56 protein-coding genes, 1 tRNA gene and 2 pseudogenes (1 of these 59 cut by a window edge) are annotated in these 55156 nt (G+C 61.4%); 33 read left to right on the top strand and 26 right to left on the bottom strand.

The features are described from left to right. A protein-coding gene (locus JQ553_RS32175) for a zinc-binding dehydrogenase (RefSeq protein ID WP_212504115.1) crosses the window boundary here: on the bottom strand, positions 1-330 show its 5' end (the start). 822 nt of this gene lie to the left of the window's left edge; only the first 330 of its 1152 coding nucleotides appear in the window; its start codon is at positions 328-330; its stop codon lies beyond the left edge, outside the window. A gap of 341 nt (positions 331-671) precedes the next feature. Here JQ553_RS32175 and JQ553_RS32170 point away from each other — a divergent pair, with 341 nt between their 5' ends. Further along, positions 672-1289: a PilZ domain-containing protein gene (locus JQ553_RS32170; RefSeq protein WP_212504114.1), complete on the top strand. Its 618-nt coding sequence runs from the start codon at positions 672-674 to the stop codon at positions 1287-1289. A 333-nt stretch (positions 1290-1622) separates the two neighbouring features. After that, on the top strand, positions 1623-2237 hold the full coding sequence (locus JQ553_RS32165; protein ID WP_212504088.1) for a transglutaminase-like cysteine peptidase: 615 nt from the start codon (positions 1623-1625) through the stop codon (positions 2235-2237). Positions 2238-3490: 1253 nt separating this feature from the next. On the opposite strand, the gene mddA is transcribed toward JQ553_RS32165, so the two are convergent. Then, entirely contained in the window at positions 3491-4279 is a 789-nt protein-coding gene (gene mddA / locus JQ553_RS32160; RefSeq protein ID WP_212504087.1) for a methanethiol S-methyltransferase, read from the bottom strand. Between the two features lie 1069 nt (positions 4280-5348). On the opposite strand from mddA, the gene JQ553_RS32155 reads away from it, so the two are divergent. The 3 genes from JQ553_RS32155 (at position 5349) to JQ553_RS32145 (ending at position 7868) form a co-directional block, all read left to right on the top strand. Next, positions 5349-5840 (top strand): hypothetical protein, encoded by a 492-nt coding sequence (locus JQ553_RS32155; RefSeq protein ID WP_212504086.1) that lies wholly within the window; start codon positions 5349-5351, stop codon positions 5838-5840. Between the two features lie 569 nt (positions 5841-6409). Next, positions 6410-7219: a dienelactone hydrolase family protein gene (locus JQ553_RS32150; RefSeq protein ID WP_409363107.1), complete on the top strand. Its 810-nt coding sequence runs from the start codon at positions 6410-6412 to the stop codon at positions 7217-7219. Positions 7220-7604: 385 nt separating this feature from the next. Further along, positions 7605-7868: a hypothetical protein gene (locus JQ553_RS32145; RefSeq protein ID WP_212504084.1), complete on the top strand. Its 264-nt coding sequence runs from the start codon at positions 7605-7607 to the stop codon at positions 7866-7868. 133 nt (positions 7869-8001) lie between these two features. Here the strand turns inward: JQ553_RS32145 and JQ553_RS32140 are convergent, their stop codons facing one another. Both JQ553_RS32140 and JQ553_RS32135 read right to left on the bottom strand, forming a co-directional pair. Continuing rightward, entirely contained in the window at positions 8002-8610 is a 609-nt protein-coding gene (locus JQ553_RS32140) for a hypothetical protein (protein WP_212504083.1), read from the bottom strand. A gap of 177 nt (positions 8611-8787) precedes the next feature. Then, the gene (locus tag JQ553_RS32135) at positions 8788-9102 is read right to left on the bottom strand and encodes a hypothetical protein (RefSeq protein WP_212504121.1); all 315 of its coding nucleotides are present in this window, start codon (positions 9100-9102) and stop codon (positions 8788-8790) included. A 71-nt stretch (positions 9103-9173) separates the two neighbouring features. Between JQ553_RS32135 and JQ553_RS32130 the strand changes: the two genes are divergently transcribed. Then, positions 9174-9410: a hypothetical protein gene (locus JQ553_RS32130; protein WP_212504082.1), complete on the top strand. Its 237-nt coding sequence runs from the start codon at positions 9174-9176 to the stop codon at positions 9408-9410. Positions 9411-9417: 7 nt separating this feature from the next. Here JQ553_RS32130 and JQ553_RS32125 read toward each other — a convergent pair whose 3' ends face one another. Together JQ553_RS32125 and JQ553_RS32120 are read right to left on the bottom strand one after the other, a co-directional pair. Continuing rightward, complete coding sequence (locus tag JQ553_RS32125; protein WP_212504081.1) at positions 9418-9948, bottom strand: gamma carbonic anhydrase family protein; 531 nt, start codon at positions 9946-9948, stop codon at positions 9418-9420. 75 nt (positions 9949-10023) lie between these two features. Further along, positions 10024-10353: a DUF6949 family protein gene (locus JQ553_RS32120; RefSeq protein WP_212504080.1), complete on the bottom strand. Its 330-nt coding sequence runs from the start codon at positions 10351-10353 to the stop codon at positions 10024-10026. A 221-nt stretch (positions 10354-10574) separates the two neighbouring features. Here JQ553_RS32120 and JQ553_RS32115 point away from each other — a divergent pair, with 221 nt between their 5' ends. Then, a complete protein-coding gene (locus JQ553_RS32115) occupies positions 10575-11285 on the top strand; it encodes a hypothetical protein (protein WP_212504079.1) in 711 nt (236 codons plus the stop codon). Between the two features lie 112 nt (positions 11286-11397). Here the strand turns inward: JQ553_RS32115 and JQ553_RS32110 are convergent, their stop codons facing one another. Then, entirely contained in the window at positions 11398-11610 is a 213-nt protein-coding gene (locus JQ553_RS32110) for a DUF3126 family protein (RefSeq protein WP_212504078.1), read from the bottom strand. Between the two features lie 129 nt (positions 11611-11739). Beyond that, complete coding sequence (cysE, locus tag JQ553_RS32105; RefSeq protein WP_212504077.1) at positions 11740-12567, bottom strand: serine O-acetyltransferase; 828 nt, start codon at positions 12565-12567, stop codon at positions 11740-11742. Positions 12568-12810: 243 nt separating this feature from the next. On the opposite strand from cysE, the gene JQ553_RS32100 reads away from it, so the two are divergent. Then, positions 12811-14160 (top strand): hypothetical protein, encoded by a 1350-nt coding sequence (locus JQ553_RS32100; RefSeq protein ID WP_249144744.1) that lies wholly within the window; start codon positions 12811-12813, stop codon positions 14158-14160. Here the strand turns inward: JQ553_RS32100 and JQ553_RS32095 are convergent. Together JQ553_RS32095 and JQ553_RS32090 are read right to left on the bottom strand one after the other, a co-directional pair. Further along, positions 14146-14898: an alpha/beta fold hydrolase gene (locus JQ553_RS32095; RefSeq protein ID WP_212504076.1), complete on the bottom strand. Its 753-nt coding sequence runs from the start codon at positions 14896-14898 to the stop codon at positions 14146-14148. The two genes, JQ553_RS32100 and JQ553_RS32095, sit on opposite strands and share 15 nt — an antisense overlap. Positions 14899-14966: 68 nt before the next feature. Next, on the bottom strand, positions 14967-16100 hold the full coding sequence (locus JQ553_RS32090) for a hypothetical protein (RefSeq protein ID WP_212504075.1): 1134 nt from the start codon (positions 16098-16100) through the stop codon (positions 14967-14969). A 248-nt stretch (positions 16101-16348) separates the two neighbouring features. Here JQ553_RS32090 and JQ553_RS32085 point away from each other — a divergent pair, with 248 nt between their 5' ends. Continuing rightward, on the top strand, positions 16349-16594 hold the full coding sequence (locus JQ553_RS32085; RefSeq protein WP_212504074.1) for a zinc-finger domain-containing protein: 246 nt from the start codon (positions 16349-16351) through the stop codon (positions 16592-16594). Between the two features lie 7 nt (positions 16595-16601). After that, on the top strand, positions 16602-17804 hold the full coding sequence (locus JQ553_RS32080) for an FAD-dependent monooxygenase (RefSeq protein WP_212504073.1): 1203 nt from the start codon (positions 16602-16604) through the stop codon (positions 17802-17804). A 7-nt stretch (positions 17805-17811) separates the two neighbouring features. On the opposite strand, the gene JQ553_RS32075 is transcribed toward JQ553_RS32080, so the two are convergent. Further along, positions 17812-18237, bottom strand: a complete 426-nt coding sequence (locus tag JQ553_RS32075; protein WP_212504072.1) for a twin-arginine translocation pathway signal — start codon at positions 18235-18237, stop codon at positions 17812-17814. Positions 18238-18636: 399 nt separating this feature from the next. Then, a complete protein-coding gene (locus JQ553_RS32070) occupies positions 18637-18831 on the bottom strand; it encodes a hypothetical protein (protein WP_212504071.1) in 195 nt (64 codons plus the stop codon). 266 nt (positions 18832-19097) lie between these two features. On the opposite strand from JQ553_RS32070, the gene JQ553_RS32065 reads away from it, so the two are divergent. From JQ553_RS32065 to fixJ, 3 genes are all read left to right on the top strand, one after another. Continuing rightward, complete coding sequence (locus JQ553_RS32065; protein WP_212504070.1) at positions 19098-19292, top strand: hypothetical protein; 195 nt, start codon at positions 19098-19100, stop codon at positions 19290-19292. 120 nt (positions 19293-19412) lie between these two features. Then, on the top strand, positions 19413-20843 hold the full coding sequence (locus JQ553_RS32060; RefSeq protein ID WP_212504069.1) for a PAS domain S-box protein: 1431 nt from the start codon (positions 19413-19415) through the stop codon (positions 20841-20843). Further along, positions 20840-21448 (top strand): response regulator FixJ, encoded by a 609-nt coding sequence (gene fixJ, locus JQ553_RS32055; protein ID WP_212504068.1) that lies wholly within the window; start codon positions 20840-20842, stop codon positions 21446-21448. The genes JQ553_RS32060 and fixJ overlap by 4 nt, the downstream gene beginning before the upstream one ends. 10 nt (positions 21449-21458) lie before the next feature. Here fixJ and JQ553_RS32050 read toward each other — a convergent pair whose 3' ends face one another. The 5 genes from JQ553_RS32050 to JQ553_RS32030 all read right to left on the bottom strand — a co-directional run bounded on the left by JQ553_RS32050 (position 21459) and on the right by JQ553_RS32030 (position 27854). Then, positions 21459-22568, bottom strand: coding sequence for an ABC-type transport auxiliary lipoprotein family protein (locus tag JQ553_RS32050; protein WP_212504067.1), 1110 nt, complete (start codon positions 22566-22568; stop codon positions 21459-21461). A gap of 13 nt (positions 22569-22581) precedes the next feature. Then, positions 22582-23319, bottom strand: coding sequence for an ABC transporter ATP-binding protein (locus tag JQ553_RS32045; protein WP_212504066.1), 738 nt, complete (start codon positions 23317-23319; stop codon positions 22582-22584). 2 nt (positions 23320-23321) lie between these two features. Further along, positions 23322-24443: an ABC transporter permease gene (locus JQ553_RS32040; protein WP_249144743.1), complete on the bottom strand. Its 1122-nt coding sequence runs from the start codon at positions 24441-24443 to the stop codon at positions 23322-23324. A 199-nt stretch (positions 24444-24642) separates the two neighbouring features. Beyond that, the gene (locus tag JQ553_RS32035) at positions 24643-27396 is read right to left on the bottom strand and encodes a bifunctional acetate--CoA ligase family protein/GNAT family N-acetyltransferase (protein ID WP_212504065.1); all 2754 of its coding nucleotides are present in this window, start codon (positions 27394-27396) and stop codon (positions 24643-24645) included. Continuing rightward, positions 27378-27854 carry an HPP family protein gene (locus JQ553_RS32030; protein WP_212504064.1) on the bottom strand — a complete coding sequence of 159 codons (477 nt, stop codon included), beginning with the start codon at positions 27852-27854 and terminating at the stop codon, positions 27378-27380. Before JQ553_RS32030 ends, JQ553_RS32035 begins: the two co-directional genes overlap by 19 nt. A 141-nt stretch (positions 27855-27995) precedes the next feature. Here JQ553_RS32030 and JQ553_RS32025 point away from each other — a divergent pair, with 141 nt between their 5' ends. The 8 genes from JQ553_RS32025 to JQ553_RS31990 all read left to right on the top strand — a co-directional run bounded on the left by JQ553_RS32025 (position 27996) and on the right by JQ553_RS31990 (position 33464). Beyond that, positions 27996-28979 carry a zinc-dependent alcohol dehydrogenase family protein gene (locus JQ553_RS32025; protein WP_212504063.1) on the top strand — a complete coding sequence of 328 codons (984 nt, stop codon included), beginning with the start codon at positions 27996-27998 and terminating at the stop codon, positions 28977-28979. A 484-nt stretch (positions 28980-29463) separates the two neighbouring features. Beyond that, on the top strand, positions 29464-30297 hold the full coding sequence (locus tag JQ553_RS32020; RefSeq protein WP_212504062.1) for a universal stress protein: 834 nt from the start codon (positions 29464-29466) through the stop codon (positions 30295-30297). A gap of 14 nt (positions 30298-30311) precedes the next feature. After that, positions 30312-30668, top strand: coding sequence for a cytochrome c (locus JQ553_RS32015; protein WP_249144742.1), 357 nt, complete (start codon positions 30312-30314; stop codon positions 30666-30668). A gap of 63 nt (positions 30669-30731) precedes the next feature. Continuing rightward, positions 30732-31454 (top strand): CBS domain-containing protein, encoded by a 723-nt coding sequence (locus JQ553_RS32010; RefSeq protein WP_212504061.1) that lies wholly within the window; start codon positions 30732-30734, stop codon positions 31452-31454. Positions 31455-31476: 22 nt separating this feature from the next. Then, complete coding sequence (locus JQ553_RS32005; protein ID WP_212504060.1) at positions 31477-31644, top strand: hypothetical protein; 168 nt, start codon at positions 31477-31479, stop codon at positions 31642-31644. 115 nt (positions 31645-31759) lie between these two features. After that, a complete protein-coding gene (locus JQ553_RS32000; RefSeq protein ID WP_212504059.1) occupies positions 31760-32011 on the top strand; it encodes a hypothetical protein in 252 nt (83 codons plus the stop codon). Between the two features lie 129 nt (positions 32012-32140). Next, on the top strand, positions 32141-32818 hold the full coding sequence (locus JQ553_RS31995) for a helix-turn-helix domain-containing protein (RefSeq protein WP_212504058.1): 678 nt from the start codon (positions 32141-32143) through the stop codon (positions 32816-32818). A 403-nt stretch (positions 32819-33221) separates the two neighbouring features. Then, complete coding sequence (locus JQ553_RS31990) at positions 33222-33464, top strand: hypothetical protein (RefSeq protein WP_212504057.1); 243 nt, start codon at positions 33222-33224, stop codon at positions 33462-33464. A 56-nt stretch (positions 33465-33520) separates the two neighbouring features. Here the strand turns inward: JQ553_RS31990 and JQ553_RS31985 are convergent, their stop codons facing one another. The 3 genes from JQ553_RS31985 to JQ553_RS31975 form a co-directional block, all read right to left on the bottom strand. Next, a complete protein-coding gene (locus JQ553_RS31985) occupies positions 33521-33781 on the bottom strand; it encodes a hypothetical protein (RefSeq protein ID WP_212504056.1) in 261 nt (86 codons plus the stop codon). Between the two features lie 22 nt (positions 33782-33803). After that, the gene (locus JQ553_RS31980) at positions 33804-34016 is read right to left on the bottom strand and encodes a DUF2892 domain-containing protein (RefSeq protein WP_212504055.1); all 213 of its coding nucleotides are present in this window, start codon (positions 34014-34016) and stop codon (positions 33804-33806) included. 90 nt (positions 34017-34106) lie between these two features. Continuing rightward, positions 34107-34556, bottom strand: coding sequence for a CBS domain-containing protein (locus JQ553_RS31975; protein ID WP_249144759.1), 450 nt, complete (start codon positions 34554-34556; stop codon positions 34107-34109). Between the two features lie 288 nt (positions 34557-34844). Between JQ553_RS31975 and JQ553_RS31970 the strand changes: the two genes are divergently transcribed. Further along, a complete protein-coding gene (locus JQ553_RS31970; protein ID WP_249144741.1) occupies positions 34845-35576 on the top strand; it encodes a universal stress protein in 732 nt (243 codons plus the stop codon). Positions 35577-35807: 231 nt separating this feature from the next. Beyond that, complete coding sequence (locus JQ553_RS31965) at positions 35808-37529, top strand: SulP family inorganic anion transporter (RefSeq protein ID WP_212504053.1); 1722 nt, start codon at positions 35808-35810, stop codon at positions 37527-37529. A 134-nt stretch (positions 37530-37663) separates the two neighbouring features. On the opposite strand, the gene JQ553_RS31960 is transcribed toward JQ553_RS31965, so the two are convergent. Then, the gene (locus JQ553_RS31960) at positions 37664-38500 is read right to left on the bottom strand and encodes a universal stress protein (protein WP_212504052.1); all 837 of its coding nucleotides are present in this window, start codon (positions 38498-38500) and stop codon (positions 37664-37666) included. A 1182-nt stretch (positions 38501-39682) separates the two neighbouring features. Between JQ553_RS31960 and JQ553_RS31955 the strand changes: the two genes are divergently transcribed. Then, positions 39683-39769 (top strand) — tRNA-Leu (locus JQ553_RS31955). A gap of 301 nt (positions 39770-40070) precedes the next feature. Here JQ553_RS31955 and JQ553_RS31950 read toward each other — a convergent pair. Further along, on the bottom strand, positions 40071-40334 hold the full coding sequence (locus JQ553_RS31950) for a hypothetical protein (protein WP_212504051.1): 264 nt from the start codon (positions 40332-40334) through the stop codon (positions 40071-40073). Positions 40335-40803: 469 nt separating this feature from the next. Here JQ553_RS31950 and JQ553_RS31945 point away from each other — a divergent pair, with 469 nt between their 5' ends. Then, positions 40804-41496 (top strand): transposase, encoded by a 693-nt coding sequence (locus tag JQ553_RS31945; RefSeq protein WP_212504050.1) that lies wholly within the window; start codon positions 40804-40806, stop codon positions 41494-41496. A 495-nt stretch (positions 41497-41991) separates the two neighbouring features. On the opposite strand, the gene JQ553_RS31940 is transcribed toward JQ553_RS31945, so the two are convergent. After that, on the bottom strand, positions 41992-42210 hold the full coding sequence (locus JQ553_RS31940) for a hypothetical protein (protein ID WP_212504049.1): 219 nt from the start codon (positions 42208-42210) through the stop codon (positions 41992-41994). A 425-nt stretch (positions 42211-42635) separates the two neighbouring features. After that, a pseudogene (locus JQ553_RS34715) lies at positions 42636-42800 on the bottom strand (ATP-binding protein); the annotation flags it as partial. Here JQ553_RS34715 and JQ553_RS34710 point away from each other — a divergent pair. Further along, positions 42784-42985 (top strand): annotated as a pseudogene (locus JQ553_RS34710) (DUF1488 family protein); the annotation flags it as partial. The pseudogenes JQ553_RS34715 and JQ553_RS34710 sit on opposite strands and share 17 nt — an antisense overlap. Before the next feature lie 187 nt (positions 42986-43172). Then, entirely contained in the window at positions 43173-43424 is a 252-nt protein-coding gene (locus tag JQ553_RS31930) for a hypothetical protein (RefSeq protein ID WP_249144740.1), read from the top strand. A gap of 101 nt (positions 43425-43525) precedes the next feature. On the opposite strand, the gene JQ553_RS31925 is transcribed toward JQ553_RS31930, so the two are convergent. Beyond that, complete coding sequence (locus JQ553_RS31925) at positions 43526-48712, bottom strand: ATP-binding sensor histidine kinase (RefSeq protein WP_212504048.1); 5187 nt, start codon at positions 48710-48712, stop codon at positions 43526-43528. Between the two features lie 753 nt (positions 48713-49465). Here JQ553_RS31925 and JQ553_RS31920 point away from each other — a divergent pair. Both JQ553_RS31920 and JQ553_RS31915 read left to right on the top strand, forming a co-directional pair. Next, on the top strand, positions 49466-50029 hold the full coding sequence (locus tag JQ553_RS31920; protein WP_249144739.1) for a PAS domain-containing protein: 564 nt from the start codon (positions 49466-49468) through the stop codon (positions 50027-50029). 215 nt (positions 50030-50244) lie between these two features. After that, on the top strand, positions 50245-50811 hold the full coding sequence (locus JQ553_RS31915) for a sulfite oxidase-like oxidoreductase (RefSeq protein WP_249144738.1): 567 nt from the start codon (positions 50245-50247) through the stop codon (positions 50809-50811). Between the two features lie 153 nt (positions 50812-50964). Here JQ553_RS31915 and JQ553_RS31910 read toward each other — a convergent pair whose 3' ends face one another. Further along, a complete protein-coding gene (locus tag JQ553_RS31910; protein ID WP_212504046.1) occupies positions 50965-51582 on the bottom strand; it encodes a glutathione S-transferase family protein in 618 nt (205 codons plus the stop codon). Between the two features lie 880 nt (positions 51583-52462). Here JQ553_RS31910 and JQ553_RS34705 point away from each other — a divergent pair. From JQ553_RS34705 to JQ553_RS31895, 4 genes are all read left to right on the top strand, one after another. Continuing rightward, positions 52463-52726: a hypothetical protein gene (locus JQ553_RS34705; protein WP_409363106.1), complete on the top strand. Its 264-nt coding sequence runs from the start codon at positions 52463-52465 to the stop codon at positions 52724-52726. 914 nt (positions 52727-53640) lie between these two features. Further along, the gene (locus JQ553_RS31905) at positions 53641-53811 is read left to right on the top strand and encodes a hypothetical protein (RefSeq protein ID WP_212504045.1); all 171 of its coding nucleotides are present in this window, start codon (positions 53641-53643) and stop codon (positions 53809-53811) included. 41 nt (positions 53812-53852) lie between these two features. Next, positions 53853-54212 (top strand): hypothetical protein, encoded by a 360-nt coding sequence (locus tag JQ553_RS31900; protein WP_212504044.1) that lies wholly within the window; start codon positions 53853-53855, stop codon positions 54210-54212. 160 nt (positions 54213-54372) lie between these two features. Continuing rightward, a complete protein-coding gene (locus JQ553_RS31895; protein ID WP_212504043.1) occupies positions 54373-54813 on the top strand; it encodes a hypothetical protein in 441 nt (146 codons plus the stop codon). The last annotated feature ends 343 nt before the right edge of the window (positions 54814-55156 follow it).

Genomic DNA, 55156 nt, shown 5'->3' with positions numbered 1-55156 from the left:
GGGATAGTGGATGCAGTAGTAGCAGCGGCCGCACGGCATCAGCGGCGGGATCATCACCTTCGATCCGACCGTGAGATTCTTGCTCATGAAGTCCTCGGTGAACTCGGGGCCGCATTCGACAATGACGCCGCCGAGCTCGTGGCCGAGCGTGAACGGCCATGGTAGGGGCTTCGGCCAGTGGCCCTTCAGGATATGCAGATCGGTGCCGCAGACGCCGCAGGCGCCGACTTTGATCAATGCCGCCTTCCTGCCGACCTGGGGCCACGGCACGCTGCGGATCACGGGCCTGGCGCTGGGTCCCTCATGGGTGCATACGCGGATCTGCTCCATCGGCCCGTTCTCCCAGTTGCTGTCGTTGATCGCGTTGTCGTTGATGATTGCGCCCATCCAGCGGCCGGCACGACCCGTTCGGGCACTGGCGAACTTAGGTGAACGCCCGGGGGATGTCATGGCCATCCGCGACAGTCTGGCACATGGCTGACTATCTCGAGGTTAGCGGCGCCCCCTCAACGGCCAGGGCAATCGCATCCGGTGACCGGGCCGCAGGTTCGGTGTGCCGTCTCTGCGCAAACCATGCCGAAACGTTAGCGACAAAGCTCGTCCGTAACGCCCCATTAACCCTGTCAGCCTTAGGGTCTTTCGGCCGAAAGGCCGGTGGTCGGGTTGCGGTGATGTCGTTTGCACAGAAGAAAACTAAGGTCGTACCCGTCGCCGAGGAGCGTCGGCGTTTCCAGCGCGTGAAGGTGCACCTGCTCGGCCGCTATATGCTGCCTGACCGGCGCGAGTTTCCCTGCCAGATCATCAATATGTCCCCGGGAGGCCTTGCGCTGTTGGCACCTGGCATCGGCAATGTCGGCGATCGCGTGATTGCCTATTTGGACCATATCGGCCGGGTCGAGGGCCGCATCACCCGCATCATCGACAACGGCTTTGCCATGACGATCGGCGCCACGGCACGCAAGCGCGACAAGCTCGCCGCCCAGCTCACCTGGCTCGCCAACCGAGATATCCTCAACCTGCCGGAAGATCGCCGCCACGACCGTATCGTGCCGCGCAATCCGATCGCGCTGCTCACCCAGGAGGACGGCACGCGGATGACCTGCCGGATCATCGACCTGTCGCTGTCCGGCGCGGCCATTGCCGCCGAGAACCGGCCGCCGCTGAAATCGCTCGTCATGCTCGGCCGGGTGCAGGCGCGCGTGGTGCGAAATCTCGAGGAAGGCTTTGCGCTCGAGTTCGTTCACGAGCAGGCCGTGGAAACGCTCGAAGAGAGCGTTACCGCCAGGTAAAGCGCGCCTCGCTCCAAACCACTGATTTTCTGCCCGAAGAGGCGGCTTCCGATGCCCCGGACGCCGCCTCTGCCGCAATTGGCGCGCGTATTTTCGCGGTTAACGGGCGGAACTTTTACCGCAACAAACCGCGCCGCTGCGGCGCTTGTCGCGTTAATGCATAAAATTTGAATCAATTGCAGTTGTTTCAAATTTTACACAAGTTTGAATCAAGCACAGATCAAATTCGCCGCAGCTTTTATCAGTATTCGCGTCAAATCCACTTTGCACACTTAGCGGCGGCGCAAATCCTTTGTGCGAAACGTGGTCCCAACAAGAAAAACGGGGGCCACGATGTTTGGTTTCAGGGGACAGGAGAAGGGATTGGCAGTCGCCGCCATCCTGTTTGCGACTTGCGTGTCGGCGAAGGCCGGCGAAGTGCTCTATGCGAGCCAGGGCGACACCGCGCGTTCACCGATCGGCTGGGTCGAATTCTGCGCTGCCAATCCAGACGAATGCAGCGGCGGCGCGACGCAGCCACGCGACATCGTGTTGTCGCAGACCGCTTGGCGCGACCTCGTGCGGGTCAACAAGTGGGTGAACGAGACGGTCAAACCGGTAACAGACATCGATCATTGGGGCGTGATCGAGAAATGGTCGTTGCCGACGGACGGCTACGGCGATTGCGAGGATTACGTGCTGCTGAAGCGCAAGATGCTGCTGGATGCCGGCTGGCCGCGCGAGGCGCTGTTGATCACGGTCGTCCGCGACAAGCAGGGCGAAGGCCATGCGGTGCTGACAGTGAAGACCGACAAGGGCGAGTTCGTGCTCGACAACCAGAATGAGAAAATCGTCGCCTGGACCGAGACTGGCTACCGCTTCGTGAAGCGGCAGTCGCAGAACGATCCCAATGTGTGGGTCTCGCTCGGCGATACTCGTCCGGCGACTGCCACTGCAAGCTCGCGCTGAGCAGAAAGAATTTATCGAACACGCGACCCGGTCACATCCCCACCCCTCCCCGTCCCGGACCGGTTCGCGCGCGGCCAGGCTTCCCCCAAAGCCTGGCCGCACTTCTTTGAGGGGCGGCGATGGTTCAAGAGCACGCCGCCGGGCAACCTCCATAGGAGGAATAAAATAAAGGGCCGCTGAATCAGCGACCCTCCGGGTTTCAAAATATTCGGAATGAAATACCTCAGCCTCCCCGGATTTCCAGTTTTTCCCGATAGCTGCAGCTTGGCTTTCACATATGTGAATCCGAATCTCTATAATTCGATTTGCGGAAGCCCCACGTCAAATTCCCGTCCGCGAGCCGCTTCGGGATAATCATCGACTGGCTATTGATGGCCGCCTCGCTGCGCCTCCGCGAGGTGCCACGTGCGCACAGTACCGATCCGCCGCGACGCCGGATTGCGCATCAGAGTAGGAGGCGTGACAACGAGCGCTTTTTCATAGGCACCTCCTTGCTGAGATTACCTCCGCGTTGTGGAGTCGTTCCATTCGTCGAGGTGCCAGCCCGCGCTCCATTCGGCGTGGAGTTCCCAAGCGTTCAGTGCGCTCGGCGACTGGTCAGGTGTCTTGCGATCCGGTGAAACTAGCTGCTTTCGTTTCCGTATCTCTTCGATGGTGAACGGAGTTCCGGGCAACGCTTAGCAACCGTCCTTTTATTGGGCCGTTGCCTCGGTATCACCGGTCATGTCAGGGCGCCGGTGGCTGAGAGACCGGTTGCGCTCCCGCCTGAACCGCATCCACGATCCGGGAGTGAACTGATGATGACTGCTGCGATGTGCGAAGAATTCGCTAACCGATATAAAAAGCTCGCTGAGTCGGACGGCATTTCCAAGGATCGCGAAGCTACGCTGAAGAACATCGCTAGAAGCTTTAGGAGTTTGGCTGGCCAACTGGACAGGCTCGCCGCCCTCGCGAGGGATGAGGCGATCGTAAGGCCGACTCAGTTCCGCGCCCCGCCATGAAGACTTCCCCCGGGAACGACATGCGCGAACCGGCGTTGGTCGTAATGGATGACAGAAATTTACAAGCCAACAGCGAAAGAGCCCTGGTCGTAGTGACCCTCAGTACGGCTACGCTGATCGCGTCTTTCGCGCTTTTGATATCTGCGTTGTGAAGCCGCCGCAATCCGCGTGCAGCGAAGGACGTTGCGCCGCCAGTGGGGAGAGGCCCCCGGCCTCTCGAACCGTCTGCCGCGATCTGGCGCAGGCGTCCCCTCAAAACAGGCCAGGCACCAGCATCGCCACGCGCTCCCGATAGCGCAGATACTTCTGGCCGAACAGCGCCACCAGATCCCGCTCCTCGAGATAGATTCCGACGAAGATGTAAGCGGTGGTCACCGCGGCGAACAGCAGGTGACCGACCGTCATCCTCGGTACGCACCAGAACGCGATGATGAAGCCGAGATAGATCGGGTGGCGAACGAAGCGGTAGAGGCCGGGCGTCTTGAACTCGATCGGTGCAGCGACACGGCCCGCGAAATGGTTGACCACCTGCGCCAGTCCGAACAATTCGAAATGGCTGATCAGGAGCGTGCTGTACAGCACGACCAGCCATCCGAAGAAGCCGCCGGCCGTCACAATGCCCGCAGCAATCGGATTTTCGATATCCCAAACCCCGACCGGTATCGGCTGCCATTGCCAGAACAGCAGCAGAAGCGTCAGGCTCGCCAGCAGCACGTAGCTGCTGCGCTCGATCGCCGGAGAAGCAAACCGCGTGAACAGCCGCTTGAATCCCTGACGCGCCATGCCGCTGTGCTGGACCGCAAACAGCGACATCAGCAGGAGATTGATCAGGACTGCCATGCCGATTGATGCCGATTGGCCGCTATCGATGGTTTTCGGAACGACATATTGCGAGACGAATCCAATGGCGTAGAGAAACGTGACGAAAAAGATGAGATAGGCAAGGGTACCATAGCCAAGCACGAGGCTTCGCGCGGTCAGACCTCTGACATTCCCGGCTGCCGGTCCGCCTGTTGGATCGTTCGGGATCGTGATGGTCATGATGAACTCTCGCGTAATGGGTGGTCGCCGTGTCAGACACGAACTGAATGTCGCCGCGGCAGCGTTCGCGTAGATGTTTTCACGGTTTGATCGATCTGGCATCGATTAACGGGCTACGGTTGTAGTCGTCGGCGTTCCACTGCCGACGAAGAGAGGCGCGCGCCTATGGTTGTGTCTGGTAGGCTCCGCGCCGGAACGGAGGTTGGAGCGGCTGCGGAAACCGACTCTCGTCGCGTGTCCGAATGGCGTAGCGATCCGACAACGATATCAACCAGTCGCACTCAGGCCGGCATCGATTGGTCATCGAAGATTGCTTCCTGCGCAACTGGCGAAACCCGAAACAGTCTGTTTGATCGTCGAAGGCATCGGCCGGCCTTGCGGCGTTGTCTGGTTTCGCAAGGGGGCGCTCCGGCTTGTGGGAAGCCTCTGTCAACCTCGCTCCGGAATTCCGCGGTCGTAAACTCACCGCTCCGAAACCGTATCGTTGCTCGATTTGGTCGACTGCGACGGTGTCGCCGTGCGAATGGTCGCTTGCGCCGGAGAGTGAGCGACCTCGCATATTGCTGTATTTGCACGGCGGAAGTTATTGCCGCGGCTCGATTATCAGCCCGCCAAACGGACAGCAGAGTTCGCGGAAGCCCTGTATCCCAAGCGATGGGCCGCCGGGATCTGCTGATCTCGCCGCTGTTCGGCGATCTCGCCCGCTCCTGATCCAGGGGTGTCGGCAGAGACCCTCCTCGATGGGCGACGCGGCTTGCCCGCGGGCCCGGGGGCAGCCGACACTCCTGTGACCCTGCAAATTTGGCCGCGGATGATCCACGCCAGGCCGCGATGCTGACTCACAGCCGGCGCGCACTGAATACGGAAAGAGCTGATTCGCCCGAAGCAGACGCGTCCAAACCGGGAGCGAGACAGGGCTTCGCGCGATGCAAACAGTCCCATTTTGACGCAGAAGCCAGGATTTTGCGGCGATTTGCCACCGGAGCCGGCGGTTTTGCGAATCTCGGGTTTTGGCTCCGCCACGGTTATGCTATTCGGAACCATTGGAATTATCTCGGGTTTTGGTCGCATGGTCGAGCTTGCCCCCCGGAATCCACAGCCGAATAATGGCGTTGGCGCGCAGCCGATCGCCACCGGGGCCGTGGCGCTTGTGCTCGTCGTTCTCGGCATCGGCTCGATCACGGTATGGCGCGCCTACACCGGCAACGCCCCCGAGTCGGATCGCACGGTCGCCGCCCGCCAGTTACAGGTGCGAACCGCACAGGCCTCCGAGGTGCTGGTCGAAAAGACCAAGGGGCTGGAAGCGACACAGCAGGAATCGATCGACCAGTTGCAGATGGTGCAGGACCAGTTGCAGACGATGCGGCGGCTGATTGCATCGCAGCAGGGCGACACCAAGAAACTCTCCGAACAGGTCGCAGCGCTGACCGAGGCGATCGAGGGTCTGCGGCAGTCCTTCGCGAACGCACAGGCGAACGAGCCCGCCGCAGAGCAGTCGCAGCGCAAGCGGTCAAAGGAGACGCGGACCTCGTCCCGCAAGCGTCACAGGTCGCGCGGCTAGGCTCATCGATCACCCAGCTCGTGCCCCGGTTAGAACAGAAATCTACACCTTCGCAACCGATAATGTTCTAATGATTTCACTGAGTTGCGGCCCAAGAACCCGCCTTACGGCGGTTTCGCCTGACCTGACCGGCCGCGCGCCCAGACGGGCAGGTCCCATCTGTCCCCCCGAACGCCCGGTAGCGTGAATTAATGCTGACTTTGTGAACTGGATCACATGTTGGGTTCCGAATCCGAGTCATGGTGCGCCACCGGATGGCGTGAGCCGATTTCAATATCCGGGGCTGGCAAGGTCGTTGACGGTATACTACGTCGACGGCCTTGTTTTTTTCTCGTTGCCTCTCAGGCTGGTGATTTGCCACGCGCCGCCTTTGCTTGCTGAATGCCCCTCCCCAAGGCACCCTTTCCCCGACGCGGTTCGCCACGCGAACCGGAATGCGCTTCGCTCGAAAACGCGGTGCCCAAGAAAAACGCTGTGCCCCAAGGAGGACGTTGATGAGTGCCCAACCAATTCTGACCCAGGATGTCGTCGGACTGACCAAGGCCGAGCCGGTCTCGCGCCGCGGTTTCATGACCGCATCGGCGGCGGCGGCCGCAGGCTATACGCTGGCTGCAGGCCCCGTGCGCGCCGACGTGATCAAGACCGACACGAACGGCCTCACCGTCGGCGACGTGAAGATCAAGGTCGCTGACGGCGAGATGCCCGGCTATTTCGCGCGGCCCGCCGGCGTCAACAACCCGCCGGTCGTGCTGGTCGCGATGGAGATCTTCGGTCTGCACGAATACGTCAAGGACGTGACGCGGCGGCTCGCCAAGCTCGGCGCCTTCGCGGTGGCGCCCGATTACTACTTCCGGAAAGGCGACCTCACCAAGATCACCGACATGCCGCAGGTGCTGGCGATCGTGAACGCCAAGCCGGACGCCGAGCTGTTGAGCGACCTCGACAGCACCGTGGCCTGGGCGAAATCGCAGGGCGGCGACACCTCTCGCCTCGGCATCATCGGCTTCTGCCGCGGCGGACGCACCGTGTGGGAATACGCCGCCCACAACGCCGCGCTGAAGGCGGGCGTCTCCTTTTACGGCCCGCCGGTCGATCCGCCCAACCCGGCGTGGCCGAAGAGCCCGACCCAGCTTGCGCCTGAAATGAAGGCACCGGTGCTCGGCCTCTATGGCGAGGCCGACACCGGCATCCCCGTCGCGACGGTGGAGACGCTCAAGGCCTCGCTCGCCGAGTACAAGAAGACCGCCGAGTTCAAGGTTTATCCCGGCGCACCGCACGGCTTCCACGCCGACTATCGTGCGAGCTATCGCAAGGAGGCGGCCGAGGATGCCTGGAATCGAATGCAGGCGTGGTTCAAGAAATACGGCGTGCTGAGCTAGCGCATGATCGATTCCGATTGAATCAGAACTGGAGCCCCAAGAGCGCGACAAGATGAATCATCGTCGCGCTCTATTTTTGTTTGAGCGTGATCTCCGCACAAACGCTATGCGCTTGTCGCGAGGGAGAACCGCTACACACATTTCCCGATTATCATCTTGGCGTGTCAAGCGAAGCGGTGGGTTTCGAGATTGAAATGCACTCGTTTCGTTAGGGGTAATATCTACCATGTGACCATTTTGCGTCGTTAGCTCGCAGGCTGGTGATTTGCCACGCACCGCCTTTGTTTGCTCAATGCGCCTCGCCTCGAGCCCTTTCCCCAACGCGTTACTCCACGCACCCCCGGAATGCTCGCTCGAAAACGCCGTGCGCCCCAGGAGGACATTGATGAGTGACGAACCCGTTCCGACCCCGGATGTTGTGGGATTGGCCAAGGCGGAGCCGGTCTCGTCCGCATCGGCCGCGGTGGGCGCAGGCCACACGCTGGCTGCAGGCCTCGTACGCACCGACGGAGTCAAGACCGACACGAACGGCCCCAAGGTCGGCGACGTGAAGATCAAGGTCGCCGACCAATACGGCGTGCTGCGCGATGACAACCCTGGGCCCTGGCCGTTGATTCCGTTTCCCGAAGGCTGGTACGCCGGCTCATAGAGCGGCCAAGCGCACAATCGGTTCTGATTCATTCAGAACCGAAGCTCCAAGTGCGCGATGAGATGAGGAACCGCAAAAACTTGAAGGGCGCGCAGCCTGATCGCTGCGCGCCCTTCTTCGAGCTACGCGAAGCTCAGTTGCAAACTTGCACACGTCGGATTTGCCGGCCATGCGCCGTGTGCACGCTCCGGCGGACGTAATAGCAACCGCCGCCGACAGCGCTGTCGTAGTACGCGCCATAGCCTCCGTACGGGCCATAGCCAGAATCGCCGTAATAGGCATCGCCGTAGCCGTAACCGTAGTCATCGTCATAGTAGCCGTAATACGGATAGCCCCAGCCGAGCCCATAGCCCAGTCCAACACCGACGGCGAGGGGGAAACCGTAGCGGCGATAGCCGCCGTGCCAGCCACGGCCGGCCCAACCGCGGCCGGCCCAGCCGCCGCCTATTGCCGCCGCGCGGAAACCCGGACCGGCGCCAATTGCCCCTGCGCGAAAACCGGGACCGCCTCGGAAGGCTCCGCCGCCAATACCGGCAGCACGGATGCCACCACCGCCAAAACCACCACCACGGAAGCCGCCACCGCCAAAGCCACCGCCACCATGGAAACCGCCGCCACCAAAGCCGCCGCCACCATGGAAACCGCCGCCGCCGCCAAAGCCGCCGCGGGCCGATGCGGCATCCACCGTAAGCAAGCCGACAGAGGCCGCCGCCACCAGGGCGAGCATCGTTTTACGCAACATTACTTCTCTCCTTTACCATGGACCGTGCGACCCGTGCCGCGTCCAAATATGCCACGGTAATGTAAGGTCACCTCTCCCGCTGTGCGCTGTATGTCGCACTCAACTCTGCGCGACCAGAGGCCAAGTGGTCGCCGGCGAGTCGGCGACGCAGCTCCGTGCCAAGGCGACGATCATGCTCTAACAACCGCGGCAGATACCCTTCAGCCGCCGGTCCACTGTCTTGTTTTCGTCCGCGATGGCCTGGTCGACGCTCGGCGTGTTCGCCGTGCCGGTCGTGACGCCCTCACCGGCGTTCAGTCTGTTTCCGGAGGACAGCGCGGTGCCGGCGCTGTTGGTGCCGGGTGGCGGCGACGTGAGTTGCGGTGACGACGCAGTGCCGCCTGACGAGGGACTGGCGGAGGACGAGGAGCCGCCGGTGCCTTGGGCGCTGGCGGCCGGCGCCAACAGAATCGCGATTGTCGCGAACGCGACGGCGACGGATAATTTGCGCATCGGAATTCTCCTTTGCGGAATTCAACGATCCCGCAAGCGGCTGGTTCCGCCGGACAGAGGAGGCATGCGGCTTGCGCAAGCTGATCGAGTTTGACGACGACACGTTTGACAAGTTGAAGCAGCTTGGACGGGACCGGATGGCCTCGCTTCAGGAATTGGCCGACGAGGCCTTCGCCGACCTGCTCAAGAAGCATGGCATTCCGATCGATCTCAAGGATGCATTGCGAAAGAGCGCGAGGCTGCAGGGTGCAGCGAAGCAAGACAGCCCCGCGCCGAAGCGCGCGCGCAAGCGGGGCCGGAAGAGTTGATGACCCTTCAGCCGATCTTCTTCAGCCCGGCTTTGTATTGCGGTCCCCTGATGGCATAGGACCTGGCCGGCATTGCCATCATCTCGATCTTCGCGGCTTCCAGCGTGCGGATCGCACGCGCGGGCGCACCGATGATCAGCGAATACTCCGGAAACTCCTTGCCCTCGGTGATGACAGAACCGGCACCGACGACGCTACCGCGCCTGATACGCGCGTCGTTCATCACGATTGATCCCATCCCGATCAAAACACCATCTTCAAGCGTGCAGCCGTGCACGATCGCGTTGTGGCCGATGGTGACGTTCTTGCCGATGGTCAGCGGAAAACCCGGGTCGACGTGAAGCGTCGAATTGTCCTGAACGTTGGAGCCTTCGCCGAGTTCGATCCAGTCATTGTCGCCTCGCAGCACTGCGCCGAACCAGATGCTGGCGGACTGTAGCAGGCGAACCTTGCCGATCACGACAGCGGTATCGGCGATGAAGTAGTTGCCATCAGCGGGAAGTTCGGGCGCTTGACCGTCGAGCTCGTAAATCGCCATGGATGTCTCCTTGTGACAGAGACCTTGGCACGGCGGGTATCGCCGTTTCAAGCGAGGCGGATCGCGATCTGAAGTTCAGGCGAGCAGACCTGCGGCGCGCAGGGTCATCACGAAGAAGGTCCCGGACATCAGGCTCCAGAAGCCCGCGATGATCGTCGCCATCATCACGAACTCGAAACGGCGCCGCTCGATGCGGGCGCCGCGCAATGTGTTGCGCATGATGATGAACGGCGCTGCGAAAACCAGGAATGGAACCGCTGCGAAAGTCTTCGGCGCCACGCCCTCCTGCAGCAATCCGAAGCCCGCCGGCCGCTCCGCCATCGCCTGGTAGCCGTGGGCGAGCGCGCCCGCGAGGGCAAAGCCGATGCAAAGCGAGAACAGGGAATTCAGGGCATCAGGCGACATCGGAACTTCCGCTACGCAACAACCAGACCCTGCTTTCGCAAAATCGGTGGCCGTCCGCCACATGATCCTTAAGAAAGGGTTAATTGCCCCGCCCGGCCGGCGCGCTGGCGCATGGGTCGACCCGGAGCGATTCTTGTTGAAATCATACGGGGATCGGCCAGCGCATGGCATATTCGGAAGATGATTCGGCTTGTCCCGACCTGATCCGAAGCCCCTCATCCATGACGCTCCTTTCGACGGCCCAGCATCTTGCCCGCGACACGCGCCGCAATCCTCGCGCCCATCTGGTTCCGATATCGGTCGCCGGCGTCATGACCGCGGGCGCGATTGCGTTCGTCGCCTATCTCTTGTGGCCGACCTATGCGACCGTTCCTTCAAGCGACCCCTCGCGGCTGCCGGTCAGCGTCGGCGGCACACTGTTCAACGTGCCGACCTCGGCGGTGCGCATGAAGATCCAGCGCCACTCCGGGCCGCAGGAGCGCGTCGACCTCAGCTTCCTCTATCCTTCGCTGGAGGCGCCAGCGGCGCCGAAGCACTATAGTGCCGATACGATCGACGAGAGGGTGCAGCCGATCGACAGAATATTCGTGTCGATCGCGGCCCATCGCGATTCCCTTGCGCCCGACATGCGGATGCGCACCATCTATCCTCGCTACCTCGAGCAAGCCTCGAAAGTCGACGACGGGCTGACGACGCGCGCGTTTCGCGACGGGTCGCCCTATGGCGGCGAGGATCTGTTCACGGCGATCGAGCCCGCGTTGATAGCGCGCTGCACGCGCGACGCCATCACGCCCGGCATGTGCCTGAGCGAGCGGCGGATCGAAGGCGCCGATCTGACGTTCCGCTTTCCGCGAAGCTGGCTCGTGCAGTGGCGCGACCTCGCCACCGCGATGGATCGCCTCGCAGCGCAAATGCACAGCGCAAAGGGATAGCGCGAAAGTTTCCAGATCGATTTAGCGCGCCCATGACAGCGGACGCATGGCGATGGTGGCACGGCACTGATGCGCCCATGCCGACCCCTACGGTGTTCTGCCGAGCAGAATCCTACTCGCCCAGATCCTCTTCCAGGATCGCCATCTGGAATTGGAACGAGCGATCATCGTCCTCGTCATCGACGAACAGCACGCCGATGAATTCCTCGCCAATATAGACCTCGGCCGAGTCGTCCTTCTTCGGCCGCGGCACCACGCGGATTTTAGGATTGCCGAATACACGCTTGAGATAGGCGTCGAGTTTCCTGACTTCCTGAACGTCCACGGCAGTCTCCAATCGGGTCGATGATTTTCCGGGGGGTTTTAGGACGAGACGACGCGGATCGCCAGAGCCTTTCAGGCTCCGGCAATCCGATTCTGCGCAAGTTTGTTGCTTGCGTGAAGGGCCGTTAGATCAAAGCCCGAGCGCGTTGAGCATCTGGTCCATGGTGCGCGACGGCTCGGCGCAGCCCGCCTCGCCGACAATCTTGGCCGGCACGCCCGCAACCGTGACGTTATGCGGCACCGGCTTGACCACCACCGAACCCGCGGCGATGCGTGCGCAATGGCCGACTTCGATATTGCCGAGAATCTTCGCGCCCGCTCCGATCATCACGCCACGGCGGATTTTCGGATGGCGGTCCTCGTTCTCCTTGCCGGTGCCGCCGAGCGTGACGTCGTGCAGGATCGAGACGTCGTCCTCGATGACGGCGGTCTCGCCGCAGACGAAGCCGGTGGCGTGATCGAGGAAGATGCCGCGGCCAATCCTGGCCGCCGGATTGATGTCAGTCTGGAACACCGCCGACGAACGACTCTGCAGGTAATAGGCAAAATCCTTGCGGCCCTTATGGTAGAGCCAGTGCGCCAGACGGTGGGTCTGAAGCGCGTGGAAGCCCTTGAAATAGAGCAAGGGGTCGATGAAGCGCGAGGTCGCGGGGTCGCGGTCATAGACGGCGACGAGATCGGCGCGGAAGGCGTTGCCGATATCGGGCTCATCGCGCAGCGCTTCGTCATAGGTCTGGCGGATCAGATCGCCCGACAACGCCGAATGGTCGAGGCGCGCGGCAATGCGATGCACCACGGAGTCTTCCAGCCGATCGTGGTGCAGGACCGTCGCATAGATGAAGGATGCCAGCTCGGGCTCGCGCCGAACGATATCTTCGGCCTCGCCGCGCACGCGATCCCAGATCGGATCGAGCGCCGCGAGCTTGCCTCCCTGCGGATTGACGTGATGAACTGCCATCGCCTGTTCTCGCAAAATCAATTGTTCGTTTGTGCGTTATAGCACGGCGGATCAATCGCGTCGCGGGAGGGGCTCGGCGAAATAGACCATAGCCGAATGCCTGCCCTGCGGACGTCCCAAGCAGGTGGTCGGAATTTTGCCGAAATCAAGCGGGATCCCTGCAACTATTGGCGGATTTCGTCCCGGCCGTGGTTTTGGGCATGGTCGGCCCAAAACTGGGGGCACGTCATCAATACGCAAATCTTGCGCGCGCGGCTGACCGATTCTCGGTCAGTTTGGATCGCAGCTGTCGCCCTACCCCTCCTCCTGCTCGCGCCCGCCCTGTGGAACGGCTATCCGCTGCTCCAATGGGATACCGGCGGCTACCTGGCGCGCTGGTATGAAGGGTATCTGGCGCCGAGCCGTTCAACGGTATTCGGCATTTATCTGCATGCCGGAGAGAATTCGAGCTTCTGGCTCAATCTCGGCATCCAGGCGCTCGCGACACTGTGGATCCTGCAATTGACCCTCCACGTGCTCGGTCTGGCGCGGCCGGTCCGGCTGGTCGCGATTGGCCTTGCGCTGATCCTCACGACCGCGCTGCCCTGGCTTGCCAGCATGCTACTGACCGACATCTTTGCCGGCCTGTCCGTGCTCGCGCTGTATGTACTCGTCCTGCATGGCGACAAGACTTCGCCGCTCGAAAAATGCGCGCTGTTCGCCTTCGTTGCGTTTGCAGCCGCCTCGCACAGCGCGACGCTCGCAGTGCTGCTCGGCCTTTGCTGCGTCGGGTGGATCGTCCGCCCTTTCCTGCGCCTGATGATCCCAGCCAAGGGCCTCGCACTCGGCAGCCTGACCATCGTCGCCGGCGCCATGATGCTGCTGACAGCCAACTTTGCGTTGTCGGGCCAGCTCGCCTGGACGCCCGGCGGCTACGGCGTCGCCTTTGGCCGCATGCTGCAGGATGGCTTCGTCACGCGATATCTGCACGATCATTGCGCGCAACAAAAGCTGAAACTCTGCCCCTATCGCGACGAGCTGCCAGCGACCGCCGATGAATTCCTGTGGGGCAAGAGCATGTTCAACACGCTCGGCCGCTTCAAGGGCCTGAACGACGAAATGGGCTTCATCGTGCTGCAGTCGCTGGCCGAGTATCCGGCACAACAGGCCGAGGCGGCGCTTGCCGCAACCGCCCAGCAACTCGCACTTGTCGCGACCGGCGAAGGAACCACTGGCTGGATTCCCCACACCTACGGCATCATCGCGCGCTATGTCCCCTCGGAGCTGAGGCCCATGCGCGCGGCACATCAGCAGAATTGGGAACTCAATTTCACCGCGGTCAACCGCATCCACGTCCCCGTCGCGTTGGCCTCGATATTGGTGGTCGCGATCCTGTTCGGGCGCGGCCTGTGGCGGCGTCGCCTCGACGACATCACGCTGCTCGCCGGGACCGTCACCCTCGCTTTCCTTGGAAATGCTTTCGTCTGCGGAGTGATTTCCGGCCCGCATGACCGCTACGGCGCGCGCATGGCCTGGGTCGCGACCTTCGCGATGCTGATCGCGGCCGCAAGAGCCTTTGCCAGAATCGGCGCGGACGATCTACTTCCGCTGTGACAGGAAGTTGGCGACGCCCGTCTTGTAGACCTTGTCGCCAACGGCGCGCATGTGATCGCGGTTCGGGATGTCGAGCACTTCCGACCCAGGAATGATCTCGCCCAGCGCCGATGCTGACCCTGCAATCTCGTCCTTGCCGCCGACCGCGATCAACACCGGTACGCCGATTTGACTTGCCTCCTCGCGCGTCATCAGGCGCCGCGAACCGCGCAGGCAGGCGGCGAGCGCACGGCGATCGGAGCGGGTCTGGTCGGCGAAAGCGCGGAAGGTGCGCCCGACCGGGTCTGTGACATCCGCGAGCGACGGCGCCTCCAGCGCGGTCGCCACATTCTCGCCGGGACCGCCGCCCTTGATCAGCCCGATGCCGATGCCGCCGAGGATCGCCGAGCGCAGCCGCTCCGGCGCCTTCCGCGCCAGGATCGCCGTCATCCGCGAGCCCAGCGAATAGCCCATGATGTCGGCGCTCGAGATCCTAAGATGATCCATCAGAGCGATGACATCGCTTGCCATGATCTCGATATCGTATTGCGCGGGATCGTAGAGCTTGCCGGATTCGCCGTGGCCGCGATTGTCGAGCGCAATGACGCGCCGGCCCGCCTTGGTCAGTTCCGACACCCAGGTCGGATAGACCCAGTTGACGTTCTTGGTCGAGGCAAAGCCGTGCACGAGCACGATCGGCTCACCCTCGCCTTCGTCGAGATAGGCAATTTCAACGTCGCCGTGGTGAAAACTCGGCATCAGCTCTTCCATTGCTGTTGAGGGATTTGAATTGGCGATCGAATGATCACAGGCTTGGCCTTGCAATGCTAGCCTTGGGCGATGGCGCCCGCCAGTGCCGCCTCCGACGCCTTCTTGCGTTTCAGCCGTCGCGCCTTGCTGTGCCTGAGCCACGCCATGGTCGCGCGCTCAGCGGCCGCCTTGATCGACGACAGGAAGCCGAACAGCGCAACCATCGCGCCGAACAGCCACATCGCCAGGTCGAACACGCCTGTCGCAAGCAAGAGCGCGCCGCGGCCGAGGATTTTGAGGATCGCACGGGTCTGGCCGCCCTTTGACTCCGCGATCCGCGCAGCGCGCGCGATCTCCTTTGGATTCTCCGCCGCCTTCAGCGTATCCCGCGCAGCGCGAACGCCGGCCGCCTCGCCGATACGCCCGACGTCCTTGGCGACACGAACCAGGCCGCCGGCTTTCTCGGCACGGAACGCGGCCCGGATCGCGCTCGCGGTCTCCGTCGGCCGAAACACCGAGCCTGACGCAACGGCCTCGCGCAGCACTGGACCGTCGACGACCTCGCGTGTCGAGCGCCCGGCCCATTCGACCAGCCCCTCGCTCAGCCGTCCGGCTTTCCGCGTATCCTTGACCAGCGTCAATCCGGCGCGCAACGGCGTCGCGCCACCGACCGACACATAGGCCGCCGCAGTCACCGCGAGCCCTGCAGCCGCCAGCCCGAGCACCAGGTGATCGGTGTCCTCGCCCATTGCGAGGTGCTTGCCCTCGCGCACCACGTCGCGAATGTCACCGAATACAAAGAGATCGCCGGCGACCGTGCCCGACAGGCTTGCCGCATCGTCGGCATTGCCGGTCACGAGCCCGGTGGCAAAGCGCTTGGCGAAGTGCGTGGTGGAATTTTGCTCGGCGACGGCGTCGCTGACGCGCTTGGTAAGATCGTCACCAAGTATCATGTCTTTCCCGCGTGCAAGTTCCACGAAGCTTGCTGCAAGGTCGGCATCTCCGGAAGCCAGGGCGGCCTCGATATTGTCGGCAATCAACGTTGGGTTGTTCCGAAGCGCGGAACCGATCCTGATATCGGCAAGCGCCGCGGGATCGTCCCGCGCTGCGAGCACGACAGCGGCGTCGCGGGCATGCGGCCACACGGCTGCGCCTATGGCAATGCTTGCCACCACGGCGACTACCGCATAGCTGAGCCGCAGCCGGTTCATTGCGCGAGAAACCTCCAGTTTAATTCGCCTTCGAAATAGTGTGCCGTTTTTGCGACACAACGGCTCCGACCAAAGAAGGGCTTCTCTCCGACGACAAGATTGTGTCGAATTTGCATGGGCACATCAGCGGTAGTGGGGGGTCGGGGCCACTTGGAATCAACTGTTCCCACCACTATGGTGCGCGGCAATTCGTGATGCCGCAATGCTGTTGATTGCGTCTGTGCGTCGTTGCCATCCAAGGTGAAGCTATGTCCGACCACGTCGTCCCGCACTTCCACAACGACGCCGGAGTCTCGGTGATCGAGATCGGCTCGCAGGAGTTCATGTGCGTGGGCGCCAACCCGCCCTTCGACCACCCGCACGTATTTCTCGACCTTGGCAACGACAACGAGATCATCTGCCCCTATTGCTCGACGCTCTACCGCTTCGCGCCCGACCTTGGCGCCGGCGAGGCCCGGCCCCCCGAATGCGTCCTGAAGGATCGAGTCGCCTGACCGCTCCGTGGCGCTGACGCGAACCGTCATCGTTGCGGGCGCTGGAATCGGAGGACTGACCGCATCGCTGGCGCTCGCCGCGCAGGGCTTTCGCGTTGTTGTACTGGAGAAGGCCGAGCGGCTCGAGGAGGCCGGCGCGGGCATCCAGCTCTCCCCCAATGCCAGCCGGATCTTGATCGAACTCGGACTGAAAGAGCGCATCGCGCCGCGCGCGGTGACACCCCAATCCATCAACATCATAAGTGTGCGGGCCGGCGGCGAGATCGCGCGCCTGCCGCTCGGCGAGGCCGCCTCCTTTCGCGCCGGCGCGCCCTACTGGGTGATCCATCGCGCCGACCTGCAGGCGGCGCTGCAGGCCGCGGTCAACGACCATCCTGATATCGAGCTTCGCCTCGGCTGCCAGTTCGAGGACGTCGCGAAGCACGCCAAGGGGCTGACGGTGGCACAGCGACGCGGCAACACGCGGCAACAGGAATTGGCCGTGGCGTTGATCGGTGCCGACGGCATCTGGTCGTCGGTGCGCGGGCACCTGTTTCCCAATCTGCAACCGCAATTCTCGGGCCTGATCGCCTGGCGCGGCACGCTGGAAGCGACCGCCTTGTCTCGAGAGCACACCGCGCCGCGCGTGCAGCTTTGGATGGGGCCAAGCGCGCATCTCGTGGCCTACCCGATCTCGGCGGGGCGACAGATCAACGTCGTCGCCATCGTGCCTGGCACCTGGAACCGGCCGGGCTGGAGCGCGCCCGGCGACACCAACGAGATCAAGGATGCGTTCACCACCACACGATGGCCCGCGACGGCGCGCACGCTGATCGGCGCGGTCGACGGCTGGCGCAAATGGGCGCTGTTCACCCTGCCCGATATCAGCAACTGGAACGAAGATTCGGTTGCACTGCTCGGCGATGCCGCGCACGCGATGCTGCCGTTCGCAGCACAGGGCGCCGGCATGGCGATCGAAGACGCGGCCGTGCTCGCAAAGGTGCTGAGCGACAGCACCGGCGAAAACATCTCCGGCATACCTGCGGCGCTGACGCGTTACGCGCGGATGCGGCGGGCGCGTGTGCTGAATGTACGACGCCTGGCGCAGCGACAGGGCCGCATCTATCACCTGACGGGTCCCGCCGCGATCGCGCGTGACTTCGCCATCCGCGCGATCGGGCCCGAACGCATGCTGGCGCGGCAGGACTGGATCTACGACTGGCGGGTGTGAGGCGCCCTCAACGGATGCCGGAACGCGACGGGCGCGTGCCCTTCGCGCTCGCCGCGGGCGGCGCGGCCGCCGCAGTGTCCGGCGGCGTCTCATGGCACTTGTTGCGGGCCCAGACTTCCTCGACGAGTTTCTGCTGAGCGCGGACCGAAATCAGGTCGTTGCGGTAGGCGACTTCGGCTACGACGGCTCCGCCGACACCGGTCTCGGCCTTGGCCATCAGCCCCTGCAACTCCGCGGCACGGGCGGTCAGGGTCTTGCGTTCAGCCTCGAGTTGCTTGCACTCGTAGAGATCGTATTTGGCGGGGTCCGCGAACGCAGGTGCCACGGAATCGCCGATCTGGGCGCAGGCCGAGACAGCGGCCGCCAGCGCGAGCAATACCGCGACGGCGGCGGCGCGCGACAGGCTGCGACGGCGTGTGCAACGAACGGACATTCGACCTACCTAGAGAGACTGTGTTGAGATTGCCTAAAGCTTGATCCGAAAGCGTGGGCATCCCGGAAAAGCGATAGAGCAGTCGCCGGTGTCCGGATTGAGGCTTCATCGCGGCCGCCGCCCTTTGTCCCACGAGTTCACGTGATTTCGCGCACATTTCTCTAAGCTATTGAAATCACAACCGTTCGGGCAGAGGACAATTCCGCTCGGCCAGATTTTAGCTGCGCTGTAGCGCCTTCGAGCGAAGTGATGCGGGCTCGCGTGAGGAGAACGCGCCAAAACAGGAATCCAGAGCGTGGTTCTGATTCAATCCGCTGGGTTTCGCCGCCTCCGCCATGACGACAAATGGTTCAATGCCGCCACAATGCAGCCCATCGCGGCGTCGCCAACGCATTGGCGCTACTGAAGCTCCATCACATCAGCGAAGATCGTCCAATCACGGACACCCTTCTGCCGGCAGAAGTCGGCCTCGGCCTGCTGCGCGGCGTCCGCGAGTGAAGCGGCATCGACCTTGAACGCAGCCTGACAGGCGCGATGCTCGTGGCCGGTATCGTCGCAGACGGTCTTGATGAAGCGAACGTCAAATGATGGCATGACACCCTCTCGGTGTGAGTTGACCTCTCGGTTGACCATTCTGCCATTCAGGCCGCATTCGATTTTTGACCTGGCTCAAGGAAAGCGACTTCTGGCCTGCGGATAAATTCCAATCGGCGATGTTGAAGACATCGATGCACGAATTGATTGGCGATACGGTTGAGAGCGGCCTGACGGCCGCTCTAACCAGGTTGGATTTTTGACCTGCGTCAATACGGCGACTGTCCCTTGCCGATAAGGATGCTCTTCCCGTCAGGGTCAGGCACATGGCAGACAGAAAGACTTGGCGCCCCATCATCTTCTCGTGTCCGAACACCGGCGACCGTGTCCAGGGTCTGCTGCCGGAAGACACGCCCGAGCTCGGGGCCGACGATCTGCACCCGATAACCTGCGCAGCTTGCGACGGCGTGCACTTCATCAACTTGCGCACTGGCGCGATGATCAGAGCTGAACGCAGTTAGGCCCACTCTCGCGGGCCCGTGCAGTCGCCATCTTCCCCGACAAGACCGCAAGCGACCGCCAAGTAGTCTCCTGTGTGCAAACGTTGTACTGTCGGTTGAACGTGAGAGCTTACCGGGGATATGTCCGAGCACATCTGGTACCGCTATGGCACTGCCGCGGCAGCAGCTGCGCTCGCATTCGCGTTGCGCGCAGCACTGCAGCACTATTTGGAAGACCGCACGTTCACGATCATCTACTTTCCGGTCGTCGTTTTTGCCGCTTTCGCTGGAGGCCGTGGACCGGCGATCTTTGCTACCCTCCTCTGCATTGGCGGTGCCGCCGCGTTTCTTGGCAAAAGCCTCATCATCGATCCTGCGAATATGATCGACATCGCGTGTTTTGCCGTACTTGGTCCGATCCTCGGCTTTATGGGCGATCGACTGCTGCGAGAATCCGAGCAGGCGCGTTATCGGCAGGCTCACCTGCAATCGATCCTGGATACCGTGCCGGAGGCGATGATCGTGATTGACGATCGCGGCGTCATTCGCTCGTTCAGCGCCGCGGCGGTGCGGCTGTTCGGTTGGTCCGCGGATGAGGTGGTTGGAAAGAACGTATCCAGCCTGATGCCGCAGCCGTACCGCGGCGAACACGACCGGTACATCGATCGATATCTCACCACCGGCGAGCGGCGCATCATCGGCATTGGCCGCATCGTGGTCGGGGAGCGAAGCGACGGTTCGACCTTTCCGATGGAGCTCGCCGTCGGCGAGGCCAAGGTGCGCGGCGAGCGCTTCTTTACCGGCTTCATCCGGGACCTCACCGAGCGGCGGGCACAGGAACGGCGGCTGCAGGAACTGCAATCCGAACTGGTGCACGTGTCGCGGCTGACCGCCATGGGCGAGATGGCATCTTCCATCGCCCACGAGATCAACCAACCACTTTCCGCCATCACAAACTACATGCGCGGCGCAAAGACCCTGCTGACGTCCGAAAAACCGGACGCCAATCGCATCGGTGATGCACTCGAGCGCGCCGCCCAGCAGGCGCTGCGAGCCGGCGACATCATCAAGCGCCTGCGCGAATTTGTTGCCAAAGGCGAGACACAGCAAGCGTTGGAGAACCCGGTCACACTCCTCGAAGAGGCCGTGGCGCTGGCCCTGTTGGGTGCCAAGGAGCAAGGCGTGCGAGTGTCGTTTCGAAGCGACCGTGACATGCCGTCGATCCTCGTCGACAAGATCCAGATCCAGCAGGTCGCGCTGAATCTGATCCGTAACGCAATCGAGGCGATGGTCGCCTGCCCGCGTCGGGAGTTGACCGTCGGTGTCGCACAGACCGATGGCGTCGCCAGGTTCACCGTTGCCGATACCGGCCCCGGCATCAGCCCTGACATCGCCGACCGCCTGTTTCAGCCCTTCGTCACGACGAAAGAGCATGGCATGGGTGTCGGACTATCGATCTGCCGGACGATCATCGAATCCCATGGCGGTCACATCGTCGCGCAGGCGAACCCAGGTGGCGGCACGATCTTTCAGTTCACCCTGCCGTTTGCGGAGGTTGAAGAAGAAGCATGACTGTGCGGCGCATGATTCTTGTGATCGACGATGATCCCGCGATGCGGGACTCGCTCGCCTTTCTCCTCGATGTCAACGGCTTCGCCGTAGCGACCTATGAGACGGCGACCGAGTTTCTCAATCATGTCGCGAGCTGTCCGGTCGACTGTATCGTATCAGACATCCGCATGCCGGGCATGAGCGGCCTCGAACTGGTCCGCAAGCTCAAGGCCGACGGCGTCGCCTGTCCGATCATTTTGATAACGGGTCATGGCGATGTGGCGCTCGCGGTGGAAGCGATGAAGGCAGGCGCCGTCGACTTCATCGAGAAGCCGTTCGATGACGACGTGCTGCTGCGAGCGATCCGCGGCGCCCTGGAGCCGCAACCGGCGACGCCCGCCCACGACGCCGCCAGGCTCCAAGCGGAAGCCCGCCTCGCCGATCTCTCGCCACGCGAGCGCGACGTCCTGCGAGGGCTAATTGCGGGTAAGATCAACAAGGTGATCGCCCACGACCTGGGCATCAGCCCGCGCACGGTCGAGGTTTACCGCGCAAACCTGATGGCCAAGACCGGCGTCCACAGCATGTCGGAGCTGATGCGGATCGCGATCGCCGCGGGACTTTAGGATAGCAGCCTCATTCCGGCTGCGCTGTCCAGGCGATGAGCTTACGAGCGAGCGCGCCAAAGGCCCGATCGAAGGCAGCCGACGCATTGGAGGGTGTGAGAGCATCGATCGTCTCCGACTCCTGAAACAGTTGTGCAGCCCTCAGCTTCCCGTTGGCATCAACGATCCGCACCGAAAGTGCAATGACCGCCTGCGGCCGCGCTCCAAGCGCGATCTCGAAGCGGCGCAGGTCGATGAGCAGGCGCGACGCGCTCTCGACGCCGCTGTCGGCGCGCAGCGGCGCACGCCTGATGTCGTAGTTCTCGAAACTCTGCAGCAGTCGCGCCTGGACCAGCGCCGGCAGGCTGTCGCTCCATTGTGCGTCCACGAAGTCAGACGGTTCCTCGTCCGGCGTGAACAGGAAGCGCTGGGTCTGCAGACGAGTGATCGCACTCGGCTCCGCCATGATCAACGGCACGGGCAGCGTCGCACCTCGTTGCGACTCGAAGCCGTCGACGGCATGAAGATCGTAGACCACCTTGCGCGGCGCCGGCGTGCCGCCACCCGTCATGCGCTCCAGCCCCGACACGATACCGTCGAGTTTCGGCGTGTTACGCGCCAGTCCTTCGGCAAACGTGCTGAGGTTACCGATCGTGTCGTGTAGCTGCGCTGCATTCTCGGACAAGACGGCATCCACCCGGCGCAACGCGTCGCGGGCGGCCTGGGTCATGCTTTGCCCCGCTCCCTTCTCGGCCACCAGCGGCCCGCGCGCAGCCGGCGCATCAGGATTGTCGCCCCCCTCGAGCGTAACCACCGGGACGCCGGTCAAGCCCTGGAAATCGAGGCCGACACGCGTGTCGGCATGGACTGGGGTTCGCTCAGCGACCGCCACCGTGACGCGGACGTCGCGCGGCCGGCCCGGGACGAGTTCAAGCGAGGTCACCTCGCCCACGCGGATACCGTTGAAGAGCACCCCGGCGCCGACCAAGAGCCCGGGCACCGGACCATCGAAGACAAGCTGGTAAGTCTCCCGCTTGCCGATGCCCCCGACATTGTTCAGCCAGTAGACGAAGCCGAAGACGGCGACGATCGCCGACAACACAAATGCACCGACAATGATGTAGGGCGCGCGAACTTCCATGAGTTTTCCTCGTCTAACGACCCAATCCCAGCATCTGGGCGCGGGCCCCATGAAAGTAGGCTCTGACCCAGGGATGATCGGACCGGAGCACGGACGACAGCGGCCCGACCGCCGCGATCCTACCGTCGGCGAGCGCAGCGACCCGATCGCATACGGCCTGCAGGCTGTTCAGGTCATGCGTCACCATGAACACGGTGAAGCCGAGCGTCCGGTGCAGCGTCCGGATCAGCGCATCGAACTCGCCTGCGGCGATCGGATCGAGGCCAGATGTCGGCTCGTCCAGGAATAGCAGAGCCGGATCCAGCGCCAGCGCCCGCGCGAGTGCAACGCGCTTGGTCATGCCGCCTGAGAGCTCGGATGGAAACTTGTCCCCATCCTCGCGAGCAAGCCCGACCATTTCGAGCTTCGCGTCCGCGATCTCATCGAGCAATTGCGGCGAAAGGCGCGCATTCTCGCGCAGTGGGAACTGGATGTTCTGGCGCGCCGTCAGGGCCGAGAACAGTGCACCCTGCTGGAACAGGATGCCCCAGCGGCGGTCACTTGCGCCATTGGCGGCAAACTCGATCTGCCCGCTGCGCTTCGGCAGCAGTCCAACCAGCGTCCGCATCAGTACCGACTTCCCGCCGCCGGACGCGCCAACGAGACCGAGTATCTCCCCATCCTTCACGTCGAGATCAAGGTGATCGAGGATCGTCTTCTTGCCAAAGCCGACCACGAGGTCGCGGACCTGAATCGCTGGAGCATCGGTCATGGCTACATTCCGATCGAGGCGAAAAACACGGCAAAGAGCCCATCGAGCACGATCACAAGGAAGATCGACTTCACCACCGACGAGGTGGTCTGCTGCCCGAGCGATTCCGCGCTGCCCTTGACGCTCAAGCCCTCCGCAGCCGCAACGAGCCCGATCACGATCGCCATGAACGGCGCCTTGATGATGCCGACCTCGAAATGCGTGACCGACACTGCATCATGAAGCCGTGCGATGAAGATCGCGGGGCTCATGCCGCCATAGAGCCAGGCGACGAGCCCGCCGCCATAGAGTGCCGCGAGCGACCCGAGAAAGGCGAGGATCGGTAGCGCCACAACAAGCGCGAGGATGCGGGGCAGGATGAGGACCGCGACGGGGTCGAGCCCCATGGTACTCAGAGCGTCGATCTCCTCGCGCATCTTCATCGCGCCGATTTCGGCCGTGTACGCGCTGCCAGACCGTCCAGCCACCATGATGGCCACGATCAGCACGCCGATCTCGCGCAACACGAGAATGCCGACCATGTCGACGACATAGGATTCCGCACCGAAACGCTGAAAATGGAAGATGCCCTGCTGGGCGATGATGGCGCCGATCAGGAACGTGATCAGCGCCATGATCGGCACAGCCTGCCAGCCGACCCGGCCGAGCTGGTAGACGGTCGATGTCAGCCGAAACGACCGCGGGTGCCTGAGGACGCCGAGCAGAGCAAAGCTGAAGGCGCCGAGCATATGAAGGAATGCCGCGGAATCGGAAGCGAGCCGCTTGCTGCCACGACCGAGTTGGTCGAGCTTCTGCAGGACAGGATTGACGGATTTCCTCTCGGGGAGAGCTGCGCGGTTCAGCCGCTCCACCTCCTCCATCAGATCGCCGTAGGGACCATCGACGCCGGTAAGGACAGCCCTCACCGATTGTTTGGCGCTGCCGCGGGCGAGCCTTTCCAGCAGCCAGGCGCCCGCCGTGTCGAGGGCAGTTACGGAGCGCAGATCGATGGACCTGATGTCGGCGCGCGCGGCCTGCGCGCACAGGCGCTCCAGGACCTCGACATTGGCGACATTCCAGGCGCCGCGTGCGTTGAATGCGCGCGGATCGTCCGCATCTGCCGTCAATGTCGGCGCGTTGATCAAGGAACCACTCCACGTTCGCAGCGCACTTTAGGGCGGCCGGCGGCGGATGCTTTGGCCCAACGTAACCCGCTCGCACCGGCTGTTTTTGACCCACATCAACGGAATAGCGGGGTGGCCTGGGCGGCATCAGGCCTCGGACAGCCGGGCCAGGCCGATCAGGAGATTTCGATGAACCGCGCTGCCTACCGCGTCGTCGCCATCACGCGCTTTGACCTCGCTCTGGCCGGATCAGGATGTCCGCGCCAATGGCGTCAACAACGGGCAGACCGAGATCCAACACGACGTCGACGACGCTGCGATCGGTCGGATCCATGGCGACGGTGAAACCGAGCTCGCGGCACATGTCCAGCATCGTGGTGTTCTCGGCCAGCACCTGACCGTTCAGGCGCTTCAGCCCTTCCGACCGGGCATAGTGGATCAGGAGCTGCATCAATGCCCACCCGAGCCCCTTCCCCTTGAGACCGGATTGCAGCAGGATGGCGTACTCGGCGTTTTCGTAGAGAGAGTCCGAATGAAGCCGGACCGCACCCATCATCTCGCCCGTCTTCGGATCGAGTGCCGCAAAGGCCATCGCGCGCGCATAGTCGAGCTGAGTGAGGCGTGCGATGAAAGCATGTGAGAACTCCTTCATCGCGTGAAAGAAGCGGAGCCTGAGATCCTCGGCGGTCACGCGCTTGAGGAACCGGTGAACCGCGGGCTCATCTTCCGGCCGCATGGGCCGCACCAACACCCGCGAGCCATCCCTCAAGGCAAGCTCGCCCTCCCATTGCGACGGATAGGGCCTCACGGCAAGCCGGGTCTGACCGGCGAACAGCCGCGTCGGCTTGCGGATCGCCACGCGCGCGTCGAGCGCGACAACGCCGCTCTCGTCCGCAAGCAGCGGATTGATGTCGAGCTCGGCAATTTCAGGAATGTCCGCCGCCATCTGCGCCAGCTTGACCAGTGTAAGCGGCACGACGTCGGCCGGCACGGCGGGTACGTCGCGATAAGCGCCGAGCAATCGCGCGACTCTCGTTCGCCCTACAAGGTCACGGGCCAGATTCATGTCGAGCGGCGGCAACGCCAACGCCTTGTCGTTGATGACCTCAACCGCGGTGCCGCCGCGGCCGAACATGATCACCAGACCGAAGGTCGGATCGTCGGCGATGCCGAGGATCAGTTCGCGCGGCGCCCGCCGCACGATCATCGGCTGAATCGTCACGCCTTGCAGGCTGGCATCGGGGCGCGCGGTTCGAGCGCGCGCCAGCACGGTCCTGGCGGCCTCGGCGATGCCTTCGCGCGTCCGCAAGCCGAGAATGACACCGCCGACGTCCGATTTGTGCCTGATGTCGCGCGAGAATACTTTGACGGCGACCGCATGCCCCTCAGCCAGGAACGGCGCGGCCTTGTCTGCGGCATCCTCGGCGTCGCGCGCCGCAACGGTCGGAACAAGCGGAATATCGTAAGCCTCGAACAGCGCGACGATCTCGACCGGATCAAGCCATTCCCGAGCCTCAGATAATGCGTTCGCGACCACGTGCCGCGCCGCCGCGGTCTCGGGCGTGAACACCGATGCGATGCCTGGCGGAGTTGCGGCGAGCGCTGTGGAGGCGTCTCGATATCTCACCAGATACATGAAAGCTCGCACCGCATCGTCCTCCGTCGGGAAATGCGGAATGCGCGCGACTTCAAAGGTTCGCCCGGTACGCTCATCGGCGCCGGCCCACGCCGCAAGCACCAGCGCGGCGACAGCACTCCGCTTTGCTCTGCGGTCCCGGACGCATTGCGCCACCGCGTCCGCGATACCTCCGGTCGGGGCCACCGCAGTCTCCACATTCATGACAAGGACGGCATCGCTGTTTGCGTCCTCCATCAGCGCGTCGAGCGCGGACACGTAACGGGCGGCATCGGCATCGCCGGAGATATCGACGGGATTGGTGCGCGACCAGCCCCGCGGCAGGACCTTGTCGAGCTGAGCGACCGTCGCCGGCGTCAAGGTCGCGGGAACGCCGCCCAGTTCAGCAAGCCGATCGGTGGCGAGGATGCCGAGCCCGCCGCCATTGGTCAGGAAAGCCAGCCGGTTGCCGCGCGGGACAAAGCCGCGGCCGAGCAGTTCGGCGCAATCGAACAGTGCGCGCAGATCGAACACGCGCAACATGCCGGCGCGGCGAAAGGCCGCGTCATAGACCGAATCCGAGCCGGCCAGCGCGCCGGTGTGGGTCGCAGCCGCTATCGCACCCTGCGCCATCCGCCCCGACTTGACGACGATGACCGGCTTCAGCCGTGCCGCTGCGCGCGCCGCCGACATGAACTTGCGCGCGTCCTTGACGGCTTCGAGGTAGAGCAGGATCGCATTGGAGTGCTCGTCGAGCGCGAAATAGTCGAGCAGGTCCGCGACATCGACATCGAGCTGGTCACCGATCGACACGATGCCGGAAAAGCCCAACCGCCGCTCGGCCGCCCAGCCGACCATCGCCGCCGCGACGGCACCCGATTGCGATATCAACGCGAGATGTCCCTCGGACGGACGATGCGCGGCAAAACTCGCATTGAGCTTCGCGTGCGGCATCATCACGCCGAGGCAGTTGGGCCCGATCAGGCGCATGCGATGCTCGCGCGCCGTCCGCTCCACGGTCTCGGCCAGCGAGCCCGCGCCATGGCCGAGGCCGGCTGACAGAATCGCGGCGCCGGCGACGCCAGCCGCTCCGGCCTCGACCATGATGCCGGGAATGGCGGCCGGCGGCGCGGTGACGACAATAAGATCGGGAACGAACGGGACCGACTTGAGATCGGGAAAGGTCGCCTCGCCATCGACCATGGCGTGCCGCGGACTGACGACGGCGATCCCGCCCACGAAGCCGCAAGCCTTGATGTTCCTGAGCACCGCCGCGCCCAGGGACGACGGACGTGAGCTGCCGCCAACGACTGCTATGCTCCGAGGCGCAAATACCCGCTCTAGGCCAAACGTAGACATTGCACGGTCTCGCAAGGAACGAGCGGAGGCGCCTGCCGCTTCGTGCAGCGCGCCAGAGCCCGCATGACGTCCTCGCGAGCGATAATACCGATCAGATGGTGATACTTGTCAATCACGGGCAGGCTCTTCAGGCGATGTGCGACCATCAGCTCCAGAACTCGCTGCAGATTTGTGTCCGGCTCGACCGCGATCACGTCGGACGACATGATCTCATCGACCGTCGTTCCCATGCGATCGTCATAATGCGGCAATATTTCCTTTGGCGTGAAGGCGAAGACCTTCAAGGCGTCGAGTTTGGTGACGAAGCCGACCACGATCTCGTCGCGCACCACCGGATATGCATCATAATTGTCCCTCGCGAACAGCCGGTACAGGTCACCTACCGTGGTTTCGGGAGCGACGCTCCGTACCGAACTCGTCATGTTGTTCTCGACGCTTTCCTGGAGAAATTCGTACATGGCTGATCCCTTCGGGGCGCGCTGCACTCTGATCCGCAACGCATTGGTCGCCCGAGCATAGGCAACGCAAACAGATCGGCGTTGACCGAGATCAAAGCGGCCCCATGTGACATGGTGCAGAGATCACGAGCGAGTTCCGTCATGTATGCGATGACCCTGCCTGCCCGCGGCGCGCCGCTGCAACGTGTGGAAAGACCGGATCCTGTTCCCGGTCCCGGCGAGGTGCGTGTCAAGGTCAGTGCCTGCGGCATTTGTCGCACAGACTTGCATGTCGTCGACGGAGAGCTGCCAAACATTGCGTACCCGATCGTTCCAGGGCATGAAGTCATTGGCCGGATCGACGCAGTGGGCGACGGCCTCGATCGTTCTCACCTCGGCATGCGCGTCGGCGTGCCCTGGCTCGGGTCGACTTGCGGGCACTGTGCTTACTGTCGCGCCGACAGGGAGAATCTCTGCGATCACCCGCAATTCACCGGCTATACGCGGGATGGCGGTTTCGCGAGCCATCTGGTCGCGGACGCGCGCTATTGTTTTCCAATCGGCGAGCAAGGGGGCGATGCGGAACTTGCTCCCCTGATGTGCGCCGGCCTGATTGGCTGGCGCTCCCTGGTGATGGCGGGCGACGGCAAGAACCTCGGCATCTACGGCTTTGGCGCGGCCGGACACATCGTCGCACAGGTCGCCCGCGCGCAAGGACGGGCCGTCTACGCCTTCACGCGCGCGGGCGATACCGAGGCACAGCATTTGGCGCGGTCGCTCGGCGCATGCTGGGCGGGGTCCTCGGAAGACCGGCCACCGGTCGAGCTCGATGCCGCAATCATCTACGCGCCCGCCGGCCCGCTTGTGCCGCTCGCATTGCGCGCGGTGTGCAAGGGCGGGCGCGTGGTCTGCGCCGGCATTCACATGTCGGACATTCCGAGCTTTCCCTACAGCATTCTCTGGGGCGAACGGCAGATCGTCTCGGTCGCCAACCTCACCCGCCAGGACGGCGTCGACTTCCTGGAGGCCGCGGCTAAGGTCGGTATCCGGACTCACGTCACCGTTTTCCCGCTTGACCAGGCCAACGAGGCCCTGTCGCGCCTGCGCGACGGCAAGGTCCTCGGCGCCGCTGTTCTGAAGCCATGATCGAACGAGCCGAACGCACGTTGGCCCAGGGATTTCCGTCGTATTCCATGCGGGATTCCTGAAGCCGCGGGAACGTGCTGCCGCCTCCGCGTCAATAGGAGGACTCCATGAAGCGGCGATTCGACTGAGCCGCAATCGATCCGGCGGTTCGAGGCGGCCTTCGTCGTAAGCGCCGTCGCGTCGATCGCGGCGTCGGTCTCGGCCCTGTCCGCGATGGGACTGCTGCTTGTGGTGTGCAACGGCCACCATGCCGACCTCGAGGGCTACTAGATTGATCGGGACGCTCAAACGCAGCCATCGGACGCCAGCGAGCAACCGATCCCGCATCGCAATTCGCCATCGCTGGAGGCGAAAGTGTTGCCGGGCGTGCCGCAAGGTTGACCTCCCTTAAAATATATCGACAAGCGTTATGAGGCGGATCAAAATGTCTCGCGCCGACCCGTGCTCTGATGGACAACAACGATTTCATCCATGGAGAACGGCCATGTTCAGGAACATACTGGTTCACATTCCCACGGAACGGTCGTTGCGGCCCGCAGTGGACGGCTCAATCTCGCTTGCCGTCAGCACGGGCGCACATCTCGACGCGATCGCGATCGGCTACGCGATGACCAATCTTGCACTTGTCGAAGGCGGCGCGGCCGTCGCTGCGATCTTCGAGGCCGAACATGCGCAGGCGCTTGAGCGAGCCGAAGCGGCATTGCGCGTTTTTGATCTCGAGGCAAGGAACGCGGATATCTCCTACGCGACCCGCGCGGTCAGTGCACCTCCCGTCGAAGCAAGCGCGATCATCTGCGCAAATGCGCGACTCCACGACCTGACCGTCGTGACACAGCCTCAGACCCACCATGACAGCTACGATGACACCATCCCCCAGGATATTCTGTTCCAGGCCGGCGGTCCCGTCCTGTACATGCCGTACACCTTTCACGGTGCGTTTTGCGCCAGGCGAATTGGAATTTGCTGGGACGGCAGCCGCCTGGCCGCGCGCGCGGTGCACGACGCGATGCCGCTGCTGCGCGAAGCCGATGCCCTAACCATCATCACCATCATCTCCTCGGACACTGTCCCGCCGGAGGACTCCGCCGACCATTTGGTGAAGTACCTCGCAAGGTCGGGGCTTCCTGCAAAGGTTGCGTCGCTCCCGGCATCCCGGTCAGAGGTCCAGCCGATCCTGCTGTCGATCGCAACGGACGAAACACTGGATCTCCTGGTGATGGGCGGATACGGCCACTCCCGCCTGCAGGAAACGCTGCTCGGTGGCGCAACGCGCGACATGCTTCGCGCGATGACTGTTCCGGTCCTGATGTCGCACTAAGCATGAGACTGCCCATGAGACATGCCGCCAGGTACTTTCTGCATACAATCGGCACCGGCCTGATCGCAGTCGCCGCGATCGGCGCACTGCCGACACCCGCCGACGCCGACCAGGAACAGGGCCGCCGCCTCGCGGGGGTCTACTGCGCCCGCTGTCACTCCATCGACAAGGTGAGCCCGAGCCCGCTGAAGATCGCGCCGCCGTTCCGAACGTTGCACGAGCGTTACCCGGTCGAAATGCTGCAAGAAGCACTGGCGGAAGGAATTGTCACTGGCCATCCGACGATGCCCCAGTTCAGGTTCGAGCCGGACCAGGTCAATGATTTCATCCTGTTCCTGAAATCGCTGGAGAGCGGTAAAGCGGGCCGTTGAGCCAGGTCAATGTGTCGCGCGCACACGGTCCTATTATTCGGCTTTCCAACTCGGAGGTCCGACATGCGCGCGCATCAGATCATGACCAAGCACGTCATAGGCGTCAGCCCGCATACATCGATCCTGGAGGCCGCCAACATCATGTTGCGATGTCACGTCAGCGGCCTGCCGGTGCTGGACGAGGATGGCACTCTCAGGGGCATGGTGTCCGAAGGAGATTTCCTGCAGCGCGCCGAGATCGGTACCGGACGCAAACGTTCGGCCTGGCTGGAGCTCTTCACGGGCGTCGGCCGCGCGGCCACGGATTTTGTCCATGAGCGGGGCCGCGAGGTCGAAGATGTGATGACGACGAATCCGATCACGGTCGAAGAACAGACGCCGCTCGATGAAATCGTGCATCTCATGCAGAAGCACGGCGTGAAGCGACTGCCGGTTGTGAACGACAAGACCATGGTCGGTATCGTCACCAGGGCCGACATTTTGCAGGCGGTTGCCTCAATGGCGCGGGACGTCCCCGACCCGACCGCCGACGACAGTCACATCCGCGACCGCATCGTGCGCGACATCAGTGCCACGGCCTGGCGACCTGCCGGCTTCCAGGTGTGGGTGCGCAATGGCGTCGTGCACCTATACGGCTTGATCTTCGATGAACGCGCACGCCAGGCCGCGATCGTGCTGGCCGAAAACATGTCAGGCGTCAAAGAGGTTCACGATCATCTCTGCTTCGTCGACGGTTACTCCGGCTACTACGTCGAATCGCCCGAGGACATCAAGGCTGCCGGCTAGCCAGAAACAGGAATACCGCAACATGCCGATGGATTCACTGATCGTCGTCGCGCTCGTCTGCTTGATCTTCTCGTCCTTCGCTCTCGTGCTGGCTTTGGTCGACCGCAGCACCACGCGTTGGCAACGTGAGCAGCAAAACCAGGATCAAGCCAGTACGCGCGCCTCCTACCCTCCAGAGAAGGCGGCCTAGCGTTGCTGATGGGCGTCCAACCGAGGAAGGCGGAGACCCACGCGGCCCATCAACGCCTCTCGTGCGGTGACGCGCCCAGCGTTAAGATGAGCTGAGGAGCTCCGGAGAAACATCCATGGATGAGATCACGCATTTCATTGCGGTTCCGTACGACCTAACCGATCATGGACTCGTCGCTGGCAAACAGTTCAAATGCACCACCCCCGCGTCCGCGATAGAGCACGCCAAGCACTTGTGGAAGATATTCGGCCATACGGGTGCGGTCGCAATCGTCCGCACCGGGTATCCGGAAACCAGAACCACCGTGCTGAGGACGTTTGGCGTAGTGCCGGACGATCCGAGCGACGAAGGTCGTCGCGCCAAATGAAGGCGCTTTCGCGCGGCGGCCTACGTATCATTACGTAGTGGCTTCTACTTAGGGGAAACATCCAAGTTTCCCGGTTCGTTAGCAGCGGTCAATCTCCGTCTATCGATCTTCCCACGATGGAGTGCCGCCATGCAGACCGAGGCCGCCGTTTCTCTCGAGATCAGCCGTCATCCAACCAGCGTCTTGCGCGAGCAAGCTCGCAGCCAGGGGCCGTTCGGGATGATCGGGACGCCAATGCGGTTCGGCCGGAATACCGAGATCTACGGCGAGGACGAGGCTGCGGAATACCTCTATCAGGTTGTGTCAGGCGCTGTGCGAACCTACAAGATTCTGGAGGACGGGCGTCGGCAGATCGCTGCGTTTTACCTGCCTGGAGACATCTTCGGCTTCGAGGCCAGCGATACCCACATCTCTTCGGCAGAGGCGATCTGCGAAACCCAGGTCATGGTGGTCAAGCGGAACGCGCTCATCGTGCGCGCCAGCCACGAAAGGGACCTCGCGCGCCAGCTCTGGGACGCTACGGCGTTGGAGCTGCGCCGCTTTCAGGAACATCTGATGCTTCTGATCAGCAGCGCGGAGGAGCGGGTAATCGGATTCCTGCTCGATATGGCTCGCCGTGCCAAAAAGAATGCCGCCATCGAGCTTCCCATGTCGCGACAGGATATCGCCGACTACCTTGGCCTGACGATAGAAACGGTCTCACGCACTTTCACCCAACTTGAGCAGAGCGGCGTGATTGCTCTGCCGACCTCACGCCGGGTTGAGCTGCGCAATCGTGCGATGCTCAATCGCCTTACCACGGCGTAAGAAGGCCAAGAGCACAAGTCCGCCTCAATTGATTTCCCGCGAGCGCAACCCTCATCGCGGATGGCGCCGTGACCGGTGTGACCGTGGTCGATGACCGCTGTCAGTAAGCAGTGGCACGGAATTCCTGATCCGGAGCGTCGCTTCGGCATTCGACGCTCATCTCGCGCGTCTGCACAGCCGGGCTGTCTGCCCCCGATTCGGCGTGCGGGCCCTACGCCCGCTTCCCAACTTCCTCCAACGGAGAAGATGCTCCGTTGCTCCGCCAAGTCTCGAACAACTTTGCGGTGTTGCCCATCGTACGATCGCTGTGTTTCAGGATCCGCTCCATGTCCCGGCGAATGAATTCCAACTGATGTCTAGTGCACTCCTGGTACACGGTGCCGTAGTCCCGGATCGAGTGCGCTTGCGCCAGCTTGGCGAGCAACTCGTTGAAGATCGAGGTGTCGGCGACGATCCGCTCGACAATTTCATCGCCTACGAAGAACATTTCGTCCAGCAGCACGTTTCGCGCGCTGCTGAAGAGCGAGACAGCATATCGGTTCGCCCTGATAAGTCGCGACGCCATATCAGTCGCGAGAAGGTCGCTTTCTACGGCGCCCTGTGGATGCTCCGCGATCTTGGCAATCCTGTCTGCTACCGCAGTTGATGAAAATCTTCGTCATGGCTGTCTCCAGAACCTAACCACAACCATTTAACATCGGTTTAGAGGTCTCGGCCTTGATGAGGGTCAAGATCAACGGGCTTTGGTCGAATTGCAGGGTCATCGAACTGTTTTCGAAAATACACCGCGTCCGTTCCCGGGACAGTCAGACAATTGTGCTCCTTGGCAAATTGAGCGACGCGAGCTGCCGCAAAATGGTTGATCCCAAACAGCCGCTCGTAATCGTGTTCCGAGATTCTTAGAATAGTCCCTTCATCGAGACGATTGAGTCGCGCCCGCAGCCCGGAAAGAGTCAGGTTCATGTCCATAATCGTCGCCGAGCTCTCAGACAGGATCGGGCCTGCGCCGTGTGTCCACTCCCAACAAGGTGTAGAGCGGACAATACGAAATGAAGGCAGTCGCAAGCAGAACCAAACCCACCGCTCCCGCGACCAGCCAACCCGGTCCAAGCGAGCCATCCTTCACTGCATAGGCGATCAGAGCCAGGCCAATGACGATCCGGACGTACTGATCGAGGCGTCCAACGTTGCGCGTCATGGCAGTGTTGCCTCCTTTGATGGAAACTCATAATGGACCGACCGGAACCCGGAGCTTTTGATCCTGATCAAACACGTTACGGCATCATCATCATCGATCCAACGTGGTCGATTTTCTGAGACATCGCTCAAGCGCCGCGAGCAACTGCACGCGGCCAGCGATGCCGACGACCCGCCGGTCGCGAACCACGAGCACCTGCGAGATCTGATGATTGTCCATTTCGGCAACGATCTCGCTTACGGTAGCCTTCTCGTCGACGCAGACGGGCTTGCGGCTCATCACGGCATCAACGCGAAGGGCTCTGGCCCGCTCACGGACAAGCTGCCCTTCCTCTCTTCCAACCAGCCATTCGACCCAAAACCCTTCGGGGAGGTGCACTCCCAGCTCGCGGCGATGAAGAAAATCGCCCTCGGAAATCACGCCAACCAGGGATTCGGTGTCGTCGAGCACCGGCAAGCCGCGTTGATTGGTCTCAAGCAAGAGGCGGACGGCATCGAGCAACGGCGCGCCCGATCTAATCGTCGCGAACGAGGTTCGCATGACGTCGGCGGCTAACATGACATCCTCCATCGAATTCCTGGCCACGTTCGCGATTCTACAGCGACGACCTCGCCCGCGCTTGATGCACGTCAACCCTCAACGCGATACTTCCTGACCTGGATCAATACGCCAAAGGTCAGTTCCTGCTTCTATGCCACTCCCTGCTGGTCGAAAGGAGCAACCATGTTCAGGAGCTTGCTGGCACTTGTACCCTCCGAACGACCGGCTCAGCCGGTCGTCGACGGATCGATCTTCCTGGCCATGGCCTGCAGGGCTCGCATCGACGCGTTGGCGATCGGTTATGAGCCGGCACATATTCCGATCGGGGCCGCGGGGATCCCGGCCACGACTCTGGTCTTCGAGGAACAGCGCATCCATGCGATCGAGCGCGCGGAAACTGCAATTAACGTGTTTGAGACGAGCGCCAGGAATTCGGGACTGCACTACAACTGCCGCACGATCAGCGCCATTCCAGTAGAAGCGCTCGCCATCGCAAGCGCGGCGGCACGGCTGCATGATCTCACGATTGCGTTGCAACCCGATTTCGAAGGATCGACGTTCGACAACGACCTTTCCAGGGAACTCCTCTTCGAGTCAGGCGGCCCCGTGCTGTTCATGCCCTACACGTTCCGCGGGCCATTCTCGCCACGACGCATCGGGATCTGCTGGGATGGAAGTCGCCTCGCCAGCCGCGCATTGCGGGACGCAATGCCGTTGATCGAGAAGGCGGAGGCGCTCACGGTGATCACGATCGACGACTCCGGTGCGATCCCGGATGGAGTCCGCCCGGAACAGTTGGTCCGGCACTTGGCGCTAAAAGACTTGACCGCGGAATTGGTGAGATTTCCCTCCGCACGTTCCGAAATCCAGCCGACGATCCTTTCCGTCGCCGCAGATCGACGACTTGATCTGCTCGTGATGGGCGGATACGGGCACTCACGCTTGCAGGAGCGGCTCCTCGGCGGTGTGACTCGGGATATGCTGCACTGCATGACGGTGCCGACGATGATGTCGCATTGACACCGAGCATGCCTGCGGATTGCTCCCTGCAAGCGCCCACGGTACTCGCCGGGGCCGAACCTCCGCATCTATCCTGGGCACGGTCCTGAATTTTCAAAGACGGCTTTCCAGGGCACGCTGGCTCCCATCGACATTATTGAAGGCGTGTGGCTGATGGGGACCCGTTCGCGCAACACCGAGATCTATGCCTCGCGGCTTGCGAGCGCGGCCCGGTTTGGGAGGGATCGCCAAATGAAGCATTGGCTGCACTGGCTGCCAGGGCTCGACGCTTTCAGTCGCTATGAGGCCGAGTGGCTGCGGCACGATTGCGTTGCGGGGCTCGTACTCGCGGCGATGCTGGTGCCGATCGGCATTGCGTATGCGGAAGCCTCGGGTTTGCCGGGGATCTACGGTCTATACGCGACGATCGTCCCGCTACTGGCCTACGCGGTATTCGGTCCAAGCCGTATCCTCGTCCTGGGCCCGGACTCGGCTCTGGCGGCCGTCATCCTCAGCGTCGTCGTTCCGCATTCCGGTGGCAATCCGCTTCGCACCATAACCTTGGCAAGCATGATGGCTATCGTTTCGGGGGTAGTCTGCATTCTCGCAGGCATCGCGCGCCTCGGTTTCGTGACCGAGCTTCTCTCCAAGCCGATACGCTACGGCTACATGAATGGAATTGCCTTGACTGTATTGATCAGTCAGCTTCCAAAGTTGCTCGGCTTCTCTATCGAGAGCGAAGGACCAATGCGGAGCCTGTGGAGGATCGCCGGCGCGATCTTCGAAGGAAGAGTGAACTTGGTCGCATCTGGAATTGGGCTCACCACGTTGATCGTGATTCTGCTGTTGCAGAACAACAGGCGGATGCCAGGCATTCTGATCGCAGTGGTCGGAGCAGCAGTCGTTGTCGGCATGTTCAACCTGGGAGCCCGCCACGGCGTGACGGTCCTGGGTCCTCTGCCACAGGGTCTGCCGGGGTTCGCCATTCCCTGGATCGATTACAGTGATCTAGTCCCGGTCCTGGTCGGCGGTTGCGCGATCGCGCTGGTGTCGTTCGCCGACACCAGCGTACTTTCGCGTGCCTATGCCGCTCGGTTGGGCGACCGTGTCGATCCAAACCAGGAGATGGTGGGACTCGGCGTGGCCAATCTGGCAACCGGCCTCTTTCACGGCTTTCCGGTCAGCAGCAGCGGCTCGCGCACTCCAGTTGCAGAAGCCGCGGGCGCCCGCACCCAACTCACCGGCGTCGTTGGCGCGCTTGCCATCGCCCTCCTCCTGCTTGCGGCACCAAATCTTCTCCAGCATTTGCCCGAGGCTGCACTGGCCGCCGTGGTGATCGCCGCGGCGATCAGCTTGATTGAGGTCACCGACCTCAAGCGAATCTACCGCATTCAGCAGTGGGAGTTCTGGCTGTCGATCGCCTGCTTGATCGGTGTAGCAGTGTTCGGAGTGATACCGGGAGTATGTCTCGCCATCGCCATCGCGATCGCCGAATTCCTATGGGACGGCTGGCGTCCGCACTTTGCCGTTTTGGGACGCGCCGACGGCGTTAAAGGCTATCACGACATCACCAGATATCCGGCTGCGCGTCAGATCCCCGGACTGGTCCTGTTTCGCTGGGACGCGCCTCTCTTCTTCGCAAATGCTGAATTCTTCAAGGAGCGCGCGCTCGAGGCGGTTGCGAAATCACCGACACAAGCGCGTTGGCTGGTCGTTGCTGCCGAACCGGTCACCAGCGTCGACATTACGGCCGGAGATATCGTCGCCGAACTGGACGCTGCGTTGCAAGCGCGGGGCATCGAGCTTTGCTTTGCCGAGCTCAAGGACCCCGTCAAGGACAAGCTGAAGAGATTTGGCTTGGTTGCACTGCTCGGCGAAAAGTACTTCTTCCCAACCATTGGCGCTGCCGTTTCCCGTTACCTGGAAATGAATGACGTCGAGTGGGACGATTGGGAGGATCGGGCCAAAGGTTAGCGGGGGCTGCCTCGCCTGCATGCGCGCGTCAATCGCTTCGACAAGCTGAAACGATGCTGCCGTTACGGCGCCTGATCGCACTTTGGAGCGAAGTGGATGCTGGTTCGCGTGAAGAGAACAGAAACCGATAATGCCTAGTGTGAAAACAGGATCGGAAGTGGTGGCTTCGAGAGCAGGCTTCTCGTTGCTCCTCCGAGAATGAATTCCCTCAAGCGAGAATGTCCGTAAGCTCCCATCACCAGAAAGTCAGCCGCGCAGGACGAAGCCGCTGCCTCGAGCACCTCGTGGATCGGCCGCCCCGCGGCATCGATGCGTTCCACGACGATCTCGATGCCGTGCCGCGCAAGGTTTGTGGCCAATGCCTCGGTGGAGTGCTTGCTGCCAAACGTCTTCTCGTTCTCGACCGTGACGATCCGTACGTTTCGTGCTCTTTCGAGCAATGGAATTGCGTCCGCAACCGCGCGCGCAGCCGCGCGACTGAAGTCCCAGGCCACAACGGCCGTCCTCAGCTCAAAGGGCTTCGATCGGCTTTCCGGCAGTACCAGGATCGGTCGGCCGGAGCCGAATATAATCGCCTCGGCGTGCCACTGATCGTCGAATTCCGGCACCGAGGCGATCGTCAGATCGCGAAGCCGGGCATAGTCTACCAGCAGGGATGACACATCTTGCGTGCGACACTTTTCCATGATGGTTTCGCTGGATAAGCTCGCCTTGCCCGCCATTGCTTGGAAGGCCGCCAGCAGACCTGCCGCAGCCTCTCGGCTCTTGCCGGCCTCCCTGGCGATGATCCCGCCAACATTGCCAAGCGAGCTGCCAATCAGGCTACCGGGAACTTCAACATGGGCTTCATACGAGATCGCCGCGATATGGGCGCCAAGTGCCGATGCCAACGACACTGCGTCATCGATCACGGATGCCGGCGTGGCGTCCGGGTAGCTTCTTAGCGTCAGCAGAATGTCTCTGATCGCCATCGATCCCTCCTGCAAGCTAAGCACAGTGTGCTCCATTCCTACTTTGCCGTATTGATGCGTCGCAAATCGAGTTCTCGATGCGTCCGCCGTCGCCCACCGCGGCCACCATCAGTCAGCCATCTACAAGCCACTCCTGAAATTAGATCGGACCGGAGTATAACTTCCGGTCTCAGACCAGTCAGACCGGAATAAGACTTCCGGGAGAAAGATGATCAAGAGGATAACGCGCACACCAAATTCAAACCAAAATGGTCAGTCGATCAAGAGGGTCGCGTCGTCGACCACCGGCGAGCGCTCGGGCTCATCCGCATAGTTTTTCACCAAATGGTCATGGCGAGCTGAAAGGAACAAATCTCCTGCTGGACATTTTGTTTGGTGAGGGAGACCAAACTCGGAGGAGGAAGGCGTGAAGCTTGCCACCATAGCCCCCATCGTGCTTGCAGCCGCGTTTGCATTGAGCAACTCGGCCTCGCTCGCCCATAGCCATAAACGGCACCACTACCACTCGTACGGATCGTCCGCGAGGAGCGCTCCCAACGGTACGGCGGCAGGTCCAACAAGTCTCAGCGGCACAGGGCCTTCGAAGTTCGGCGGACAGATCCCGGGGCCAGCCCGCGCGGCCCGCCAATAGGGCTACCCGACCCGTCGATTTCGAGCGCATTTGCCTGCGCGCAGTGCGCGGCTGCGATCAGTTAATAAATGAGGGCGCCCTCATTTATTGACCTTTTGCAGTGGCTCGTGGACTACCTCGCGATCCCAACCCGGCCTGCCAGAGACGGAAGGTTGTGAGTTACCCTGAAAGTGCGCCACACCTGCTTCTTGCTGTACGGTAATCGGCGGGAAGACCCACTCCGAGGCTCGTTCATAGTGTGAGCGAGATAATCGTGAAGACTGATCCCCAGATCGTCTGTCGCCAGAGATCGGCGAGACTGATGTGGAGATTGCCGCCGTTCAACAGAAATTGGATTTGCTCTCCTCAGGGTCGGCTATGCCGCATGGTGGAAGCGCAACGGTGCCAGCGGCGACGAGGTGGCGCGCCTGATTGGCGACAAGTCGCTGCGCATGGGCACTACACTTGCCACGTCTCAACTGAACAGGTTTCCGGCCGAAATTGTCCAACTCGACGGATTTCGGCCCTAACATTTGCAATAGGTGGGCGGAAAAGCTAAGGGAATCAACATCGCGGACGTGGCGGAACTGGTAGACGCAAGGGACTTAAAATCCCTCGATGGCAACGTCGTGTGGGTTCGAGTCCCACCGCCCGCACCAGTCCAATCAACGACTTACAAGGAAACATTATTTGAGGCTTCGAGCTTCGAGTTGCTACCGTCAACAAACCGTCAACACCTCGTACGCGACGATTTCGAGCGCGAATTTCACGCCACGCCATGACCCCCTAACCTGCAAGAAAATCGCCTTCGGCGAGATGTGTTCATCCGGCGTCCGCGAGGTGCTGGTCTAATGCCGCGGCCACCGATGCGAGGCACCGCTAACTCAGACCCCTTTTTGCAGGTCGGCCTCGCCCCACAAAGCGCGTGCGGCCGTCTAGGACATCCGCGAGCTGAAGCGCCTACATGCGCGGCATCAGACCCGTCAGATTTATCAGCATAGCGTTGCAGGCATCCTCGGCGTCGGCGAACGTCTTGAAAGGTGAGCCGCCGATCTTGATCGCACCACGACTCTGATGAAGCGGGCGCCATGACGCCACATAGCCAAAGCGCCCGTGAAAGCCGGGGCCGGCGGGGTTGTCATGGGTGATCACAAACGAAAAATAGTCGGCGCTTGCGCTCCATATTTCCAAGTGCTCGACGGTGCGGTGAAATTGCATGGCCATCCCTGGTTGTTCGCCTGTAGCGGATCGCAAATATCCCAACGTTTGAACGAAGGGGTCCTCGTCCGTCTGTCCGAAGCCCGACAAATAGCCGCCTTTTCATTCGGCGTGTGGGAATTGGGACACACTGGCCCGATCACATCACCGGGGTTCGTTTGCTTGCGCTGCGGCAAGCGCGGCGCGGAGGTGCGGCCGAAGTTTTGACCAATCGCGTCCTCGCGCCAAAGCGCCCATCTCGCCGCCGCCACCAACGAGTCCGCTGACTACCTCCCGCCTATACGCGCAACTTTGCTCAGGCGCTGTCGCCAAGCCAATAGCCAGACCGGTCGCAAGCGGGCAGCGCAGCATCAGCTTTTTAGACATCGGTTTCTTCCAGGAGCGCTGCAATTCTCAACTTATTCGGGTTGCGTTCACCCTTCGCCGCCGCTGCGAGGATATCCGCAGATCACGGCGATGCGGCTGCTGCCGCTCATTGCCCCGAGATCCGCCGCGGCCCAGCTCTTCGAGCACTGCGTGCGACTGGACTTCGCCGGCATCAATTCGATCTCTGTGCCAAATGCGGTCGATATGCACCGAACGACGGCTTGATCTCAAGCCTGATTGGCTCACCGCCGATACCGCCTATGGCACCGGCAAACTGCTTGCATGGCTGTTGGGCCAAAGCATCACGCCGCATATTCCCGTGTGGGAAAGATATCCATCGTCTGATGGCATGTTCTCCCGGAGCGAATTCATCTACGACGCGGAGCGGAACGTCTATGTCTGTCCCAATGGCAAGCTCTTGCGAACCTCGGGAACGGTCCATGATGGCCGGGTCAGGAACTACCTGTCACAGCCTCAAGACTGCCGCACCTGCACGCTCAAGCAACGATGCACGCGCGCCCCGTTTAAGAAGATCGCGCGCGACATCAATGAAGATGCGCGCAACCATGCCCGGTCACTAAAGGGCACGCAGGAGTTCGAGCGATCGAGCAATGCGCGCAAGAAGGTAGAGATGCGTTTTGCGCACCTGAAGGTCCAGCATGGCTTTGAGCGCTTGCGCCTTCGCGGTCTCACCGGCGCCCGCGACGAGTTTCATCTCGCTGCCATCGTGCAGAACCTCAAGACAATGGCGCTGCGTCTGATCGGCCCGCCAACAAGGAGACCCTCTGCGGCGATGGCGTAAAAGGCTTGCCAGGTTGGTTGTGGGGCTTCCCGATCAGCTCCGGCGTCCAGCCAGGAATAAGCCGAAAACCCCTCCCGATAGCAAAACCAACTACGTCACGGCGTTTTTCGACAGCATCGACCCATCTGCGACCTCGTGCGATGTCCGCTTTCATACCGCTACTGAGGGCATAGCGGACTTCGTTCAAGGGGCCGGGGCGAGTTGAAAAAATTAGCATCCTCTCAATGTTCCAGCGCGGCGGCGCCGCAAAATTGCAACCTGTTATTGCTGGTTAAGGGCTTAGAGCGGAGATCAATGCGATTGTATAGAAGCCAAGCGAAAACGTCCGCTCATAGGGAGCCCTCGCAATTTGATAAATCAATCAACTAACGCTACCCGGTCCTCGGATTGTCCGCAACGGGTCGCGACAGGGTTGGCCAGCGGCAAGTCTGGCATGGTCCGCTATGCCGCAGAAGCGAAAGTAAGCTATCTTACGGCGATGCAATAGGAGTGACGCTACTGACCGAGACCGTCGCGCCCGTCGCCACTGTTTCTCGACCGCGATCCAGAAAGCCCGCGACCGTCAGCGCGTTGGCGCTGGCGCTGCACCTCGAGTGCAGCCGCGCGTACATCGACAAGCTCGAAGCCGAGGCCGTGATCCAGCGCCAGGGTGACCGTTTTCCGCTCGACCAGAGCCGCCGCGTCGCCTACCTGCGATACTTGCGGCGCGAGCATCGGCGTTCCTCGCGACCGTCCCAGTCACTCCCTGATCATGCCCGAGTAAGTGACTTGGGAGCCAACATAGACCCCTGTCTTCATGCGGCCCAAGTACCGCGTTTGGCACGCCGGCGAGCCATTGGTGTCTCTCCTGCAGATGCTCGAGTAAGCACCAAGCGGAGTTCGGCTGCGGCTTTTGTTTTCGTGGCGGCGCTGCGCCGTCTCGCGCCCAGGCCCCAAGCCAGCAATCGACCGCGATCAATGGCCACGGTAGGCGCGGACTCACGTCACGCCGAGCAGTCGTGCGAAGATGGAGCGCGTCTTGTCAAAAGGGGCGATTGGATAGGCAACCTCCAATACTGTCGCGTTCATCCGGACCAGAAAAGCCGCGGACGCGAAGGATTCAATCACGATGCAATGTCCGGCTGGGCAGACACGGTGAATTAAAAGGTGGTGCCGTGGGGCACGTTCGTACTGGCCCACAGCCGTCCGCCATGCGCTTCAATGATCGACCGGCAGATCGACAGGCCCATCCCCAGGCCGCCGGACTTTGTCGTGTAGAAGGCGTCAAAGACGCGCTCAAGGACCGCCGGCGCCAGGGAGATTCCTTGAGCGATCTCGACCTCTGCGATTAACTATCTCAAGCGCGCGGCCCGCAAGCGAGGCCCCAGCAACGAGAAGCCCAGTTCACCCGACTCGCGACCGCATCGAAGCACGCGTGGCAAGCAAATATCGCGCGACGCAGTTCGAAGGTACGCCGCCCGGGATTGGGCTACGAGGCATCGATTTCAGGACGTCGGCCCGTGGAAGCGATCGGGGCGTCTCCATCAGTGAGCTTCTTAGTCCCTATCGATTGAAGACTTCCTTGTCGCGGACCGACGGAAACTCCGCAGGGGCTTCAGGCGAGCGACACTTCGCATCGCTTATCAGTAGCGCTCGCAGAACTGTCTGCGCTATCGTATAGGGACCGCGCCAGCCAGATGCAGAGCGCGCTTTTGTCGGTGAATCCGTTAGCACCGTCTTTTGCCGGCATGTCCTTCGAGGCGTTTCCGCCAGCAGCCGATTTCCTGGCGTCACGCTTTTTGCCGGAAACCACCTGCTTGATCACCGACGTTCACATGCCCGGAATGACCGGAGTCGAGCTGCACAGGCATTTGGTCGATGCGGGGTACGCGATCCCGACGATCCTCGTTACCGCCTACCCCGATGAGGTCGTCAGGGATCGGCTCTAAAGGATGGGATTGTTTGCTACCTCGGCAAGCCAGTGGACGGACGGTATCTCGAGCGATGCCTGCGTTCGGCTCTGCAGCCGGGTACGCCGATTGAAGACAATTCATGAGTCGCTGTCCGCCGGCAGGGTAAACTGAAACACGGCGCCGCGAGGCTCGTTTGCTTCCGCCCACAACTTGCCCCCATGTGCGTGGATGATGGAGCGGCATATCGACAACCCCATCCCTGTTCCACTGGACTTCGTGGTGTAAAAGGCGTCGAAGACTCGATCGAGTTGCTGCGCATCAATGCCCGGCCCCGAATCGCGTACGGCCACGAGGGCGCCTGCCTGATCCCGCTCGGTGCTGATCAACAGCTCTCTTGCCCCCTCCTCAACCGAGCCCATTGCTTCAGCCGCGTTCAGTATCAGGTTCAGCAAGACCTGTTGCAGCTGAACGCAATCCCCCATAACCGGAAGCAGTCCATCTGCAAGCCGAGTTTGGACCGAAACGCCATTCCTGTGGATCACGCTTTGCGCCAGTACAATCACTTCACGGGTAGCCGAATTGAGATCAAAACGCTCCTTTCGCAGAGGCGCTTTCTTGATGTGATCACGCATCCGTCCGACGATATCCCTGGCTCGGTCCGTGTCCCTGACAGCGCAAGCGAGCGCTTCCCTGGTCTCATCCAGGTTTGGCGGATTCATTTCCAAAAAGCGCATCCCTGCACGGACGTTGTTGCGCGCGGTAGCGATCGGATGCAGAATTTCGTGTGAGAGCGAAGCTGCCAACTCTCCCATCATGCTCACGCGGTTCATGTGGGCGAAATCCAACTCGAGCTGGCGCAGCTTTTCACGTTCGTCCTGTGCCCGCCTTCGTTCCGTCACATCGACGGTTGTGGTGATGACCTCACTCACCGTGCCCTGGGGGGAAAACACATGATAGCTGGTTCCTTCGACCCATTTGATTGTTCCATCAGGTAGGAGGAGTCTGAACTCGGCCATGAAATCTCTTTTCTGGTGCACGGCCTCCTGAACCGCTCCCCACACTTTATCGCGGTCCTCTGGGTGAATGCGCTCCCACATACTTTGTCGGCTTGGAAGGCCCTGCAGCGGATCAAATCCCCAGATCCTGTAACTCCCGTCCGACCAATAGAGGTAACGTTTCGTTGTCGCGTCGTAGATCCAATTGCCGGTGCGGCTGAGTCTCTGTGCTTGGCTAAGCGCTTCCTCGACCCGCTTGCGCTCGGTCAGATCGAGGACGAACGCAAGGCGGTCGCCTCCTTCCTTGAACAGCGCGGCGCCCACAAGCACCGGAACGCGGCTGCCGTCCTTCCGAACATACTCCTTCTCGAAGGGTTGAACGACGCCGGTTGAGTTTAGTTCAGCCTGGGTGAGTATGTCGCGCTCGCGCCATTCGGGCGGGGACAGCTCAGTCCAGCGCACGCGGCCCGACACCAGGTCCTCTCGGTCATATCTTAAGATACGTAGAAACGCGTCATTGGCTTCAAGAATTCGACCTTCGCGATCGGCAATGAGGATCCCAATGATGTTGGCGTCGACCAAACGCCGAATCTTCCCTTCGCGATCTGCGACGTCGCGATAAAGCCGCGAATTTTCGAGCGAGATCGCCGCCTGCGATACAAGCACCTTCAACACTGTGACGCGATCAGGTGTGAAGACGTGGGACGTCAGGTTGTTTTCGAGGTAGAGTACACCGGCCAGTCTGCCCTGTTTGAGCAACGGCAGGCAAAGAATTGAACGGGCGTGATGCTGATTTATGTACTTATCGGCAGAAAAAGGGTTGGCGGCCGCCGCATCGTGGAGAAGAACGCTCTCTTTCGTCCGGATCACGTAGTGTAGGATGGACTCCGGCAGATCTGCAGCAGTTACACTTTCTTGTCGCTGACCGACGGTCACCGTATTATTGCTGGCCGTGACTTCCGCCTCAATCCGATACCCATCACCTACCGCAAGGATCAACAGACCTCGCCCGGCACCCGCGTGCTCAATCGCTGTCCGCATCAGCGTGTCGATCAGTTTTTCTAGAACGATCTCGCCTGACACTGCTTCCGAGACTCTGATTACGGTAGCCAAATCGAGCTGCTCGATGGGTGTCACTATCGTCGCCGTGGAATCCGGGATCGACTTGTCCACTTTGAGGTCCGGATAAAGCTCCTCGAGTTGGCGAACCTTTCCGTCGGCTCCCCAGCGCTGGTAGCAAGCCTGTGCGGCCCGCAAATAGGTCGCCGCGATCTTCTTATAACCGCGCTCTGCGTAGAAACGACCGGCAATCTCGTTGGCAAGCGCCTGGTTGTGCACGAACCCGTGTTTGTGAGCCTCACGGATGGCCTTGTCGTACAGCTCCCGAGCGTTCACTAACCGGCCCTCAATGCGAGCGATCTCGGCGCCGACCAAGGCAGCGAGATCTTCGAAGATTTCGGGGTTAACCTCCGCCCACACTTGGAGCTGCCGGTGGTGGTCCAGCACATAATCAAAATGCGTCGGTCTCTGCTCCGGTGTGGCGCGATCCCAGACCGCCGCATGCGCCAGCGCGCCATAGAATCGATACACCGCTGACTCGAACATTGCCGCCGACGTCCAAAGCAGCGGTTCCGCGTGCAGCGAGGCGTCGACCGCCGACGCAAGGTCTCCGGCGAAAAAGTGCGCCTGCAGCTTTCGCGTCCAGTAATAGAACTCGGCGAGCACCAGATCGGGGCTGTTGGCCAAGCGGCGTTCGGTATCGAGTTCGCTGTATCCATCATGATCCAGGCACCCGAACGTCGCAGTCAGCCCGCGCAAGGTGAGGATCAAACCGAGTTGTGCTCCGCAGCGCTCGATGACCAGGCCGAAACGCACCCGCCTGGCAAATGCCAGGCCGTTCTCGCATTCCTTTTGCACTTCCGCGAGTGGATCTCCGGCGGCGAGGCCAACCGTGACGGTCAGCAGCTCGCACTCGGCGGTCAGATACTCGATCGAGAAGATGAGCTGGTGATTACGTTCGCAAGTCTTTTCTGCAAGAAGGGCTCTGCCGGCCCTGAGATACTTCAGCGCCGAGTCGTATGCTGTCGAGAGTTTCGCGCGCCGGCCTGCGATCAGATTCAGTTCTGCGACGCGCTCGCGATCCTCGACAGAGGTGATGAGATGGGAGCCCCGGTTGAGTTGATTGACGATCTCAAATATCGCCTCCTCACGTTTTTCAGCGGACGTGTGCTCGGCGAGGAGCATTCCGATGCGTAGGTGAGCCTCGGCACGCAGCTCCTTCGGGATCAGCGAGTAGGCGGCTTCCTGCACGCGGTCGTGCAGGAAGCCGTAGGAATTGTCCGCACGGAAGATGAGGCCCGATCGCACGGCTTCCCAGAGATGGTCGTGCATGTCCTCAACCGAGCCCTGATACCCCATGCGCAGCATCTCGAACTCTGCACTGTTGCCCATGCAGGCGAATTGCTGGAGTACCTCCTGGGTTTCCGGCGGAAGGCGCTTCAACTTCTCGACCATCAGCTCTACAACATTGTCCGTGAAGCCTTTGGCACGAATGCGGAGCAGGTCCCATACCCAACGCCGCGCGCGGTAATCGAATGTCAGCAGGCGATCGTCCGCCAGAGTAGAAATGAACTGGATTGCGAAGAACGGGTTGCCCGTGGTCTTTTCGTGAATCAAGTCTGCCAATGGGGCGGCGCGCTCCAGTTGGCAGTGAAGGGAGTCCACAAGCAGTCGACCTAGATCGTCGCGACTGAGTGGTGTGAGAACGATGTCCTGCACTGCCGCTCCGGCCTGACGGATCGCTTCTAGCTTACGTACCAGCGGGTGGGTGGCATTGACCTCGTTGTCCCGATACGCACCAATGAGCAGTAAGTGCTGCAAATCGTTGCGGGTCAATAGATCTTCGAGGAGGTCGAGTGTGGCGACATCCAGCCATTGCATATCATCGAGGAAGAGCGCGAGCGGATGTTCAGGTCGCGCAAATACGCCGATGAACCGTCGAAATGCGATCTGAAAACGTCTCTGCGCTTCCTGCGGCGGCAATTCGGGCACTGGCGGCTGCTCGCCAATGACATGCTTCAATTCCGGGACAAGATCGACGAGGAGCAGTCCGTTCGGACCCAGCGCCTCGCGAAGTTCGTCCTGCCATTTGCGCAGGTCTTTCTCGTTCTGGCTGAGGAGCCCCCGGATGAGGCTCTGAAACGCCTGAGCCAGCGAGGCATGCGGAATGTCGCGCTTGTACTGGTCGGATTTGCCAGACGCAAACAAGCCGCGTGGCGGCACGAGTGGTTTGTGGAGCTCATTGACGACTGCGGATTTGCCGATGCCGGAGTATCCGGAGACCAGCACCAGTTCCGCTCGGCCACCGCCAACGATGCGGTCGAAGGCGGTGAGCAGAGTGTCAACCTCGAGGTCCCTCCCGTACAGCTTCTCGGGGATCGTGAGGCGACCCGGGGTGTCGCCAGCGCCAGGAGTGAAGTCATCGATCCACCCCTGGGACTCCCATTGGGACAGGCAGCGCCGAAGATCGCTCTCAACTCCCACCGCTGTCTGATACCTCTCCTCCGCCGTTTTGGAGAGCAACTTCATCGTGATCGCGGAGACCGAGGCTGGCACGGTTCCCACCCGCTCACTCGGTGTGGCTGGTTGTTTCGCGATGTGACAGTGCACCCATTCCATCGGGTCGGAGGCCGTGAATGGAAGACTCCCGGTCAGCATTTCGTAAAACGTCACTCCAAGCGAGTAAAGGTCGCTCCGAGAATCGATCGAACGGTTCATTCGTCCCGTCTGCTCGGGTGCCATGTAGGCGAGCGTTCCCGCGATGAACTCGGGAGGTTGGGGCGACTGACGCTCGCGCGGAAGTTGGGACGCAATCCCGAATCCGGTGAGCCACGCGTTGCCGGTGTCGTCGACGAGGACATTCGCAGGCTTGATATCCTTATGTATGAGACCCTGCTGATGAACCTGACCGAGTGTTCTTGCCAATCCAATGGCGGTGCTAAGGAAGCGAGTCAGGTCGAGCGGTTGCCCCTGGTCACGCTCAAGAATCCGATCCAGCGGCTGACCGCCAGGGTCCTTGAGTAAGAGGATAGTCCGCCCTTCGTGACGAGTAATGGCCAGAGGCTTGGCAGCCCACGCGGGATCGAGCTCGGCTGCGAACGAGTATTCGTGCATGAGCCGCCTGACACTCTGAGGCGACGGCTGTTCAAAGAGTGCGATCGCCAGGACTGGCGAGGGGTCGTCGTGCTTTCGGCCGCGGTAAAGGGTAAAGTCCGCGCTTTCCCGCAGGGGCACCAGCACGTACCCCGAGAGCCCCGGGATAGGTGACATTCTTGTCGCCACGGCATCACGACCTCGGAGTATTCATTGGGACAGGAGGCTAGAAAGATGTCAACAGGAACGAAATATCAATGGCAGCGCCGGCCGTATAGTGGGTTCAATCTTTCTAACGAACTGGAACTTTCTAGCGAACTGAAAGGGATCTCTTCATCGACAGGATTCTCCCGCAGCGGCACTCCTGCTGACCAGGCAAATGCGCTGGCTTCCGCCAAGCTTCTGCGCAGATGTGCCCAAGGCAGACGGATTAGCCTCCAGCGGGGCGTTTGCTCATAAAGCCGAGCCAAGTATCGAGAAGTCCGCTTCTTGGATTGTGTCTTTTCGGTCATGTTCCGGCATCCCTCCGCCTCCCGCAACTTGTCGGATCTGCAATCAGGAACCTACCTGGTTTAGCGTTCCGAAGGCGAGAACTGCGCTTACCCCGCGATCTTTCACGCTCGGTCCACGTCACGCGCTATCCCTCGTCCTCGTCGGGCCCCATCATCTGGCTCATAGTCCCGCTATCGGAGATGTGGCGGCCAGTCTCCGCGAAGCCCGTTCTCAGGAGTTGAAGAGGTGCCGCAAGTTAGAGTCTTCCGGCGTGGTCTGAAGCGTCCTCATTACAAACGGGTCAAATGGTGCCGCCGCAGACCGCGCATATAGCGCCCCTCGCTTAAGACAGCCTTGCTGCTAAACTATCGTTACCCTTGCGGGAACCGCGTTCTTGCCCCAGTGTTTACCGAGTCTTTCGCGCAAAGGAGGTTGAAAATGGCAACCAAGATGGCAACCAGCGTGACAGATAGTGGCTTAGCAACAAGCACGATGATTTTGGATGGCGACTTCGACGAGATCGACTTCCGAGGAGAACTCGTCGACGGGCACCTCGTCGCAAAAGGAATTCTTGCAGACCAAGCGGCAATGGATTCTATCCCAGTAGGGATATACGTTCTCGAAAAGGATGCCACCGTCGTCAAGTGCAACAAAGCTGCAATCGCGGGTTGGGGACGCACGCCGTCTCTGGGAACCTCGGAAAAGTATTGCGGGTCACACCTTCTTCGTTACCCCTCAGGAGAAGTGATGCCGCACGAACTTGCACCACCCTCCGTGGTGATCAACAACGGCGGCACCGTTCGGAACGCCGATGTGATTTGCGAGCAGCCCAACGGCAATCGTCTTCTGGCCCTCGTTAATGTCTTTCCAATTCGTGACAACGAGGACGAAGTGATCGGAGCTGTCAACATTTTCCGTCACAATACCAGCAAGACTGTTCCTGGCTTACTCTCCGAGGTTGCAAGTAGTGCTAACTCCAAGATCTGTAAGGGGGAGCAGTGAGGCTTCCTCTTCGCCGCTTCGGGCTGCGCTAGCATCTTGATAGGTCGCTTCTCGGAGTGCGGGTCCAAGAAACTCAATGTTTGGTTATGTCCGCCGCAACCCGGCTGACCGCGTTTCAGGCCCCCAAAATTACGACGTGCGCCAACTAGGCCGCGCTATACCTTGCGGTGGAGCTATTTGTGCAATCGAACGAGCGACGCGAACGGGAGCGTGAGATGCGTGCCGCTGGACGGCTGCCCCCAGGACAGTCGCTGACGCTCAAGTGGCCGGTGCTGCACGTGGGCTCGGTGCCGCTCTTTCGTTCCGGGACGTGGGATTTTCGCGTGTTCGGCCTAGTAGAGGAGCAACTGCGGCTTTCGTGGAAAGAGTTCTCCAATCTGCCGCAGAGCGAGGTGTTTGCGGACATGCATTGCGTCAACAGCTGGAGCCGGTTCGACAACCATTGGGGAGGATTGCTCGCCACAGAATTGATGAAGCGAGTGAAGCTGCGGCCAGAGGCGCGGCATGTGATGGTCCATGGCGAGAACAACTACACGGCCAACCTGCCAATCTCGGATTTTCTGCGCCCGACGACGATTTTCGCCCTGCGGCATGACGGCGAACCCCTTACGGCTGAACATGGCTACCCGCTGCGCCTCGTGGTGCCAAACCTCTATGCGTATAAGAGCGTGAAGTGGGTGCGCGGCATCGAGTTGTTGGATCGCGAATCGCCGGGCTTATGGGAATTTAACGGATATCACATCTACGGCGACCCGTTCAAAGAGCAACGATCTTCGAGCTGAACATCGGAACGCGGGACGGTCGCCCGGTTGACGTGGATATTGGCGGATTTGATGTCCTTCTGGACGAGGTCGCGGCGGTGGACCTGGGTAAGTGCCGCCGCGATGGCGAGGCGCAAGCGAGCGGATGAGGCGCCCGCAATGGCCGCGGCAATTCTATTCTCGTAATATGCGAGCCGCCTGCGCCGCCGGTCTATTGAGGCTCGCAGCCAGCCAAGCATCAAATCTTGGGTAGGACGTGAGGTCCAACTCTAGACGGGCGAGAACGCACAGAACGCTCGCAACCATAAAATCGGCCATGTCCCATGTGCCACCGCCGAAAAACTGAGTTTTGACGAGTTGATCCTCAAGTATCGCGAGTTTTGCGCGCAGGGTTTCTTCTGCCTGAACGGCCAAGGTCTCGTTCCGCTGCTCCGGCGGAAAGAAGATCCGATTTCTGAACAGCGTTATCAGTGCCGGTTCGACCTCGGTAGTCGCAAAGAATGCCCACTGAAGCATCCGTCCGCGACCTTGCGGCTTCGACGGATATAGGAAGTTCTTGTAAGTCTCGGCGAGATAGAGGTTAATCGCCGCGGTCTCCCACACGACAAAACCGCCGTCATCAATAGCGGGCACAAGTCCGTTCGGGTTCAGCGCGAGATACCAGGGTTCTTTGCATTGCGCGTTTGGCAGGCTGAACGTTACAGGAATGAGTTCGTAGGGAATGCCGATGTCGTTTGCGAGCCAGATGACGCAAAACGCACGGGAGTGCGGGGCTCCATAAATCCTGAGCATGCGATTTTCCCTTCGGGATAGGACCGAGCCGCAAGCTGAAAGGATACCTTGCGCGATCCAGGGTGACAAACGCCATGCAGGCGCGCACCATCACAGGCGGCGTGTATCGGATCTACCAGCCTGATCGGTCTGGGAAGCATTTCCCGACCTTGGCCCGTATCGACGTAATCCACCGCTGGTCAGCGGCGGTTTCGCAATTGTCGCAATCCGTCAGCTTTTGAGTGCCAAGCGGACATGCGCGGACCTTTTTGTGCTGGTCATGTTTGTGCAACATTTTCTCAACCTGCGGCCGCTAAAATTGGAGCGCCGCCGCGCTCGGTAGAAGGGTCTGCCCCGTACGCCGACTAGCCCCCTCCCTGCCCTTAGAATGCTGCGCGATTGCTGCTCGGCGGTCGGGTGATGCCTTGGTAGGTTCTCAAGGGCACCAACCGTTCAGCTGCGTCGGCGATTTCAGCTTGCGAATGGAGCCCAACTTTTTCGAGCAAGCGAGCTCGCTGTTCTGACACCTGCTTGGCGCTACCTCCAAGCTTGGCCGAGGCGACTGATCAACCTGATGCAGCGCTGTGTGATCAGCAAGCCAAAAAACGGCAACTCAACCTCACGGCCACGTCCGCTTAGCCCCCCGAAGGCGGACATCACGGAACTTTTGAGAGGAGCCACAAGCAGTCTTCGTAATAGAGCCTAGCCTTGGCTGCTCACTAGGACCCGATAGGACAACATCTGTGTCTTTCCTTTCGCAGGCCTCCGATATCGCAAATCGCCTCGCGGCTTGACCTAAGTCAAACGCGGCTATGCCTCGGAAGCTGACCATCTGCAACGTCAGGCGCTGATTGCAACCGACGGCATGCTATCGATCTTACTGTGAAGTCACGAGGCGCTTATGCGGGAGTTTCAATCTCTTGCAAAACTTACATTCGCAGGTCTCGCATGCAGCGCGTCGCTGGGAATTGCGGGCGTGATGTTCAGCAGCGAGCCGGCAGGCGCGGTCGTGTACTGCACGTATGTCGGGTATCCAGCAGGTTGCGTTGCGAGGGCCGGTGTAGTGCTTAGGCCGCGCCCGGTTGCGCGCGCTGTACGCGGAACGGCGACACAAGGCACGGCAATAAATCGAGGCGGTCCAGTCAACCGCGTTGGTCGTCGCTAGCCTCTCGGTTGGCGTCCGTGCGCTTTGCTTCCTGGCGATGTCCGCTTCGGGTCTTGGGTCGTTCTTGGACCTCCGCGCGGTCCAGACATTAGCGGCGCGCGACCGTCGAAGGATGGCGAACCCTCCGCAATCGGTCGTCAGGGTTCTCTGGGTGAGACCCGTCGCGGGGTAAGTGGGTCATTGCAGGAGACGGTCGCAGTGCTACGGCGCGGATGAGGTCAAGACGGCGCGCGGTGCGATGTAGTAGGCACTAGCGCAATAAGATAGCGATGGCGACCAGCACGACCGGCATCATTCCAAGCAACCAAACGGCAATGACGAACCAGAGATTCCCCATTGGAGAAAGTCTAGCATCGGAGCAATCCTCGGCCAGAAATAACTGCGCGTGCCGGTCACATGGCCCATGAGCACTGAGCCGGTCGGCAACGACGCGGGCTTGGCGATGCTGCGACCTAAGCTCTAGCGCTGGCGTTTGACCCGTTGCGGAAGTGGTCGGCTTTACGGGCGCGCTCCCTAAGCCTTCGTGTCATTCCCGTGCCCCTTTTGATGGCCGGCGCATACCCACGTTCAATTGAGCGGCTGACCGCGATCGTCCTACGCTGCACACGTAGGAAAAGCGCACAGGCCCATGCAGTGCGACGGTGGAAAAAGATGATCGACGAACAGCGACGATAGTACCAAGAGGAGACTACGATGCCCCCCCATTGCTCCGATAATCTTAGATCTGGTCGAGCCACGCGATGCGCAGTTTGTGATGGCAAGTTTGGTCTCGTCCGGCACTACTCATGGCGAACCCCGCTTTGTTCCAAGAAGTGCGTCGATCGCTTCAGAACTCGCAGGGAAAGTGACCGCAATTGGGTGAGCTGGCTCCAAATCGCCCTCGACCAGCTGCCCAAGAACCGCGCGAGGGCTTTATGACGGTCCATAATTCGCAACGAGGCAAGGAATATTTAGAGATAGCACAGACTTTGCTCCGCGCCGCCAAAACCATGACCGACTCAACGATTGCGGGTCAGCTTAAGGCCCTGGCCGACGACTACCAGCGGCGAGCTGATAAGGCTTCGCATGTTGATGCAGATGGATGAATTTCCTGACTGCACAGAGAGATTCTGGGATTGGGTGCGAGATGAATAATCACAATTGGCATGTAACGGTTGTTGTATTCACTGTCGTGCTGCCGATTTCTACAATCGGTCACGCCCGCGCCCACGATTATCAGCACCCTGAGTTGAACAGTTGGTATGAGAGCTTGCACAGCGGCAAAGGGCCCTGCTGCGACGGCAGCGATGCGAAGCGCGTTGATGACGCCGATTGGGAAACTAAGGACGGTCACTATCGCGTGCGCATTGATGGCGAGTGGGTTGATGTTCCAAACAACGCTGTCGTGGATGGACCGAACCGCGCTGGTCGCACGATGGTCTGGCCCTACTATCTGAACGGCGCTTTCATTGGCGTCAGATGCTTCATGCCCGGAAGCATGGGCTGATCGCGCGCGCAGGGCGATGACGCCTTGCACATAAGCGTGAGTTAGACATGGCCAATCCCGTCGCAAAGATCGTCAATCGTCGCCTTCCTCGCGGCGGTCGTCGTCATGGTCGCGCTGGCGGTCTGGATGGGCCTGTAGCTAACGATCGAGGGAGACGGCGATGACAGATCGGGAGAACTCACCGGCCTATGCGGCGCTGCCACGGAGCGCGCGGCGGGTGTTCGCTGCGATTGAGCGCTCTATCGGCGACCGCTCAAGCGCGAGCGTGAGCTACATTTCTTTCCTGCTGGATCATCACATCGCGGAAAAAGCCGTGTCGCCATCGCTGAAGCTGCTGGACCATCTCGGGCTGATCGAGATTGAGCCGGGTCCGCGCTGCGGCAACGTGTTCCGGCTCAGTCGGCGTTGGTGTAGCATTGATGCGGTCGAGGCTGAGCAGCTGGCGCGCGAGGTGCAGCAGCAGCGGCGCTTCGCCAAGCCGCGGAAGCCGAAGCCGGTGAAGCCGCCGCCGCTGAAGCCAATGACCGTGGCGCGTCCGCGCATCACGCAGCGGCGGGTGCCGTCACTGCCGACGATGCCGTGGCAGGACGACGGGCGTTGAGGGCCGCGACCAGACCAAGGGACAGCAGGCGATTCAGAACACCCTGCTGTCGCCCGAAGACGGCGGCAAAGGCGGTCGCGAAACCCGCAATTGACCTCCCGGAAAACGGGAAGTTTGGGCGCGAGCGTTTGCGCCTAGCGCGCCTACGCGCACACCGCGGGTTCGAGGCTGCAGCCCGGGCCCGTGGCGCAGAAACAACTCCAATGGATAATCGGCACATTTCTTACGCTGGCTTGATCATATCCCGTGCATAGGCCAGGCCGATACCGTATCCGCCGCCGTGAGCCTCCACGATCGCTCGCGCCCCGTCATAGGTCTCATGCCGGGTCCAGTCGCGCTGAAG

It is taken from the genome of Bradyrhizobium lablabi, from assembly GCF_018131005.1.
GTDB classification, from domain to species: domain Bacteria; phylum Pseudomonadota; class Alphaproteobacteria; order Rhizobiales; family Xanthobacteraceae; genus Bradyrhizobium; species Bradyrhizobium lablabi_D.
Note: the sequence above shows the minus strand (reverse complement) of the source record. Positions and strands in the feature narration are given on the sequence as shown.

What these genes read in the sequence shown, in the direction of transcription:
- JQ553_RS32170 (WP_212504114.1), top strand. Translation starts at nt 672, where the DNA reads ATGTCGTTTGCACAGAAGAAAACTAAGGTCGTACCCGTCGCCGAGGAG.
- JQ553_RS32165 (WP_212504088.1), top strand. Translation starts at nt 1,623, where the DNA reads ATGTTTGGTTTCAGGGGACAGGAGAAGGGATTGGCAGTCGCCGCCATC.
- mddA (WP_212504087.1), bottom strand. Translation starts at nt 4,279, where the DNA reads ATGACCATCACGATCCCGAACGATCCAACAGGCGGACCGGCAGCCGGG.
- JQ553_RS32155 (WP_212504086.1), top strand. Translation starts at nt 5,349, where the DNA reads ATGGTCGAGCTTGCCCCCCGGAATCCACAGCCGAATAATGGCGTTGGC.
- JQ553_RS32150 (WP_409363107.1), top strand. Translation starts at nt 6,410, where the DNA reads ATGACCGCATCGGCGGCGGCGGCCGCAGGCTATACGCTGGCTGCAGGC.
- JQ553_RS32145 (WP_212504084.1), top strand. Translation starts at nt 7,605, where the DNA reads ATGAGTGACGAACCCGTTCCGACCCCGGATGTTGTGGGATTGGCCAAG.
- JQ553_RS32140 (WP_212504083.1), bottom strand. Translation starts at nt 8,610, where the DNA reads ATGTTGCGTAAAACGATGCTCGCCCTGGTGGCGGCGGCCTCTGTCGGC.
- JQ553_RS32135 (WP_212504121.1), bottom strand. Translation starts at nt 9,102, where the DNA reads ATGCGCAAATTATCCGTCGCCGTCGCGTTCGCGACAATCGCGATTCTG.
- JQ553_RS32125 (WP_212504081.1), bottom strand. Translation starts at nt 9,948, where the DNA reads ATGGCGATTTACGAGCTCGACGGTCAAGCGCCCGAACTTCCCGCTGAT.
- JQ553_RS32120 (WP_212504080.1), bottom strand. Translation starts at nt 10,353, where the DNA reads ATGTCGCCTGATGCCCTGAATTCCCTGTTCTCGCTTTGCATCGGCTTT.
- JQ553_RS32115 (WP_212504079.1), top strand. Translation starts at nt 10,575, where the DNA reads ATGACGCTCCTTTCGACGGCCCAGCATCTTGCCCGCGACACGCGCCGC.
- cysE (WP_212504077.1), bottom strand. Translation starts at nt 12,567, where the DNA reads ATGGCAGTTCATCACGTCAATCCGCAGGGAGGCAAGCTCGCGGCGCTC.
- JQ553_RS32095 (WP_212504076.1), bottom strand. Translation starts at nt 14,898, where the DNA reads ATGCCGAGTTTTCACCACGGCGACGTTGAAATTGCCTATCTCGACGAA.
- JQ553_RS32090 (WP_212504075.1), bottom strand. Translation starts at nt 16,100, where the DNA reads ATGAACCGGCTGCGGCTCAGCTATGCGGTAGTCGCCGTGGTGGCAAGC.
- JQ553_RS32085 (WP_212504074.1), top strand. Translation starts at nt 16,349, where the DNA reads ATGTCCGACCACGTCGTCCCGCACTTCCACAACGACGCCGGAGTCTCG.
- JQ553_RS32075 (WP_212504072.1), bottom strand. Translation starts at nt 18,237, where the DNA reads ATGTCCGTTCGTTGCACACGCCGTCGCAGCCTGTCGCGCGCCGCCGCC.
- JQ553_RS32070 (WP_212504071.1), bottom strand. Translation starts at nt 18,831, where the DNA reads ATGCCATCATTTGACGTTCGCTTCATCAAGACCGTCTGCGACGATACC.
- JQ553_RS32065 (WP_212504070.1), top strand. Translation starts at nt 19,098, where the DNA reads ATGGCAGACAGAAAGACTTGGCGCCCCATCATCTTCTCGTGTCCGAAC.
- JQ553_RS32060 (WP_212504069.1), top strand. Translation starts at nt 19,413, where the DNA reads ATGTCCGAGCACATCTGGTACCGCTATGGCACTGCCGCGGCAGCAGCT.
- fixJ (WP_212504068.1), top strand. Translation starts at nt 20,840, where the DNA reads ATGACTGTGCGGCGCATGATTCTTGTGATCGACGATGATCCCGCGATG.
- JQ553_RS32050 (WP_212504067.1), bottom strand. Translation starts at nt 22,568, where the DNA reads ATGGAAGTTCGCGCGCCCTACATCATTGTCGGTGCATTTGTGTTGTCG.
- JQ553_RS32045 (WP_212504066.1), bottom strand. Translation starts at nt 23,319, where the DNA reads ATGACCGATGCTCCAGCGATTCAGGTCCGCGACCTCGTGGTCGGCTTT.
- JQ553_RS32035 (WP_212504065.1), bottom strand. Translation starts at nt 27,396, where the DNA reads ATGTCTACGTTTGGCCTAGAGCGGGTATTTGCGCCTCGGAGCATAGCA.
- JQ553_RS32030 (WP_212504064.1), bottom strand. Translation starts at nt 27,854, where the DNA reads ATGTACGAATTTCTCCAGGAAAGCGTCGAGAACAACATGACGAGTTCG.
- JQ553_RS32025 (WP_212504063.1), top strand. Translation starts at nt 27,996, where the DNA reads ATGTATGCGATGACCCTGCCTGCCCGCGGCGCGCCGCTGCAACGTGTG.
- JQ553_RS32020 (WP_212504062.1), top strand. Translation starts at nt 29,464, where the DNA reads ATGTTCAGGAACATACTGGTTCACATTCCCACGGAACGGTCGTTGCGG.
- JQ553_RS32015 (WP_249144742.1), top strand. Translation starts at nt 30,312, where the DNA reads ATGAGACATGCCGCCAGGTACTTTCTGCATACAATCGGCACCGGCCTG.
- JQ553_RS32010 (WP_212504061.1), top strand. Translation starts at nt 30,732, where the DNA reads ATGCGCGCGCATCAGATCATGACCAAGCACGTCATAGGCGTCAGCCCG.
- JQ553_RS32005 (WP_212504060.1), top strand. Translation starts at nt 31,477, where the DNA reads ATGCCGATGGATTCACTGATCGTCGTCGCGCTCGTCTGCTTGATCTTC.
- JQ553_RS32000 (WP_212504059.1), top strand. Translation starts at nt 31,760, where the DNA reads ATGGATGAGATCACGCATTTCATTGCGGTTCCGTACGACCTAACCGAT.
- JQ553_RS31995 (WP_212504058.1), top strand. Translation starts at nt 32,141, where the DNA reads ATGCAGACCGAGGCCGCCGTTTCTCTCGAGATCAGCCGTCATCCAACC.
- JQ553_RS31985 (WP_212504056.1), bottom strand. Translation starts at nt 33,781, where the DNA reads ATGAACCTGACTCTTTCCGGGCTGCGGGCGCGACTCAATCGTCTCGAT.
- JQ553_RS31980 (WP_212504055.1), bottom strand. Translation starts at nt 34,016, where the DNA reads ATGACGCGCAACGTTGGACGCCTCGATCAGTACGTCCGGATCGTCATT.
- JQ553_RS31975 (WP_249144759.1), bottom strand. Translation starts at nt 34,556, where the DNA reads ATGCGAACCTCGTTCGCGACGATTAGATCGGGCGCGCCGTTGCTCGAT.
- JQ553_RS31965 (WP_212504053.1), top strand. Translation starts at nt 35,808, where the DNA reads ATGAAGCATTGGCTGCACTGGCTGCCAGGGCTCGACGCTTTCAGTCGC.
- JQ553_RS31960 (WP_212504052.1), bottom strand. Translation starts at nt 38,500, where the DNA reads ATGGCGATCAGAGACATTCTGCTGACGCTAAGAAGCTACCCGGACGCC.
- JQ553_RS31950 (WP_212504051.1), bottom strand. Translation starts at nt 40,334, where the DNA reads ATGGCCATGCAATTTCACCGCACCGTCGAGCACTTGGAAATATGGAGC.
- JQ553_RS31940 (WP_212504049.1), bottom strand. Translation starts at nt 42,210, where the DNA reads ATGCTCGCGCCGCAAGTATCGCAGGTAGGCGACGCGGCGGCTCTGGTC.
- JQ553_RS31930 (WP_249144740.1), top strand. Translation starts at nt 43,173, where the DNA reads ATGCAGAGCGCGCTTTTGTCGGTGAATCCGTTAGCACCGTCTTTTGCC.
- JQ553_RS31925 (WP_212504048.1), bottom strand. Translation starts at nt 48,712, where the DNA reads ATGTCACCTATCCCGGGGCTCTCGGGGTACGTGCTGGTGCCCCTGCGG.
- JQ553_RS31920 (WP_249144739.1), top strand. Translation starts at nt 49,466, where the DNA reads ATGGCAACCAAGATGGCAACCAGCGTGACAGATAGTGGCTTAGCAACA.
- JQ553_RS31915 (WP_249144738.1), top strand. Translation starts at nt 50,245, where the DNA reads ATGCGTGCCGCTGGACGGCTGCCCCCAGGACAGTCGCTGACGCTCAAG.
- JQ553_RS31910 (WP_212504046.1), bottom strand. Translation starts at nt 51,582, where the DNA reads ATGCTCAGGATTTATGGAGCCCCGCACTCCCGTGCGTTTTGCGTCATC.
- JQ553_RS34705 (WP_409363106.1), top strand. Translation starts at nt 52,463, where the DNA reads ATGCGGGAGTTTCAATCTCTTGCAAAACTTACATTCGCAGGTCTCGCA.
- JQ553_RS31905 (WP_212504045.1), top strand. Translation starts at nt 53,641, where the DNA reads ATGACGGTCCATAATTCGCAACGAGGCAAGGAATATTTAGAGATAGCA.
- JQ553_RS31900 (WP_212504044.1), top strand. Translation starts at nt 53,853, where the DNA reads ATGAATAATCACAATTGGCATGTAACGGTTGTTGTATTCACTGTCGTG.
- JQ553_RS31895 (WP_212504043.1), top strand. Translation starts at nt 54,373, where the DNA reads ATGACAGATCGGGAGAACTCACCGGCCTATGCGGCGCTGCCACGGAGC.